This window comes from Streptomyces sp. NPDC058534, assembly GCF_042717365.1.
Lineage (GTDB): Bacteria > Actinomycetota > Actinomycetes > Streptomycetales > Streptomycetaceae > Streptomyces.
This window is the reverse complement of the sequence record NZ_JBHXNW010000044.1, coordinates 27,844-74,135: the sequence shown is the minus strand read 5'-3', so window position 1 is coordinate 74,135 and position 46,292 is coordinate 27,844. Positions and strand designations below refer to the sequence as shown.

The following is a 46,292-nucleotide window of genomic DNA, read 5'->3' as shown; positions in this document are numbered from 1 at the left end:
CGCTGTACGCGAGCACAGGCCGCCCTCGACCTCGTGGAGATGGCGGGAATCGAACCCGCGTCCAACGGTGCGGAATCAGGGCTTCTCCGTGTGCAGTCCGCTTCGATTTTCTCAGCCCCGGAGATCACGCGGACAAGTCTCCGACGGGCTCAGTCACTGTTTGGTTTCCCTCTTCACCCCGTGACCGGGATCAAGGTTTAGTCCCCTAGCTGATGCCAGGATCCGGGTCGGGAACAGCCCCGGGCTGACACTCCCGTAGTAGGAGGCTCGCTCTGCTACCTGAGGTCAGGCAGCGAGGGCGAAGGCCTGCTGGGAGGAATCGCGCTTGGTGTTGGCGATTATTTTTTCGGCCTGTGGTTTACGAGATCATGGCCGCTTCCTCGACACGCTTCCCCTGCTTCGACAGCCGCTGTCGAAACCGATCATCCCCATGTTGCTGTGTTTAATTTACAACAGTTCAAACCCTCCGGAAGAGGGCGCACGCACCCGCCTGGGGTGCAGATGCCATCCTACGTGACCAACGCACGAGGGTGCCAGCCCATTCCCGGCGGTCAGCCCCGCTGCTTGCGCCGGATCGCGGAGATCGTCCGCTCCGCCTCGCGGCGGTCCTGCTTCTCACGGAGCGTCTGGCGCTTGTCGTACTCCTTCTTGCCGCGCGCCAGCGCGATCTCGACCTTGGCCCGGCCGTCCTTGAAGTAGAGGGCCAGCGGCACGATGGTGTGACCGGTCTCCTGGGACTTCGCCTCCAGCTTGTCGATCTCCACGCGGTGCAGCAGCAGCTTCCGCTTGCGGCGGGCACTGTGGTTGGTCCAGGTCCCCTGGCTGTACTCCGGCACGTGCACGTTGTGCAGCCACGCCTCGTGTCCGTCCAGCTGCACGAAGCCGTCGGCCAGCGAGGCCCGTCCCTGGCGCAGCGACTTCACCTCGGTCCCGGACAGGACGAGTCCCGCCTCATAGGTGTCGAGGATCTGGTAGTCGTGCCGCGCCTTCTTGTTCTGCGCGATCAGCTTGCGCCCTTTTTCCTTAGCCATAGTGCAACCATTTTGGCACTACCGAGGGGGCTCACGGAAAGCCGATTACGCGGTCGGTCCCAGCCCGCTCAGTACCGTCCGCGCCCGTTCCAGCGCGGACGACTCCGCCGGGTCGACCTCCAGGTCGGGTGTGATGCCCGTGCCGTCGACGCCGCGGCCGGAGGGGGTGCGGTAGTGCCCGACGGTCAGCTCGGCCACCGAGCCGCCGGGCAGCCGGCTCGGCATCTGCACCGAGCCCTTGCCGAAGGTGCGGGAGCCCAGGACGACCGCCCGGCCGCGGTCCTGGAGGGCTCCGGTGAGGAGTTCGGCCGCGCTCATGGTGCCGCCGTCGACGAGCGCGACCAGGGGTCTGGTGGTCTCGCCGCCGGGCTCGGCGTGCAGGGCCCGCTGTTCGCCGTCGACGTCGTACGTGGCGACCAGGCCGCCGTCGAGGAAGGCGGAGGCGGCGGTGACCGCCTCGGAGACCAGGCCGCCGGAGTTGCCGCGCAGGTCGAGGACGACTCCCGTGCCGGACGGCAGCCGGCGCACGGCGTCGCGCACCTGTGCGCCGACGCCCTTGGTGAAGGAGCTGACCTTGATCACCGTGTCGCCGGTGGCGAGGGTGCGTACCGTCACGGGCTCCGTGGAGAGCCTGGCCCGCCGCACGGTCTCGCTCCACGCGCGCGTGCCGCGCTCCAGGCCCAGCCGGACGGCGGTGCCGGCGGGCTCGTCCTCGGCGTCGCCGCGCAGTATGGCGACGACCTCGGTGACGGGCCGCCCGTCGACCCGCTCGCCGTCGACGCTGCGCAGCCGGTCGCCCTCGCGGATCCCGGCGTCGGCGGCGGGCGAGCCGGCGCGCACCTTGGTCACCTCGATGCGGCCGTCGCGTTCGCGGCGCGCGGAGAGCCCGACGCCGGTGTACCGGCCGTCCAGGGCGTCCTCCAACTCCTCGTACTCGCCGTGGGAGTAGACGGCGCCCCAGCGGTCCCCGCTGCGGCTGACCGCGCGTTCGGCGGCCTCCTCGGGGGACTTGCCGTCGGCCAGCGCCTCGGCGGCCGCCCTGGCCACCGCGTCGTGCCGCGCGGCGGGAGCCGCCGGACGTGCCCTGTCCGGCTCGGGCTTCCGGTCGCTTCCGGAGAACGCGCCGTTGACCCCGCCCGCGACGAGCACACTCGCGAACACCAAGGTCAGGGCGGCCCCGTGGCGTACGCGGCGGGGCTGACAGAACAGGTCACGACCTGACATGCCGGTGAGTCTAGGACAACGCGAGAGGGCCGCACGGTCGCTTGACCGTTCGGCCCTCTTGGTATGTGTCACACCTTCAGGTACTTGCGCAACGCGAAGAACGCGGCCAAGGCGGGCATCAGCAGGCTGGTGGCCAGGATGAGCGGCAGCTTCGTCAACACGGCGTCCCAGCCGATGAAGTTGATCAGGTTCAGCTTCTCGGACAGGGCGAGACCGTGGTCGATGATGAAGTATCTGGCGACCACCAGGAAGCCGCAGGCGACACCACCGCCGATGAGCCCGGCGACCGCCGCCTCCATGATGAACGGCGCCTGGATGTAGAACCCGGAGGCGCCGACGAGGCGCATGATGCCCGTCTCGCGCCGCCGGCTGAACGCCGAGACGCGCACCGTGTTGACGATCAGCATCAGGGCGACGACCAGCATGAGCGCCATCACCGCGCGGGCGGCCCAGTTCATGCCGTTGAGGAGGCCGAAGAGGTTGTCCAGGATGCCCTTCTGGTCCTGCACGGACTGCACGCCTTCCCGGCCGTCGAAGGCGGTGGCGATGACCTGGTACTTCTCCGGGTCCTTCAGCTTGATCCGGTACGACTCCTGCATCTGGTCCGGCGTGAGGGAACTGGCCAGCGGCGAGTCGCCGAACTGCTCCTTGTAGTGCTTGTACGCCTCGTCCTGCGACTCGTACGTCACCTTGTCGACGACGGCCATCTCGTCGAGGTCGGACATGATCTGCTTCTTCTGGTCCGAGGTCACCGCGCCCTTGGCGCAGTTGGGGTCGGACTCGGCGTCGCTCTTGTTGCAGAGGAAGACCGAGACGTTGACCTTGTCGTACCAGTAGCCCTTCATGGTGGTGACCTGGTCGCTCATCAGCAGCGAACCGCCGAACAGGGCCAGGGACAGGGCGACGGAGACGATGACCGCGAAGGTCATCGTCAGATTGCGGCGAAGACCGACACCGATCTCCGAGAGCACGAACTGGGCGCGCATGGCGTCTCGTTAAGCCTTTCGTTCCTCGTCGTCAGTGCTGGTAGCCGTAGACGCCGCGTGCCTGGTCGCGGACGAGGCGGCCCTTGTCCAGCTCGATGACGCGCTTGCGCATCTGGTCCACGATGTTCTGGTCGTGGGTGGCCATGATCACGGTGGTGCCCGTCCGGTTGATGCGGTCGAGCAGCTTCATGATGCCCACGGAGGTCTGCGGGTCGAGGTTGCCCGTGGGCTCGTCCGCGATCAGCAGCTTGGGCCGGTTGACGAAGGCCCGCGCGATCGCGACGCGCTGCTGCTCACCGCCGGACAGCTCGCCGGGTCTGCGGTCCTCCTTGCCGCCGAGACCGACCAGGTCGAGTACCTGGGGCACCGACTTGCGGATCTCGCCGCGGGACTTGCCGATGACCTCCTGTGCGAAGGCGACGTTCTCACCGACCGTCTTGTTCGGCAGCAGGCGGAAGTCCTGGAACACCGTCCCCAGCTGGCGCCGCATCTGCGGCACCTTCCAGTTGGACAGGCGGGCGAGGTCCTTGCCCAGGACGTGCACCTGGCCGTGGCTGCACCGCTCCTCGCGGAGGACCAGCCGCAGAAAGGTGGACTTTCCGGAGCCGGAGGATCCCACGAGGAAGACGAACTCGCCCTTCTCGACCTCCAGGGAGACGTCCCTGAGGGCTGGGTGGCTCTGTTTGGGGTAGACCTTGGAGACGTTGTCGAATCGGATCACGGATGCACCACGGGTCGCCGGGGGTAGATGTGCGTGACCATACGCGAACCGGGGAGCGGACCGCAGTCACCGGTCTGGGTTGCGTATCAGTTGCGCGTTTTGTCCCCGGCGGGAGGACGCGCGGGGTCCCCCGGAACCTGGCACAGTGGAAGGGGAACGTTCGTGTCGTTGCGGGCGTTGTCCAGGCGGAGCCGGCGGCAAGGAGGGCGAGCGCATGACGTACGACCGGTTGGTGTGCGCGAACTGCGCGGCGCCCGTGAATGAGGGCCGGTGCCCGGTGTGCCGGGCGAACCGCGAGCGGATGCAGCAGGAGGGCCCCCTGGCGGGGCTGAACCCGATGACGCTGATCGCGCTGCTGGCGGCGCTGATCGCGGCGGTGGCCCTGCTGGCCCACCAGACCGTCTGACGGGCGCGCAGGGCCCCACAGGGCCTTCGGAGACACGGCAGAGGGGCCCGGAGCGCTGTGCCGCTGTGCGCTCCGGGCCCCTTCGCGTGTGCGTGCCGTGCGTAGGCGTACGCCTACGGTCAGGCAGTGGCTCCGCCGCGACCGTTCATCAGGCGCGGCAGCAGGCGGAAGCCGATACCGCCCGCGATCATCGTGGCGGCGCCGACCAGCAGGAACGTGGTCTCCGCGGCGCCGGTCTCGGCCAGCTCGTCACCGCTGCCCTGGGCGGCGGTGTCGGAGGCCGGGGCCTCTTCACCGGTGTCGGTCAGGGCCGAGGAGCCCTCGTCCTGGGCGACGTTGTCGTTGGGGCCGCCGTCGGGGGTGGTGTTGTCGCCGCCACCACCGTTGCCGCCGGTGTTGCCGCCAGTGGTCTCCGAGCCGCCGTTACCACCGTTGCCGTTACCGCCGTCGGTCGCACCGCCGTCAGTGGCACCGCCGTCAGTGGCACCGCCGTCGGTCGCGCCACCATCGGTCGCGCCACCATCGGTCGCGCCACCATCGGTCGCACCGCCGTCGGTGACACCACCATCGGTCACGCCACCATCGGTGACACCACCGTCGGTGACACCACCATCGGTGACACCACCGTCGGTCACGCCACCATCGGTGACGCCACCGTCGGTGACACCACCATCGGTGACGCCACCATCGGTCGCACCGCCGTCGGTCGCACCGCCGTCGGTGCCCTCGGTCGTGCCCTCGGTCACGCCGACCGAGGTGCCCTCGGTGGTCCCCTCGGTCGTGCCTTCGGTGTCGCCACCGACGCTCACGCCAAGGTCGACGTTGGTGTCACCGACACCCGCGCTGACGCCGATGTCGAGCGCCGAGGCGGCACCCGCGGCGGTCAGCGAGGCGCCGGCGGCGATCACGGCGCCGGCCGCTATGCGCGCGACACGGATGCGCGTCTTCTTCGTCATGTGGTTGCTACCCCCAGTAGCCGATTAGTCAGTGAGGCCGCACTCGGGGCCGTGATCGACGGGAGTGGCTGCGCTTATGTCCCCCGGTTCACATGCGCCCCAGAAATACGCATGCCGCGCCTCACCCTTACGAATGTTCAAAGCAACGTCAAGGCCGTTGCGTACGCGATGTCCAGGTACGGGCCGTATGCCGGACACAAAGGGTGTGAGTGTGATGTAAAACCCAGACATCACCGGCGAACGGCGGGCAGACAAAAGGCAACCGCCGCCCGATGAGCAGCAGTTGCCTTGTCGACAAAGCGGCCTTTCCGCTCCGCGCTACTTCTCCTGCTGCTTGCGCCAGCGAATACCGGCTTCGAGGAAGCCGTCGATCTCGCCGTTGAACACGGCCTCGGGGTTGCCCACTTCGTGCTCCGTGCGCAGGTCCTTGACCATCTGGTACGGGTGCAGCACGTACGAACGCATCTGGTTGCCCCAGGAGTTGCCCCCGTCGCCCTTGAGGGCGTCCATCTTGGCCTGCTCCTCCTGACGGCGCCGCTCCAGGAGCTTGGCCTGGAGGACGTTCATCGCGGTGGCCTTGTTCTGGATCTGGGACCGCTCGTTCTGGCAGGAGACCACGATGCCGGTGGGGAGGTGGGTGAGCCGTACCGCGGAGTCGGTGGTGTTCACGCCCTGGCCGCCGGGGCCCGAGGAGCGGTACACGTCCACCCGCAGCTCGGACTCGTCGATCTCGATGTGGTCGGTCTGCTCGACCACGGGGAGGATCTCGACACCCGCGAAGGAGGTCTGGCGGCGCCCCTGGTTGTCGAAGGGCGAGATGCGCACCAGCCGGTGCGTGCCCTGCTCGACGGAGAGGGTGCCGTAGGCGTACGGCGACTGCACGGCGAAGGTGGTCGACTTGATGCCGGCCTCCTCCGCGTACGACGTCTCGTAGACCTCGGTCTTGTAGCCGCGCTGCTCGGCCCAGCGCAGGTACATGCGCTGGAGCTTCTCGGCGAAGTCGGCGGCGTCCACGCCACCCGCCTCGGCGCGGATGTTGACGAGCGCCTCACGCGCGTCGTACTCGCCCGACAGGAGGGTGCGGACCTCCATCTCGTCCAGCGCCTTCTTCACGGCCGTGAGCTCGGACTCGGCCTCGGCGCGGGTGTCCGGGTCGTCCTCCTCCTCGGCCATCTCGAAGAGCACCCCGAGATCGTCGAGCCGGCCGCGCAGGGCCTCGGCCTTCCGCACCTCGGCCTGGAGGTGGGAGAGCCGGCTCGTGATCTTCTGCGCCTCGTCCGGGTTGTCCCACAGGGAGGGCGCGGCCGCCTGCTCCTCGAGCAGGGCGATGTCTGCCCTCATCCTGTCGAGGTCCAGGACGGCCTCGATCGACTCCATGGTCGAGGAGAGGGACTTCAGCTCTTCGGATACATCGACGACTGCCACGTGTCCAGCGTAACGGCTCCGCCGACCGGCCCCCGCCGGACCGTGGCGCCGGACGCCCGCGGCGGCGCGCGGCCGGGGCGCGCCGCACCCGGGCGGGCCGGTGCCGGGCCCGGCCGACGGCCGGACGCCGGCCGGCGATCCTGCCGGTCGGCCACGAGCGGCCGGGGGCTTCGTCGCAGCGGAACGCGGGTCGGGTGGCGCGTCGCCGTGCGGACGCTTCCGTCACGCCCGCCTCGGGCTCAAGGGGAGGCCGGTGCCGAGTTCCGTGGGTCCTGGGGCGCCGTGCCGCCCTCGTCGCCGCTGGTCGCCAGCCACGTTCCGACGCCGATCGCCGCCACCAGGGCGACCGCCCCGCCGCCCAGCGCGAGGCGGCGGCGCCGCGCGGCGGCGCGGTTGCGGGCCGAGCCGGGGCGTGGGGCGCCGGACGCGCGCGGGGCGCGGGCGGTGCCCCTGGCGCCGCCCGCCAGCTCGTCCGGGGCGGGCACGCGCATCGACGTGTGCGTGTCGCGGTTGGAGTCGGCCGGCTTCGCCCCCGGCACCAGGGGCACGGCGCCCCGGCGGCGTACCGGCTCCCCGGCGGGCGCGGGAGCCCCCGAGGACGTCGCGGGCTCCTCGGGCGGGTCCTCCTCCTGCTCGGCGTCGGGCTCGTCCACGTCCAGCGGGCCCATCCCGGCCAGCATCGGCAGCAGCTCGCGCAGCCGGGCGCTCAGCTCGGAGGCGCGCAGCCGGGAGGCGGGTCCCTTGGCGAGGCACTGCACGAGGAGCTGCCACAGCTCGTCGGGGATGCCGGGGAGCGGGACGACCGTCTCGGTCACGTGGCGGCGCAGCACCGCGCCGGGGTGACCGCCGCCGAACGGCGTGAAGCCGGCCAGCAGCTCGTACAGCACCGTGGCCAGCGCGTAGATGTCGACCGCCGCGCGCGGGGGCAGGCCCTCGACGATCTCCGGGGCCAGGTAGTCCGGCGTGCCGATGATCTTCGTGGCCCGGGTGCGCCGGGGGGTGTCGATGAGCTTGGCCACCCCGAAGTCCGTCAGCAGGGCCGGGTGGGAGCCGCCGGGACCGAGCGGGCCCCGCATGTCAAGGAGCACGTTCTCGGGCTTGACGTCGCGGTGCACGACCCCGGCGGCGTGCGCGGCGGCCAGGCCGTCGGCGACGTCCGCGACGACGGCCACGGCGGCCTCGGGCGACAGGCGCCGCTCGCGGTCGAGGCGGGTGCGCAGGTCCGTGCCGCGGACCAGGTCCATGACCAGGGCGAGGTCGTTGCCGTCGACCACCAGGTCACGGACGGAGACGACGTGCGGGTGCTCCAGGCCGAGCAGGGCCGTGCGCTCCTGGACGAAGCGTGAGACGAGTTCCTGGTCGGAGGCCAGGTCCTCGCGCAGCAGCTTGATCGCGACGGGCCCCTCGGGACCGTCGCCGAGCCACACCGTGCCGGCGCTGCCCCGCCCGAGGATCTGGTGGGCGGTGTACCGGCTGCCGATCTTCCGTGCCAAGACTGCTCCTACCGACGCGTGTTGCGCCTAAAAGTACGCGCCCGCGGAGCCAACCTTCACAGCGGAGGCGGAAATCACCCGCCGGATGTCGACAAGTCTCCGGACTCAGCCACCGGTGGAGCTTCCGCCGCCCGAACCGCCCAGGTCCCCGATCCAGTCGGTCGCGGTGGTGAACCAGTCGCTGAGCTGCTCCCAGTAACCCTTGCCCGTGCCGATCCAGCCCTGAAGGGGGCTCAGCTCCCAGATCAGCCAGCCGGCCACGACCATGATGACGAGCGTGAACAGGCATCCCTTGAGGCAGCCGAGCCCGGGGATGCGCATGGGGTTGGCGCTGCGCTGCCGCGGCGGGCGTGGCTCGCGCCGGGGCGGCCGGGGCTCGGGCGTGGGCGGCGGCGCGTACCGCTGGGGCTGCTGCGGCTGCGGTGTGGCGTACCGCTGCGGCTGTTGCTGCTGCGGGTAGCCGTAGCCGGGCTGCTGGGGCGGCGGGCCCTGAGGGGCCTGCCGGGGCGGCTGCTGCGGGCGGGAGACCTGCCGCTGGGGGCGGCGGCGCAGCGGGTCCTGGTTCGGGTCGAGGTACTGGACCTGCGTCTGCTCGTTGCGGTCGCGGGCGGCGCGCAGCTGGTTCTGCCAGGGGTGCGGGTCGTCGGGCCCGCCGGGCTGCCCGCCCTGGCCCTGCCCCGGCGGCACCGGGGGCATGACGGCGGTCGGGTCGGCCGCCCCGCGGTTCGGGAGTACGGCGGTGGGGTCGGCGGCGCCGGACGGGTTGCCGGTGTGCGGCAGGACGCTGGTCGCGCCGTTCGGGTCGTAGCCGCCGTTCTGCGGCAGGACCTGCGTCGGGTCGGCGGCGCCCGGGTCGCCCGGGACCTGTGCGGGCGCCGGGTCGGGGACGAGGAGCATCCCCACGTTCTCGGCGGCGCCGATCTGCGCGTTGTTCGCGTGCACGCCGATGCCCTCGGCGACGACGCGCAGGCCGCGGGCGAGGTTCTCGGCGCTGGGGCGGTCGTCGGGGTTCTTGCGCAGGCAGCGCTCGATGACGGTCCACAGCGGGTCGGGGACGGTGGAGGGGCGGCGCGGCTCGGCGCTCAGGTGCTGGTGCAGCACTTCGAGGGCGGAGCCGCCGCCGAACGGGGGTCGGCCGGTGACCAGCTCGTACAGCAGGATGCCGGCGCCGTACACATCGACGGCGGAGGTCTGGGGGCGGCCCTCGGCGGACTCCGGCGCGACGTACGCGGGCGTGCCGACGAACTCGTGGGTGCGGGTGAGACCGGGCGAGTCGGCGAGGCGGGCGATGCCGAAGTCGGTCAGCATCGGGTGCATCTCGCCGCCGGTCTGCTTCAGCAGGACGTTGGCCGGCTTCAGGTCGCGGTGGACCACGCCGTCCGCGTGGCTGGCGGCGAGGGCGTCGGCGATCTGGGCGGTGAGCAGGGCGGCCGCGACCGGGGTGAGCGGCCCGTTCTCGCGCAGGTAGCGGTGCAGGTCGGGACCGGCGACGAGGTCCATGACGAGCGCCAGCAGTTCGCCCTCCACGACCAGGTCGCGGACCCGGACGATGTTGGGGTGGGTGAGCCGGAGCAGGACGGAGCGCTCCCGCAGGAAGCGCATCACGATGTCGGGGTCGCTCGCGAGCTCTTCCTTGAGGACCTTGATCGCGACGGTCTCGCCGGGCTGTCCGGCCACGGCCGCCTCGGCGCCCGCGGTCTCCCGCTGGCGCGCACGCCAGACGGTGCCCGTCGCGCCGCGACCGAGGGGCTCCTCGAGGAGGTACTTGCTGCCTACCGGCCGCACGTCATGCGCTCCTAGTTGCTTGCTGGCTGTTCCGACCCACTGTAATGCCGCGCTCCCGGCACCGGGCTGTCCTCATTCCGTGGTCGGTTCCGTGGTTCCCATTGGTCCGCCGGTAAGCCTTACGTTCCGCTCCCGGGACATGTTCGAAGGAAAGACGCTCGACCCGGTCTCTTGGTTGCCGCTGCCCGGACGTGACCGATCTCAAGCCGACGGTGTTCGATCAGCTCCGGGGCACCTGTCAGGCATTTTTGGGGTCAGAGCCGACCAATCAAGATCATTTGACGGCGGGAGGCGGGCGCGTTGTCAGTGGCAGGTGCGAGGATGCGTGGAGAACTGGCCGACGTGCTCGTGTGGCGGTGGGGGAAGTCCGCGGTGGGTGACCGTGGTGACGGCTTCTGCCCGGCGCGCGGGCGCCCGCGCGAAGGGACCGCTGACGGCGATGCAGATCCGGCTGACCGTCGTAGACCCGCTGGGCCCGCATGCTTCGGCGGGGGGCCGCGCCGCGAGTAGCGACGTGCTGGTCACCGCGCCGGCCGGCACCGCCCTGGCCGCGGTCGCCTCCGCGCTGGCCGCGGCGCTGCCCGGCGGCGAGACCCCGGGCACCGGCCAGGTGGTGCTGTACGCGGGCGCGCACCGGCTCGACACGCAGCGCAGCACCCTGGGCGAGCCACCGCTGATCGACGGCGCCGTGCTCTGTCTGGGCGCCCCGGGCGAGCCCGACCCGGACACCGAGCCGGCCGGCGTCCCCGCCCAGCTCCACGTGGTCGCGGGCCCGGACGCGGGCGGCGTCCACCTCCTGCATGGCGGCCAGATCCGCCTCGGCCGCTCCGCCGACGCCGATGTCGCGCTCGACGACCCGGACGTCTCCCGGATGCACTGCGCGGTCACCGTCACCCCCGACGCCCGCGTCTCGGTCGCCGACCTCGGCTCCACCAACGGCACCACGCTGGACGGCACCCGCGTGGGCGACCGTCCGGTCCGCTTCGCGCCGGGTGCGCTGCTGCGGATCGGCGAGTCGGCCCTGCGACTGGTGCCGGTCCCCCGCGAGGCGACGACGCGGGCGACGACGACGCCGGACGGGGAGGGGTACGTACGGCTGTCCGGGGTGCCGACGCCCGCGCCGGACCGCGCCGACGCCGACGAGGTGGCGCACGCCCGCGTGGCCGACGGCGGACACGCGGGCGACACGGACGGTGCCTCCCGCGCGGAGGGTCCCCGCCCGGCGGGAGCCCCCTCCCGGGACGCAGGTGTGACGAGCGACCCCGCGCGTGCGGGCGGTGCGGCGGGCGGAACCCCGCGTGCCGCCGGGTCCGCCGGCTGGGACACCCCGGCCCACGGGACCGGAACCGACGGCGCGGGCGGCCCAGGGGCCGGTGAGTGGGACGGCCCGGCCGGACTGAGCCACCAGGCCGACGGAGCGTCGGCGTACGGCCGGGGTGCGGCCCCCACCGAGCCGCCCCAGGTGCCCGGCCAGGGCGGCGCGCCCCGCATAGAGAGCCACGGCACCGGCCCCACGGCCGGCTTCCCCCGGCAGGCCCCCGCGGGGGGCGAGACCCACGGCGGGGCGGCGTCCTACGGGGCGGTCGACTCCGCGGCGGGCAGGTATGGCGCGGGTGCGTTCGGAGGGGGCGCCGCCGATCCGGACGGCTCCGACGCGGGTACGTCACGCGGTGGCGAGCGTGGGATTCGCTCCACCGAGGCGGGCAGGTCCGACGCGGGTGCGTCACGCGGTGGCGGGTACGGAGGAACCCCCACCGACCCTGACGCCTCCGGCACGGATACGTCGCGCGGTGGCAGGCCCGGCACTGCGGCACCCCGCAGGGGCGAGCACGGAACGGACCCCGCCGAGCAAGGCAGGCCCGGCACCAGGACACCCCGCAAGGACGAACCCCGAACAGACCCCGCCGAGCAAGGCAGGCCCCGCACCAGGACACCCCACAGCGACGAACCCCGAACCGACCCCGCCGAGCAAGGCAGGCCCGGCACGGGAGTGCCCCGCACCCGTCCCCCCGGCACGAGCACCCCCCGCCCCCAGCCCTCCGGCGCGGGCGGCCACCCCTACGCCGCGCCCGGCGCGAGCGGATCGCACCCCGGCGCACCCGGGCCGGGCGGCGACGGTGGGGGCCCGGACGGTGGCACCGGACGTAAAGGCACCCCCCTGCGCGGGACCGACCTGCCGCAGGGTGTGCGGCGGCGCGGCGGTATCGGAGCGTGGGCGCGGCGGCTGACCGGGGGGCGCGGGAGTGCGCAGGACGCCACCGCCACCGGTGCGCACGCCTACGACGAGGAGGCGGCCGGACCGGCACCGGCCGCACCCGGCGGTGCCTGCCACGCCCCGGAGACCTGGCCGGACGCCGCGTCGCTGCTGCTGACGGCGCTCGGACCCGGGCCCCGGCTGTGGGAGCGCGGCCCGGCGCACCCGGAGGCGCTGACCGTGCGGCTCGGTACGGCCGACCGGGTGGCGCCCGGCGGTGCCGCGCCGTTGCCCGCGGTCCCGGTGACCGCCGGGCTGCGCGAGGTCGGGGCGCTCGGCCTGGCGGGCCCGCGTGCCCGGCTCGCCGGGCTGGCCCGCTCGGTGCTGGCCCAGCTCGCCGCGCTGCACTCCGCGGACACCCTGGAGATCGTCCTGATCAGCGCGGACCGCTCCCGTCCGCTCGCCGAGCGGACCGCCGAGTGGTCCTGGCTGGGCTGGCTGCCCCAGCTGCGCCCGGCGCACGGCCAGGACTGCCGCCTGCTCCTCGCCCACGACCGCGAACAGGCCATGGCCCGCGCCCACGAACTCGTCCGCCGCCTGGACGACCACCTGTCGGACACCCGGCCCGGGGCCCGGCCGGCGACGGCCCCCGGCAGCACCCGGCAGCCCTCCTGGGCCCGGCCCGACGACGGCACCGACCCGGCCGGCGGCTTCGCGGGGCCGTACAGCGTGGTGGTCGTGGACGGGGACCCCGGCGGTGCCGACGTGCGCGAGACCGTGGCGCGGCTGGCCCTGGAGGGACCGCGGGCCGGTATCCACGTCGTATGCCTCGCCGAGACGTCCGCCGCCTCCCCCACCTCGCCCGTGGCGGAGACGTACGAGGCGGCCTGCGCGGTGTCGCCGGTGTTCCGGGAGTGCGGTGCCGTGGCGCTGCTCAGCGGCGACGTGGCGACGACCCTGCGGCTGCTGCGCGTCGCGCGCACGGCCGGCGAGGCCCCGGCCGGCCCGGTCGGGCACGGCACCCTCGGCACGGTCGACGCCGTCTCCCCCGCGTGGGCGGAGCGGTTCGCGCGCGCCCTGGCGCCGCTGCGCACCGATGCCCCCGCGGTTGGCGAGCGGCACGCGCGGGTGGCCGCGCCCCTGCCCCAGACGGCCCGGCTCCTGGACGAACTGGGCCTCGCCCGCGCCACCCCGGCCTCCCTGATGGCCCGCTGGGCCGACGCCGCCGACGACACGCACGCTCTCGGCGGGCGCGCCCACGCGGTGCTGGGCGCCGGCCCGCGCGGCCCCGTCACGGTCGACCTCGCCGCCGAGGGACCGCACCTGCTGGTCGAGGGCCCGCCCGGCAGCGGCCGCACCGAGCTGCTGCGGGCGCTCGTCGCCTCCCTCGCCTCCGCCGACCGCCCCGACCGCCTCGGTGTCGTCCTGATGGACGGCCGCGACAGCGTGGGCACCGACGGCGGGCACGGCGAGGGACTGGCCGTCTGCACGGACGTACCGCATGTCACCACCCATCTCGCCGCCAACGACCCGGTCCGCATGCGGGAGTTCGCCCAGTCCCTGAGCGCCGAGCTGAAGCGGCGGGCCGAGCTGCTCGGGCGGTCGGAGTTCCCCGAGTGGCACACCGGACGCGAGGTGTCGGGCCGGCTGGTCGCCCAGCGCACGCCGCCCGACGGCGCACCCGGCACCGCGTCGGCGCCCGACGACGGGGACCTCGACTCCCCGCCCAGCTCCACCATGCGGCTGCGCCCGGGATCGGCCCGGCGCCGGTCCGGGGCCGTACCGCCGCTGCCCCGCCTCGTGGTGGTCGTGGACGATCTCGACGCACTCGTCACTCCCCCGCTGGGCTCGCCCGGGCGGCCCGCAGCAGGGTCGGTCATGCGGGCGCTGGAGGCCGTCGCGCGGGAGGGCGGGCGACTGGGCGTGCACCTGGTGGCCGCCACCGCGCCGGGCGGCCGTACGGCCCAGACGGAGCCCACCCTGCGCGCCACCCTGCACATCACGCTCGACACCCCGGCCCCGGGACCGGACGAACCGATGCCGGGACGCGGCCGGTTGACCCGCCCCGACGGACCGACCGTGGTCTTCCAAGCCGGCCGGGTCACCGGCCGCATCCCGCGCACGGCGACCCTGCGCCCCACGGTGATCCCCCTGGAATGGCACCTCATGGGCGACCCACCCACCCGCCGCCCCGTACGCGAACTGGGCAACGGCCCGACCGACCTGGCCCTCCTGGCCAGCGCGTTGGAGCGAGCGGCCCGCGAGGTGGCGGCGGCACAGGTGCCCTCACTCCTCTAACGCCGGGTTCGTCACTGACAGCCCGTCCGGCGTTTGAGGACGAGGCCGTCCAGGCCGATAGCGGGGCCTGGGGGCGGCAGCCCCCAGCGATGCCCACACCACCGCCGCCCACCTGGTCACGACGCGGTCACGATCCCCCCGTTGACCGCGGACGCGCTCTTGCCGCCCTCACCCCCCTGGCGTACACCAGAGCGCACGGAAGAGCGCTCAACGTTCGACGAGGCACGAAGAACGGGGCAGTGATGCGCACGAGCAGCACCATGGGGACACGCAGGACCCTCGGCAGGAGGACCCGGGTCGCCGCCACCCTCGCCGCGGGAGCGCTCGCGCTCTCGCTCACCGCGTGCGGTGGCGACGACGACAACGGCGGTGGTGACAAGGGCGGTCAGGAGGACGGCGGCAAGGAGACGGCCGCCACCGTCACCCTTCCGAAGCTGGACGGCGAGAGTCTGGAGGTCGCCGCCGTCTGGACCGGCGCGGAGCAGGAGAACTTCAAGAAGGTCCTCGCCGAGTTCGAGAAGCGCACCGGCGCCAAGGTGACCTTCGTGCCCGCCCAGGACCCGATCATCAACTTCCTCGGCTCGAAGATCGCGGGCGGCGCCCCGCCGGACGTGGCGATGCTCCCGCAGCCCGGCGCCATCAAGCAGGCCGTCGAGAAGGGCTGGGCCAAGCCGCTCGGCGCGGAGGCCACCAAGGAGCTGGGCGAGAACTACTCGCCGGGCTGGCAGGAGATAGGCAAGGTCGGCGGCAAGCAGTACGGCGTGTACTACAAGGCCGCCAACAAGTCGCTGATCTGGTACAACGCGCAGGTCTTCGAGAACGCGGGCGCCGCCGAGCCCAAGACCTGGGACGAGCTGCTCACCGCCGCCCAGACGATCTACGACTCCGGTGTCACGCCGTTCTCCGTGGGCGGCGCGGACGGCTGGACCCTCACCGACTGGTTCGAGAACGTCTATCTCTCGCAGGCGGGCCCGGAGAAGTACGACCAGCTGGCGAAGCACGAGATCAAGTGGACGGACCCCTCCGTCAAGGAGGCGCTGACCACCCTCGCCGAGATCTGGGGCAAGAAGGACTACGTGGCGGGCGGCGCCTCCGGCGCGCTGCAGACCGAGTTCCCGGCCTCGGTGACGCAGACCTTCACCGGCGGCGACCAGCCCAAGGCGGGCATGGTCTACGAGGGTGACTTCGTGCAGGTCAACATCGCCGAGACGGATGCCAAGGTCGGCACGGACGCGAAGGTGTTCCCGTTCCCGGCCGTAGGCGACACCGCGCCGGTGGTCTCCGGCGGCGACGCGGCCGTGGTGCTTGAGGACTCGAAGGCGGCCCAGGCGCTGGCCACCTGGCTGGCCTCGCCGGACGCGGCGACGATCCAGGCGAAGCTCGGCGGCTACCTCTCGCCGAACAAGAACGTCGACGCGTCGGCGTACCCGAACGACGTGCAGAAGAAGATCGCCGAGGCGCTGGTCGCGGCCGGCGACGACTTCCGCTTCGACATGTCGGACCAGGCCCCGCAGGCCTTCGGCGGCACGCCCGGCAAGGGCGAGTGGAAGGCCCTCCAGGACTTCCTGAAGAACCCGAAGGACGTCGAGGGCGCACAGAAGCGGCTGGAGGCGGACGCGGCCGCCGCCTACGGGAGCTGACGGATGACGTCGGCCACGGCGGCGGGGACCTCACCGGGCCCCGCCGCCCCCAAGTCACCCGAGTCACCCAAGCCGCGCAGGAGCGTGACCGGCACCCGCAGGACCGTGGCGGCCCTGTTCCTGCTCCCCGCCCTGGTGCTGCTCGGCGCGCTCGTGGTCTACCCGATCGGGTACTCGCTGGTCCGCAGCTTCTACGACCAGTCCGGCGACTCCTTCGCCGGATTCGACAACTACCAGGCGCTGTTCACCGACGACGGCATCCGCACCGCCCTGAAGAACAACATCATCTGGGTGGTGTTCGCCCCGACGGTCGCCACCGCGCTCGGCCTGATCTTCGCGGTGCTGACCGAACGGATCCGCTGGGGCACCGCGTTCAAACTGGTCGTCTTCATGCCGATGGCGATCTCGATGCTGGCGGCCGGGATCATCTTCCGCCTGGTGTACGACCAGGACCCGGACAAGGGCGTCGCCAACGCGGTGTGGGTCGGCGTGCACGACACGTTCGCCGAGTCGTCCGCGTTCCCGAAGGCGCACCCGGGCCGTGACTCGCCGCTGGAACCGGCCGGCGGCGGCGCCTTCATCACCAAGCAGCCGGTCGACGCCGGCACCACGGTCGTCCTCCCCCTCGTCGGCGTCGCCCCCGACCTGATGCCGGACGGCGCCGCGAAGGTCGTACCCGCCGAGCCCGAGGACGGGAAGATCACCGGCACCACCTGGCAGGACTTCACCCGCGGCAAGGGCGTCGGGAAACTCAACGGCGTCGACGCGGCCGAGCTGGGCTACGCCGGGATGACGATCGAGGCGGTGAAGGACGGCGAGGTCGTCGCGTCGGCGAAGGCGTCGGGCGACGGCACGTTCACGCTGCCCGCCGCGGCCGACGGGGCGCTGCTCAGACTCCCCGCCGACAACTTCAAGGAGCCCTACAACGGCCTGAACTGGCTGGGCCCCTCCCTCGTCACCCCGGCCATCATCGGGTCGTACGTGTGGATGTGGGCGGGCTTCGCGATGGTGCTGATCGCGGCGGGTCTCGCCGGGATGCCCCGGGAGCTCCTCGAAGCCGCCCGGGTCGACGGCGCCAACGAGTGGCAGGTCTTCAGACGGGTCACGGTGCCGCTCCTGGCGCCGGTCCTCGCGGTCGTGGTCGTCACCCTGATGATCAACGTGCTGAAGGTGTTCGACCTGGTCTTCATCATCGCCCCGGGCTCCTCGCAGGACGACGCGAACGTGCTCGCCCTGGAGCTGTACCGCAAGGGCTTCGCCTCCGACCAGCCGGGCGTCGCCAGCGCCATCGCGGTGTTCCTGCTGCTCCTGGTGATCCCGGTGATGTGGTTCAACGTACGGCGACTGCGGCGGGAGGTGCGGCGATGACGGCGAAGCGTTCCCTGGGGGCGCGGCTGGCCGAGGGCGTCAGCGGCGGTCTGGTCCGGGTCTTCCTGATCGTCGTCGGTCTCTTCTGGCTGGTGCCGACGATCGGCCTGCTGCTCTCCTCGCTGCGCACCCCGCGCGACATGGCGGCGAGCGGCTGGTGGGAGGTCTTCACCAAGCCGTCCCAGCTCACCTTCCAGAGCTACGAGGAGCTGCTGAAGAACGGGGACATCACGTCGTCCCTGTTCAACACCGTGCTGATCACGGTCCCGGCGACGGTCCTGGTGGTGGTCATCGGGTCGCTGGCCGGGTACGCCTTCGCGTGGATGGACTTCCCGGGCCGCGACTGGTGGTTCCTGGCCGTGGTCGGGCTGCTGGTCGTCCCCGTGCAGGTGGCGCTGATCCCGATCGCCGAACTCTTCGGCAAGATCGGCCTGTTCGGGTCGATCGTCGGCGTGGTCCTCTTCCACGTCGGCTTCGGCCTGCCCTTCGCGGTGTTCCTGCTGCGGAACTTCTTCGCGGAGATCCCCCGCGAGCTGCTGGAGGCGGCCCGGTTGGACGGCGCCGGTGAACTGCGGCTGTTCGTACGGGTCGTGATGCCCCTCGGCGGGCCCGCCATCGCCAGCCTCGGCATCTTCCAGTTCCTGTGGGTGTGGAACGACATGCTGGTCGCGCTGATCTTCTCGGACTCCGGGAGCCAGCCGATCACGGTCGCGCTGCAGACGCAGGTACGGCAGTTCGGCAACAACATCGACGTCCTGGCGCCGGGGGCGTTCATCTCCATGGTGATCCCGCTGGCCGTGTTCTTCGCGTTCCAGCGGCAGTTCGTCTCCGGCGTGATGGCGGGCGCCGTCAAGTAGCCGTCAAGTAGCTGTAACGACAACACCCTTGAGGGGGCGGGCCGGTCACCGGTTCGCCCCCTCATCCGTACGGGGCACCGTGCGGGGCGCGAATCCCCCGAATGCCGCAGCGCGCGTAACCAAGTCACTCCATTGGCCGTTCCCGGCGCGAACGCCCGCGCCGACCCCGCCGACCCATGGATGTTCCCGTGCCCAGGTTCAGTGTCATCGTGCCCGCGTACCAGGTGCAGGCGTATCTGCACGCGTGCCTGGAGTCGGTGCTGTCCCAGTCGTACCCCGACTTCGAGCTGATCGTCGTCGACGACCGGTCGCCGGACGCGTGCGGAGCGATCGCCGACGAGTTCGCGGACCGCGACCCGCGCGTACGCGCCGTGCACCTGCCGGTGAACCAGGGCCTCGGCCCCGCCCGCAACGCCGGCATGGAGCGGGCGAGCGGCGACTACCTGGTCTTCCTCGACGGCGACGACACCCTCGCCCCGGACGCGCTCAGGGCCGTCGCCGACCGCGTGAAGGAGACCGGCGACCCGGACGTGCTGGTCTACGACTACGCCCGGACGTACTGGACCGGCGAGACGATCCGCAGCCAGGCGGCCGCGCACCTCACCGAGCAGGGCCCGGCGCCGTTCCGGCTGGCCGACCGGCCGGAGCTGCTGCGGCTGCTGATGGTGGCCTGGAACAAGACGGTGCGGCGGGAGTTCGCCGAGCGGGAGGGCTTCGCCTTCCCTCCCGGCTACTACGAGGACACCCCGTGGACCTACCCGGTCCTCCTGACCGCGGAGTCCGTCGCCACCCTGGACCGGGTCTGCGTCCACTACCGGCAGCGCCTCCGGGGCAGCATCCTGGGCACGCAGAGCGAACGCCACCTGGACGTCTTCGCGCAGTACGACCGGGTCTTCGCGTTCCTGGAGTCGCACCCGGAGCACGACCGCTGGCGGCCGGTGCTGTACCGCCGCATGTGCGACCACCTGGCGACCGTGTTCACCCGCCCCGACCGCCTCCCGCGCTCCCTGCGCGCCGAGTTCCTGCGCCGGGCGCGGGTCCACTGCCGCCGCTACCGGGTCGCCGGCGCCCCCGTCCCGGCACCGGTCCGGGTGCGCCACGTCCTGCTCCGGCTGGGCCTGTGCCGCACCTGGGAGACCCTGCGGCTGGCGTCCGCCCTGCGCCGGCGGACGGCGAGGGCCGCCGCCGGAGCGCTGCGGGCCGCCCGGACCGGCGCCCTGCGCCTGCACTACCGGGGCCAGCGCCTCCTCCCGCTGCGCGCCGACCGCGCCCTCTTCGCCGTCGACGGCGGCCGGGGGCACGGCTGCAACCCGGGCGCGCTGGAGGAGGCGTTCCGCCACTTCGCGCCGCACGTGCGCACGGCGTGGGCCGCCGGCCCCGCGCACCACCACACGGTGCCGCCCGCGACCCGGCGCCTGACCCCCGGCACGGCCGCCTACTGGACGGCCCTGGCCCGCTCCCGGTACCTGGTGCACAACTCCGCCTTCGACACCGGCCTGGTCAGGCGCCGCGGCCAGGTGCTGGTCCAGACCCAGGCCGGGACGCCGCTCGCGCACATGGGCCTGGACCTCCAGGAGCGGCCGGCGGCCGCGGGCGGCACCGACTTCGCCCGGCTGCTGCGCGAGGCCGACTCCTGGGACTACGTGGTCTCCGCCAACCGCCACTCCACCCTCACCTGGGAACGCGTCCACCCCGGCGGCTACACCACCCTGGAGTACGGGCAGCCCCGCACCGACGCCCTCCAGCGGGCGACACCCGCGGACGTGGCCCGGCTGCGCGAGACCCTCGGCATCCCCGAGGGCACGGTGGCGATCCTGTACGCGCCCGCCCACCGCGACTACCGCCGCACCCAGCGCTCCACCCTGGACCTGGAGGGCGTCGTACGCCGCCTCGGCCCCCGCTTCATGGTGCTGACCCGCCACCACCCGGGCCGCGACGACCGGCAGGCCGCGCCCGCCGGCCGGGTCCTCGACGTGAGCGGCCACCCGAGCGTGGAGTCGCTGTGCCTGGCCTCGGACGCCCTCGTCACCGACTACGCGTCCCTGATGTTCGACTACGCGGGCCTGGACCGCCCGATCGTGCTCCACGCGGATGAGCCGGAGGCGTTCGAGGCGGCCCGCGGCACCTACGTCGACCTGCGCTCCGTCCCGCCGGGGCCGATCGCGCGGGACGAGGACGAGCTGATCGGCGTCTTCGCCGGCGGCGACTGGCACGGCGCCCGGTCCACCCGGCTGCGGGCCGAGTTCCGCGAGCGGTTCTGCCCGTACGACGACGGCCGCGCCGCCGAACGCGTGGTGCGCCGGGTGGTGCTCGGACAGACCCGGCTGCCCCCGGTCGTGCCGCTCGGCGCCCGCCGGCCACCCGCGGCGGCGGTCGCCCGCACCCCGCTGGCCACGGTGCCGCAACCCGCCGGTCCCCGCACCGTCACCGACAGCCTCTGAGCGCCGTTTGTCCATCGGGAGCCCGTACGCCCCGCGGCTCGCAGCCGGCGCAGGGCTCCCGTCGGACCAGCACAACGAGAGAAAGAGCAGCATGCCCCGCTTCAGCATCATCGTCCCGTCCCATGGGGTCGCGGGGCGGCTCTCCCAGGCACTGGACTCGGTGCTCGCCCAGTCCTTCGGCGACTTCGAGGTGATCCCGGTCTGCGACGCCCCGGACACCGCCGCGGCGGACGTCGCCGAGGAGCACGCCGGACGGGACTCGCGGGTGACGCCCGTGCACGCGCCGCCGTCGGCCGGACTGGCCGGGGCGCGCAACGCCGGGATGCGGGCGGCGACCGGCGCGTATCTGCTGTTCCTCGACGGCGACGACGTCCTCGTGCCCGGCGCGCTGGCGGCGCTGGAGGCGCGGCTGGCGGACACCGGGGGCGTCGACGTGCTGTATTTCGAGTACGAGCGGGTGCCCTGGTGGGAGGGCGAGACCACCAACCCGGCCGCCCCGCTGCTGGCGAAGACCCCGGACGGCGCCTTCACCCCCGACCGCGCCCCCGACCTGACCGGCGTGCGGCTGCCCGCGTGGAGCGCCGTCCACCGCCGCACCTTCCTCACCGAGCGCCGGGTCGCCTTTCCCGACGGGCACTTCACGGACGTCGGCTTCGGCGCCCTGGTCGCGGCGCGCGCCGAGCGCGTGGCGGTGCTGCGCTCGGTGGTCGTCCGGCATCTGGTGCGACGGCAGGGCAACCGGCTGAACCTGCCCGGCGCGCACCACGCGGACCTCCTGGACCAGGCCGAACTGGCGCTCACGCACGCCGCCGAGCGGGGGCTGCCGGACGCGCGCCGCGAACCGCTCTTCGAGCACCTGTTCGCCGCGATCCTGAAGACGGCGACGCATCCGCGGCGGCTGACGCGCCGGGAGCGCCGGGTCTTCTTCCGGCGGGCGACCCGCCTCTACCGCCGCCACCGCCCCGCCGGGTTCCGCCTGCCGGGCGGCCGGCTCGGCGTCCAGCACCGGCTGCTCGCGTCGGGGTCGTACGCGGGTTTCCGCGCCCTGCGCGCCACCAACCGGGCACTCACCGGGGCGCTGCGCCGCCTGCCGTGGCCGCGGGGGCTGCGCACCGGGCTGCTGTACCGCCGCCACCTGCGCCGCCCGCTGGACCCGAACCTCGTCGTGTACTGCGCCTACTGGGGCCGCGGCTACGCCTGCAGTCCGGCCGCGATCCACGCCAAGGCCCGCGAACTCGCCCCGCACCTCAGGTCGGTGTTCCTGGTCGAGCCGGACCAGGCGCACACCGTGCCGGAGGGCGTCGACCACGCGGTCATCGGCGGCCGGCGGTACTGGGAGGTGCTGGCCCGCGCCAAGTACCTGGTGAACAACGCCAACTTCGCCGAGGGCGTGGTCAAGCGCCCCGGCAGCGTGCACGTGCAGACGCAGCACGGCACGCCGCTGAAGACGATGGGCGTGGACCAGTCGACGTACCCGGTGGTGGCCGCCGCCAGCGGCAGCTTCACCAGGCTGCTGGGCCGCGTGGACCGCTGGGACTACAACGTGTCCGCCAACCGGCACTCCACCCACATGTGGGAGCGCGCCTTCCCGGGCTCGTACGAGCACCTGGAGTACGGCTATCCGCGCAACGACGTCTACTTCACGGCGACCGCCGAGGACGTCGCCCGCGTCCGCCGCGAACTGGGCGTCCCGGCAGGGTCGACGGCGGTCCTGTACGCGCCCACGCACCGGGACTACGAGAGCGGCTTCGGCGCGGGCGGCCTGGACCTGGAGGCGTTCTGCGAGGCGGCCGGCGAGGACGTGGTGGTGCTGCTGCGCGCCCACTACTTCTACGACCGGGGCGGCCGCAAGGGCAGCGGCCGGATCATCGACGTCACCGCGCACCGCTCCTCGGAGGACGTGTGCCTGGCCGCCGACGCGCTGGTCACCGACTACTCGTCGATCATGTTCGACTACGCCAACCTGGACCGGCCGATCGTCGTGTACGCCGACGACTGGGACGTCTACCGGGAGACCCGGGGCGTCTACTTCGACCTGATGGCGGCGCCGCCGGGACCGGTGGCGCGGACGCCGGAGGAACTGGCCCGCGTCTTCGGCGACGGCTCGTACGCGGGCCCGGAGTCGGCGGCGCTGCGGGCGGCCTTCCGGGAGCGGTTCTGCGAGTTCGACGACGGCCGGGCCGCCGAGCGGGTCGTGCGCCGGGTGCTGCTCGGCGAGCCGCCCGAGGCGCTGCCGCCCGTGACCCCGCTCGCGGAGCGCGTCCCGGCCCCCGCCGCCACCCTCGTAAGGAGCTGACCCCGCCGTGCCCCGCTTCAGCGTCATCCTTCCCTGTTTCAAGGTGCAGGGCTTCCTGCGCGAGTGCCTCGACTCGGTCCTGGACCAGTCCTTCCGGGACATCGAGGTCGTCGCCGTCGACGACTGCTCGCCGGACGGCTCCGGCGCGATCCTCGACGAGTACGCCGCCCGGGACGAGCGGGTGCGGGTGCTGCACCTGGCGGAGAACGCCGGCCTCGGCCGGGCCCGCAACGCCGGGCTGCCGCACGCCACCGGCGACTACCTCTTCTTCCTCGACAGCGACGACACCCTCACCCCGGGCGCGCTGCGCGCCATGGCCGACCGGCTCGCGGAGACGGACGAACCGGACGTCCTGGTGTTCGACTACGCGCGCACCTACTGGTGGGGCGGCACCCGGCGCAACGCCCTGGCCCGGGTGCTGGCGGAGGCCGGCGAGGACACGTTCACGGCCGCCGGTCACCCCGAGATCCTCGACCTGCTGATGGTGGTGTGGAACAAGGTCTACCGGCGCGACTTCGTGGAGCGCGAGGGCTTCGCCTTCCCGCCCGGCTACTACGAGGACACGCCCTGGACGTTCCCGGTGATGTTCAGCGCGGAGCGGATCGCCACGCTGGACCGCATCTGCCTGAACTACCGGCAGCGGCGGCAGGGCAACATCCTGTCCACCACCAGCCGCAAGCACTTCGACGTGCACGCGCAGTACGAGCGGGTCTTCGCGTTCGTCGAGGCCCGTCCGGAACTGGCCCGCTGGCGGCCGTTCCTGCACGCCAAGATGGGCGAGCACTGTCTGGACATCCTGTCCAAGCCGGACCGGCTGCCGCCCTCCGACAAGGCCGAGTTCTTCCGGCGCACCGCCGAGATGTTCCGCGCGTACCGGCCGGAGGGCGCCGAGGTCCCGGCCGAGCTGCGGGTGCTGGCGGGCGGCGCCCTCGGCTACCCGGCCTACCGGCTGCGGCGGCGGTCCGGGCAGGCGGCCCGCGAGCTGGAGCGCCGGGCCCGGCAGGCGGGGGGCGCGGTCGCCGGGCGGCTGCGCGGGGCCGGCAGCGCGGTGCGCACGCGCCGTCCGCTGGACCCGGGCCTCGCGGTGTACTCGGCGTTCTCCCACCGGGGTGTGCTGGGCGACCCCGCGGCAATCCACCAAAAGGCCCGTGAACTCGCCCCGCACCTGCGCGGGGTGTGGGTGGTGCGCGACGAGGAGACGGCGGCGCTGCTGCCGCCGGACACCGAGCACGTGGTCCTGGGCAGTGCCGGCTACCGGCGGGTGACCGAGCGGGCGACGTTCTTCGTCAACAACGTCAACTGGCCCGGTGCCGTGGCCAAGCGCCCCGGCAGCGTCCACATCCACACCCACCAGGGCACCCCGCTGAAGTACATGGGCGCCGACCTGCTGGGCAGGCCCGGCGCCCGGCAGGGCCTGGACGTGCCGCAGATGCTGCGCCGGGCCGACCGCTGGGACTACAGCCTGGTCGCGTGCCGGTACGCGGAGCGGGTGTGGGAGCGGGCGTACCCGTGCCACTTCACGTCCGTGCCCAGCGGCAGCCCGCGCAACGACGTACTGGTGAACGCCGGTCCGGAGGACGGCCGCCGGGTGCGCGAGCGGCTGGGCGTCCCCGACGGCCACACCGTGGTGCTCTACGCGCCGACCCGGCGCGAGTACCGGCGGGGCGGGCTCGTCGACCGCCTCGACCCGGCCCGGCTCGCCGCCGACCTCGGCGAGGGCCACACCCTGGTGGTCCGGCTGCACCCCTCGCTGGCCACCGGGCCGGCCCGCGGCATGGGCCTGTCGGAGCTGCACCGGCGGGGCGTCCTGGTCGACGCGACGGACGAACCGCACGTGGAGGAGCTGATGCTCGCCTCCGACCTGCTGATCACCGACTACTCCGCCCTGATGTTCGACTACGCCCTCCTGGACCGGCCGATCGTGATCCACGCCGACGACTGGCGCGCGTACGAGGCGAGCCGCGGCGCCTACTTCGACATCACCGAGGAGGCACCGGGGCACGTGTCGCGCTCGTACCGGGAGCTGGCCTGGCTCATGACCTCCAGGGCATGGCGGGACGAGGAGGCGGCGCGGCTGCGGTCGGCGTTCCGGGCCCGGTACTGCGAGTACGAGGACGGCCGGGCCGCCGAGCGGGTGGTGCGGACGCTGCTGCTGGGCGAGCCGATGCCCGGTCCGGAGCCGTCCGGCGTCCCCGGCGCCCGCTCCGTCGCCGCCGGGCACGACCTGCTCTCCCCCTCGTGAGACCTCGCGTGTGGGTGCTGGTCCTGGCCGCGGTGTTCGCGGCGCTGCAACTGGCGAACATCACCGGCCGGGACACCCCCGACACCAAGAACTACCTGGCGTACGCGCTGAGTCTGACCGGTGAGGGCAAGCGCGAGGTGGCGGCGGCCACGATCGACTACGTGTGCGCGAGCCGGGCCGGGCGGGCCCGCCGGGACCAGAGCGTGCACGTGGTCCGCTTCCACCGGCCCGACCCCACCGACCAGGTGGTGGCCGAGTGCCGGGAGCAGGAGTGGCGGGTGGTGGAGCCGCAGCTGGCGGCGGGCCGGACCGGCGGGCACACCGTGCCCTACATGCCGGACCGCTTCATGCGGATCTTCGAGGCGCGGCCCGGCTACCCGCTGTTCCTGGTGCCGTTCGTGGCGGCCTTCGGGGTGACCTGGGGCCTGTGGGCGGCGGGCGTCGTCATCGCGTGCGCGGGCGGGGTGCTGGCCTTCCTGATCCTGCGCGCGCTGTCGGTGCCGGTGCCGCTCGCGCTGGGCGGGCAGGCGCTGTACTACGCGCTGCCGTGCGGGACGACCGCGATGCGCCCGATGACCGAGGGGCTGCTGATGGCGCTGACCCTGGCGGCGGTGTGGGGCTGCGCGCTGGTGCTGCGGGCGGGACGTACTCGGGCGGGGCTCGCCCTGGTGGCCGGGTCGCTGGCGGCGCTGTTCACGGTCAAGCACTCCCAGGCGCTGTTCCTCGGGCTGTGCCTGGCGGCGGCCGGTGCGCTGATCGCGCTGCGGCGCCACCGGCGGGGCGGTCCCTCGTCCCGGGGCGTGCTCGCGCTCGCGGCGGCGGGGCTGGCCGGGGCCGTCGGCACGCTGGTGCTGGCGCGGCTGCTGCACTACCCGTCCGTGTCGGACAGCGTCCAGGATCTGCTCACGGACCACTTCACGCGGCCCGACCGGGAGCGTCCGTGGCCGGAGTTCTGGCAGCTGCAGGGCAACTTCTGGGTGGAGTGGCTGCGCCGGCAGGCGTGGCAGCCGCTGTTCGTCGCGGCGCTGGGCGCCGGGGCGTGGGGCGCGCTGCGGCGCGGGGGCGCGGTCGGCGGGTTCCTGGTCGCGGCGGCGTGCACCGGGATCCTCAGCCAGGCCGGGCATCCGGACATCAACATCTGGGGCGAGCGGCTGACCGTGCCGGCGTGGCTGCTGCCCGTGGTGGGGATCCCGCTGCTGCTGGAGCCCGTGGTGCGGGGTGGCAGGGTGCCGCTGGCCGCGCAGGGGCCGACCGACGGGATCCGGGCGGTCGGCTGAGCGTCACCCATTGAGGTGACTTGCGTTCAGGGCGCTGACCGCACCGGGAACATACGCCAAATGTCCCGAATGTCCCACCCTCTGATCCCTTCGTGAGCGCCGATGTCCTCGTCCGGCGGCCGGTGCGCGGTGCGACGGCGCTGCGCGGTGGCCGCGGCCGGCGCCCCACCCCGTACCAGGCCGCCGGTTTCCTGTTCTTCCTGGTGATGTCGCTGGCGTACTGGGCGGTGCCACTGTGCTGCGACGCGGGACAGCACGCGGCCGTCGTCGAACGCCTGAAGGCCGACCTCCTGGACCCCCGGCACCCGATGGCCGACCTGCCCGGTGCGGGCAGCGCGTACTACTCGCCGTACGCCCTCGCTCAGGGCGTGTTCGCGCGGCTGACCGGGCTGGGCGGCTGGGAGGTGGTGCGGCTCGCCGGGCCGCTGAACCTGCTGGTGCTACTGACCGGCCTGAACCGCTTCGTCCGGGTGCTGAGCCCCCGGCCGTGGGCGCCGGTCCTGGCGCTGGGCGCGATGACGCTGCTGTGGGGCACCGAGCGGGCCTGGTGGAGCGGCTACCTCGGGCTGATGTCGATGACGGGCAACCTCGGCTATCCGTCGACGTGTGCGATCGGTCTCACCTTCTGGGCCTGGGCACTGACCGGGGCACGGGCGCGGGACGCGCGCCGGGTGCGGTACGTGGGGCCGAGCGGGCTGCGCGGCCTGCCCGGGTACGCGGGTCTCGGCGCCCTGTACGGGCTGGTCCTGCTGATCCACCCGATCACCTCGGCGGCGGCGGCGCTGGGTGCGGTGGCGCTGGTGGCCGGGTGGCAGCGCGGCTGGCGCGGCCCGGTCGTGGGGCGCTGGGCGCTGACGGGCGCGGCGGCGGTGACGACGGCGGCGCTGTGGCCGTACTTCGACGTGTTCGCGCTGGCCGGCGACGACAGCGTGGACGCGATGCACCGGGTGCTGTACCTGGACCTGCCCGGGGAGTTCTGGCTGGGGCTGCTCGGGCTGCCGGCACTGTGGGCGCGCGGACGCCGCTCGGCCCGGGACCCGCTGGTGCTGATGTTCGCGCTGGACTGCGTGGTGGTGGCGTACGGCTGGTGCAGCGGGCACTACACCTACGGCCGGATCCTCGGGCTCTCGCTGGTGCCGGCGCAGTGCGCGCTGGCGGTGGAGCTGGCGGCACCCCGGCCGTGGGGGCGGTGGCGCAGGACGCTGGGCGGGGTGGCGGCCACGGGCGCCCTGCTGGGGTTCCTCACGGTCCACGCGGGTGCGGTGGTGCCGCGGGCGCTGGACCCGGTCGGCTTCGAGCAGCCGCCCGACTGGCCGGAGTACGCGTGGGCGGCCCGGCACATCGGCCCCGGCGAGGTCGTGATCACCGACGGCTACTACGCCGGGCGCGCCATCGCCGGGTACGGGCCCAACCTCGCGGCCCCCGCCTGGCCCGACCCGGCGCTGGACGAGCGGGAGCGCGGGCGGCGGGCGGCCGACGTCCGGGCGTACCTCGCGCCCGGTTCGACCCCCGCCGAGCGCGCCACCGTCGTCCGCCGGTACGACGTCCGCTGGCTGTTGCTGACCCGCTGGCACCCGGTGCCCGAGGAGGCGGTCGTGGTGGCGTGGAGCGGGCGCACCGGCGAGGTCCTGGCGCGGGTCGGGTGAGCGGCGCGCCGCCGGCCGGACTACTCGATGACCAGCTCGACCGGGACGTTGCCCCGGGTGGCGTTGGAGTAGGGGCAGACCTGGTGGGCCTGCTCGACCAGCTTGCGGCCGGTCTCCCGGTCGAGGCCCTCGGGCAGCTCGACCCGCAGCGTGACGGCGAGCGCGAAGCCCTCGCCCTGCTTGCCGATGCCGACCTCGGCGGTCACCGCGGCCTCACTGACGTCGACCTTCGCCTGCCGGCCGACGACACCGAGCGCGCTGCCGAAGCAGGCGGCGTACCCGGCGGCGAACAGCTGCTCGGGGTTGGTGCCCTCGCCGTCGCCGCCCATCTCGACGGGGGCACTGAGCGCGAGGTCGACCTTGCCGTCGGAGCTGACGGCGCGGCCTTCGCGGCCGTGGGTGGCGGTGGCTACGGCGGTGTAGAGCGCGTCCATGGGAAACCCGTCCCTCTCACTGGGGTGCGTCGCACGTGGTGGCGACCTCTGACACCGACAAGTAGAGCACGCAACTCGATGTTGCGCAACTTGATGATGCACAACTCAATTGCACGCAACTTAATGACGCCAGGTCGGCTACCCTGGACCCCATGACCACGCCCGCTACCGACTGGCTCCGCCTGGACCAGCAGATCTGCTTCTCCCTGAACGCCGCGTCCCGCGCCTTCGGCGGGGTCTACCGCGTGGTCCTCAAGGACCTGGGACTCACCTACCCGCAGTACCTGGTGCTGCTGGTGCTGTGGGAGCACGAGGAACTGCCCGTGAAGAAGCTCGGCGAGCACCTCCGCCTCGACTCCGGCACGCTCTCACCGCTGCTCAAGCGGCTGGAGGCGGCCGGTCTGGTCCGGCGGGAGCGCAGCGCGCGCGACGAGCGGTCGGTGGAGGTGCGACTGACCGGGGAGGGCGTCGCGCTGCGCGAGCGGGCCGCCGAGGTGCCGCGCCGGATCGCCGCGGCGACGGGCCTGGACGTGACCGAGGTCCAGGACCTGCGCGACCGCCTCGACCGGCTCACCTCCGCCCTGGACGCGTACGGCACCGATCCGGCCCCGGCACCGTCCTGAGGGGTGCGGGCGCCCGCGGGGCGCCGGGATGAAGGATCATGTCCACTCGGGACACTCACGACCACTGTCCACCCAGGACCACTCACGAGGGGACGGCCGCACATGACCTGGCTGATCACCGGCGGCGCCGGATACATCGGGGCGCACGTCGTACGGGCGATGACCGAGGCGGGCGAGAAGGCGGTGGTGTACGACGACCTGTCCACCGGCATCGCCGACCGCGTGCCCGACGGCGTCCCCCTGGTGGTGGGCTCGGTCCTGGACGGCGAACGGATCGCCCGCGCCCTCGCCGACCACTCCGTCACCGGCGTCGTGCACCTGGCCGCGAAGAAGCAGGTCGGCGAGTCGGTGGACCTGCCGCTGCACTACTACCGGGAGAACGTCGAGGGCCTGCGCGTCCTGCTGGACGCGGTCACGGCGGCCGAGGTCCCGTCCTTCGTCTTCTCCTCCTCCGCCGCCGTGTACGGCATGCCGGACGTCGACCTGGTGACGGAGGAGACGCCGTGCGCGCCCATGTCGCCGTACGGCGAGACCAAGCTGGCCGGCGAATGGCTGGTCCGCGCCACCGGCCGGGCGACGGGCCTGTCCACCGCCTCTCTCCGCTACTTCAACGTGGCGGGCGCGGCGAGCCCGGACCTGGCCGACACCGGCGTCTACAACCTCGTCCCGATGGTCTTCGAGAAGCTGACCGAGGGCGCCGCCCCGCGCGTCTTCGGCGACGACTACGCGACGCCGGACGGCACCTGCGTCCGCGACTACATCCACGTCGTCGACCTGGCCGAGGCCCACGTCGCCGCGGCCCGCGCCCTCCAGTCCTCGCCGGGCCGCACCCTCACCCTCAACATCGGCCGGGGCGAGGGCGTCTCCGTCCGCGAGATGATCGACCACATCAACGCCCTGACCGGCTACGACCACCCTCCGACGGTCACTCCCCGCCGCCCCGGCGACCCGGCCCGCGTCGTCGCCTCGGCCGACCGAGCCGCCGTCGAACTGGACTGGAAGGCCAAGTACGACGTCGAGGAAATGATCACGTCGGCGTGGTCGGGCTGGGTACGGCTGCATCCGGAGGCGGCGCGGGACTGACGCCTTGTGCATGCCCTTCGGGTTCGGGCCGGAGGGCGCCTTCCTTGCCCACTCCTCGGTGCCCGGGACGCCGAGTCGCTGCGCGCGTCGCGGACTTCGACGCGCAGGCATTGATCGGTCAGGCTGTAGGTCACCTGGACGTGGCTGACTCGGCCGGTTCCGCCATGAACGACGGCGTTCGCAACCAGCTCGCTGACCGCCGACTCCAACGTGTCCGCCAGCGCAGGCACTTCCCACTTGTCCGCTAATTCGCGCACGTCCACACGAGCAGCCCTGACGGCGGGTCGATGCCGCCGGTACCGCGCTTGTTCCGTCCTCTGGTCAGCCATGCACGCCCCCTTTGGTTCGGATACGGGCGGAGATGACGCGATCCCAACGAATCACCCCGGGTCATGCATCGCCATGTCAGTAAGTCACGGGCGTTCATCCTGAACGCCATAAGGGAAATGGAAAAGTGATGAAGCCGTACATCGAATCTGCTTCGGCGGCAGATCTGGAATGGGTGAAGTCTTCGTACTCCGGCAACAACGGGAACTGTGTTGAGGTTGCGAGGCTACCGGACGGTGGGCGTGCGGTACGTGACAGCAAGAACCCGGGCGGCCCCGCCCTGGTGTTCCCGTCCTCCGGGTTCAACGCGTTCGCGCGCGGCACTGCGGAAGGTGCGTTCAACTAGCCAGCGGCTCCGAAGCCACTCGCTACAGCCTCGTGTTGAGCTTGCCAACCTGAGGGTCCACGGGTTCCGGCGCGGCAGGGACGCCGAACATGTGCCGACACTCGTCGAAGCCTTTGACCAGGGTGGGCCCGTGGTTCCGTCGGTGCCATCGTTCGGCGGTGAGTACGGCCTCGTGGGCTTCGACGAGGTGCTGGTCAACGGCGAGGCGCCGTCGACCATTGGACTCGTAGTCGAACTTCTCGGAGATGCGGCGGGATGCGGCGTTGTCTGCGAAGGCGGTGGAGGTGACCAGCTCCGCGCCGAGGCAGGCAAAGGCGAGGTGAAGGGCGGCGGCGCGCATTTGAGTGCCGAAGCCGCGGCCCTGGAAACGCCGCCCGAGCCAGAAGCCGGTGCGCGCCTCCCGGGTGATGTGGAAGCCGCGGGCGGAGAGGTTCTGTTGGCCGATGACCTGGCCGTCGCAGAAGACGGCCAGGAGAAGGCGCCAGTTGTCCTCACGCCAGTCGCCGCGGGCCCACCAATGGTTCTGCAGGACATTGCGGGCGGTCTGCTCGGAGGGGCCGGAGGCCCAGGGCTGCGGGAAGTGCACGGCGCCGGGTGGGACAACGCCGTCGGCCGCCACTTGCGCGAGTTCGTCGAGCTGGTCGTCGTCGGGAACGCGTAGTACCAGGTCGGGGGTGGTGAGCTTGAGCTGGGTGACCGGCCAGTGCCGCATGGGTGCCCTCCGCGAAGCTTCAGAATCCGTCGATGCCGATGACGTTGCCGAACGGGTCGGTGAGCTGTGCGATCTTGCGGCCGGTGCCGTCGCGGACATCGAGTGGGCCGCGGTGGTGGGTGCATCCGGCGGCTAGGAGGCGCTGTCGTACGGCGTCGACGTCGTCGACTGCCCAGTACGGCACAGGGCTGCCGCCGCGCCGGTTGCGTTTCTCGTCCTGGGGGTGGAAGCCGAATTCGACGCCGCCGATGTCGAGCCAGGCGTAGGCGGCGTCGCCGTCGATATCGAGGTGAACCTCGGTCTCCAGGACGCTGCCCCACCAGCGGGCGGACTTCTCTGGGTCTTCGGCGAAAAACATGACGGCGCGGATCCCGTTGAACACTCGTACCTCCGTCGGTTACTGGTCGACGCCGTGGAGGGAGGTGAGGCCGGTGGCCTTGGCGAACGTGGTCAGCGCACGCACGAGGTCTGCGTCGCTCCACTGCGCGCCGCGGTAGTTGGTGTGACGACGATATGCCTGGCGAATCCAGCGCGGGCGCAGGGCGCGCCCTTCCACTTGTCCGAGGTAGGCAAGGGTGATGAGGTCGGGCAGTCCGGTCAGGTCCGGGCGCAGGGTCTCCGCGTCGATGAGCGCGAAGCGCCCGTCGACGCGACGTCGGCAGTGGTCGGCCTTGAGGTCGAGGTGGCCGAGGGGAACGTGGCTGTCGCCGTGCGCGGCGGCGGTCAGCTGAAGCAGCTCGCGCCACGCGGCGGGATCCCGGGCCCACGTCGGCGCAGGCGCGCCGACTGTGGTGCCCAGGCGCCACTGGCTCATGATCTCGGTGGTGTGCTGGGGCCACCGGGCGGGCGCGGTGTGGATGGCCGCGACGGCGGCGATCAGCTCCTCGAATCCGTCCTCGTGGTCGATAGCTGCGGGATCGTCGAGGAAGCCGGCGACCAAAGTACGGCTGGTGTCGCTGACGCTGTGCAGCTCAGGCAGGACCGTTTCGCCCTCCAGTAATTGGTAGGCGAGGGCCTCGCCGAGGTAGGCGGCCTCGTCGCCGTGGCGCTTGAGGAGTTGCCGGGGCGGGGCGCCGAGCGTGAAGGTCGAGGTGCGGTAGCGGGCGGTCAGGCAGCGTACCGGCCCGGGCGCGGCCGGATGGTGTCGGTGGATCAGAGAGCGGGCCTGGGCCGCCGCCTGCGCCGGGTCGGTGGTGAGCGGGGTGGCGAGCCACCCGTCGGGCCGCACGCGGGCGGCGCCGGCGAGTGGCCCGGCCAGGGTGGTGCTCACGCCGCCGCGCCCTGGGTGTAGCCGAGCGTGGTGAGACTGTGGTGATAGCAGCGGGCGGCCAGGTCGGGGCGCTGGTGCTCGCCGTAGACCGCGAACAGGGCGTACACCGGGGAGTCGAGCGGTTCGCCGATGTGCCAGCCCTGATATGAGCCTCCGACAATGTCCCAGATCTGAGCGCGGCCCTGGAAGACGGCGATCAGGTCCTGGTAGTAGATCTCGATGCCGAACGGGTAGCGAGCCATGGCCTCTTCACGGCCGGTGGGCTCCACCTGCTCCCACGTAGGCCCGGTGATGTTCCAGGCGTAGGACTCGACACCGGTTTCGATGCCCGGCGGGTCGAGCAGGCGCAGCACAGCGCGGCGGGAGCCGACCGGGCCGTGGAGGTAGTCGTGGATGCCAGAGGCCAGGGCGCCCATCCGGGTCGCGATCAGCTCACGGGCCATCCGCGGCAGTTCCTCGGCGAGCAGGGCACGCGCCGTCTCCCACTGTTCCTCCGGAAGAGCCGTGGTAACCGGGGTGGGTTCCACCTGATTCGGGTCGGCGAGGAAGGCGTGCTGCCCCTCCAGAGCATGGGCCTCAGCGACCGGGTCGAGGTGGACCCATGGGGCGCGGGAGGTGGCGATGGGGCCGGTGCCGTACGGAACGGTGAGTCGGTCCCCGGGGCGCGGACCGTGTACGCGGAAGAGGTGCTGGAGAGCGTTGGCGGCCTCGGCGAGCGCGGGGTGGTCGGCGTAGAGGAACGGGCCGTGCGGGCTGCGCGGGGCGGTGAACCCGTTGCCGCACAGCGCGACGTCCGCCACGCCGTCGAGCGGCTTGCAGTAGTCGATCAGGAGCCCGCTGAGGATCTCGATTCCGGTCTTGCGGTTGCGGGGACTGTCCATGCCCGGCAAGAGGTTGTTGTCCGCACCGAGCGCGCCGTAGGGGACGGTCTGCGCGTTGTTGGACACGATCGCGAGCCGCGGAGGCTTGAGCGCGCCGTCAGTGAGGTGCTCGATGTAGAGGTCGGAGACGTCGGCGTCGACGCCGACGAACACATCGTTGCCGGTGGCGCCGGTCTGCCGGATCAGGGGCTGAGCGACGCGTTGTTCCCAGAACAGGGTGCGGGCGCCCGCTGGGTAGAGCGTGATCTCGATGCCGCCCATGGTCAGGGACTTGGTGTGGTCGAGGCGGTGCACGGTGAAACCGAGTACCTCGATGGCCTCGGTGACAGCGGCCGGGGTCGTCATGCCGGTGTACACCGGGACGGTCTTCGGCAACAGGTTCAGCGAGGGCAGGTGGAAGTGGTCCAGGTGCTCGTGGCTGAGGATCACCGCGTCCGGCAGCGGCATCGCCGCGACGTCGATGCCGCGGGGCGGCCAGATGGGGAACCGCAGGTTCCCGACACCGAAGGCTTCGGTCAGAATCGGGTCGAGCAGTACCGTGGACAGGCCATCGGTGATGTGCCATGTCTGGTGGCCCAGGAACGTCAGCTCCAGCCCGGCGGGAGCGGCCATTGTGCACCTCCTGTTGTCTGGTCGTGGAACGTGTGAAGGGAAGCGGCCGGGGACGGTGTCGGCATCCCCGGCCGCCGACGTCTCACCAACAGATGCCTGTCACCTGTGGTACGTGGTCGGCGCGTGACTGGTGGCGCCGGACGCGGCGAACGCCTTCACCCGGCGCTGCAGAGCCCTCACCGCCTCGGCGGTCACCTTCGGCGTCGCGGCCTTCTTCGACTCGCTCATCGCGTACCTCCTCTCCCGGCTCTAGGCCCCGCCCCGTCAGCGGGGATCTGCTGGCAGTACAGCTCAACCGTTCGACTCAGAACATGAGTTGGCGGTAGTCCCGGTGTAGTCCCGGGCCACGCGCAGTACGCTTCCGGTCACGCAGGATGATGGGATTGCCCCGTGGATGACCTGATCCGCCACCCGCTCGCGTACGCCCGGATCGAGCGCGGATGGACCCAGCCCGAACTCGCCCGCCGCGTCCGGCAGGCAGCTCTGCGACGTGGACTTCGTTCAGGTGTGGACCGGCAGCGGATCTGGAACTGGGAGAACGATCGGGCGACCCCTGATGGCGATTCCCAGATACTCCTCGCCGACGTGTTCGAGATCGACCAGAGTCCCGTTGCCACCCTCGGCTGGCCGCAGTGGCTGCCCAGTCGCGACAGCTCGATGTCTCTCGGGCCCAACAGCACCGTTCCCGCTCTTCGAGAGGCACTGCGAACCTCCATGGACCGCCGCACGTTCCTGACCTACAGCTCCGCCGCCTTGGTCGGCCTCGCCCACCAGTGGGCCGCCACCGAGCCACAGGCCGTGGCCAGAGCCTTGGACGGCAAGGCAGTCGACGCCGAGCTGGTCGACCTGCTGGAAGCCGCCGGGCAGAAGCTCACCAGTCTGGTCACCGAGCAGCGCCAGCACACGCGTACGCTTCTCGACGCCCACTTGACGACTGTCACGGAACTGATCGACGGCGGCAACTACACCCAACTCGTCGGCCAGCGCTTGCATACCCTGGCCGCACGCATGTCCCAGACGGTCGGCTGGCACCGCTTCGATCAAGGCAAGCACGCCGCGGCCGGCCGCTTCTGGCACGGTGCCCTGCACAGCGCCCATGCCTCCGGTGACCGCGATCTCGGCGCCGGCATCATGTCCGATCTCGCTTACCAGGCCACATGGCTGAATGCTCCGCAGACCGCCGCAGAGATCCTCAAAAGCGCCGTTCTGCGAACCCACCACCCCACCGCCCGCTCCCTGTTGCACCTTCGCCTCGCACGTGCCCAGGCCGCGCTCGGCGAAGCACACGCCTGCCGCCGTTCACTGGCCACAGCGGAACAGGAGCTGGCGCGAAGTACGAGTGAGCCGCCGGCGTGGTGCTCATGGATGTCCCCCGCCGACCTGTCGGTGGACTCCGGGCAGTGCCTGCTCGATCTCGGCGAGCCCGAGCGTGCCCACAAGCTGATCGGGGAAGGCACCGCCCTGCTTCCCGGCGCCCGCGACAAGACACGGGCCGTGTTCCTCAGCTACGAGGCGGGCAGCTTCCTGCGAGCGGGCGACATCGACCAAGCGGCAGCCACCGCCGCGGAATCACTCGCCCTGGCCAAGCAGATCGGCGCTCCGCGCTGCGTCGCCCTCGTGCGCGACCTCGCCCCGGAGTTCAAGAAACACGGCGGAGTCGAATGCGTGGACGATCTACTGGAGCGCGTCCGCGCGAGCTGAGCCCTGCTCCGAGACCGCTCTCGAGTCGGAGCCTCGACGTCGTCGCCGCACTCACGAGGTCCGGGCCCGGCGAGTTGCCCAACCGGACTGGAGATATCCGCCGCATGGGCCGACCTGCTGACACGAGGAGAAACTCCATGACCGACACCGCGCCCGAGCGTCGTGCCCTCGCCGACCGGCTGGAGAAGGCCGGCGTCCTCAGAACCCCCCAATGGCGGGTCGCAGTAGAGGCCGTACCGCGGGAGTTGTTCCTCCACCCAGGCGTGTTCCTGCCTGTGGACGGCGGCCGATGGCGACCGGTTAGCGCGGTCGGAGCTGGTCCGACGGAATGGCCACGAATCGCCTATCGCGACGAGTCCCTGACGACCCAACTCGACGGACACCTGACCGCTGACCAGGCCAGTGACCTGGTGACAGGCGTGCCGACGTCGTCATCCACCACCCCGGTCACCGTGATGGGCATGATCGAGGACCTGGACGTGGAGGAAGGTCATCACGTGCTGGAGATCGGCACGGGCACCGGTTACTCCTCGGCCCTGATGTGCCACCGCCTCGGCGAGGACAACGTGACCACCGTCGAAGTGGATCCGGGCGTAGCGGCCCGTGCGGACGCCGCACTTGAGACGGCCGGATACTCGACATGGACCGTCACCGGGGACGGGCTCCTCGGCCACCCACGCCGTGCACCGTACGACCGCGTCATCGCCACCTGTGCCGTCCGCCGCATTCCCCACACCTGGATCAGGCAGACCAAGCCGGGCGGGGTCATCCTGGCCACCCTCGGCTCCTGGCCCTACGGCACCGGCCTCGCGAAGGTCACCGTGGGCGAGGGCGGCACCGCCGAGGGGCGGATCATCGGCCGCTCCTCGTTCATGCAGGCGCGCTCCCAGTTCACCGCACCGGTATCCGGCGACCTGTCCGCGAGGACGGCCTACGCCGACAGCGAGCGGGAGACAAAGCTGCCGCCCACGATGCTGGAGGAGTGGATGCCTGCCTTCCTCAGCCAGCTCGCCGCTCCCGGGGCACAGTTCACCCGCGCCACGACGAGCGGCGGCACCCCGCTCCTGTTCGCATTCGACCCGGATCGCGAGTCGTTCGCCGAGTTCGTCGCGAACAACACCGGGTGGACTGTCCGCCAAGGCGGCCCCGTGGCCCTCTGGGACGACATCGAGCAGGCACTCGTCGCGTGGCAGGACGCGGGAAGTCCTGATGTCAGTGCCGTACGGCTTCACATCACCGACAGGTCCCACACGTACTGGATCGGGGGACGGCAGATCACCACCCGCTCTTCGTCGCACTGGATCGGCGACAAACCGGCGCTGCGCTGGCAGCACCGCATCGCCTGACGGCAGTCGCCGGCCCCCCATTTCCCATTGCCGATCATGAAGTTGTGAGGGTGTCGGTCACCTTCACGAACGGCGCAACTTGGTCCCCACCCCCGTCGCCCGGGTGGCCCCCGCACGACCTGCCGGAAACACCCGACCGGTCTCAGAGCGCCCTCAGGCCCGCCGCCGTGGCCCGGGCCAGTGCGGCCAGGTGGCCCTTCGGCAGCTGCGGGCTGCGGATGACCACCGAGCGCCAGTACAGCGGGCCCGAGATCAGGTCGAGGGCCAGGTCGGTGTCGAGGGCGGCGCCCAGCTCGCCGCGTTCCGTCGCCGCCGCGAGGATCTTGCTGGCGACGCCGTCCTGGCCCTCGCGCAGGGTCTTCCGCAGCGCCTCGGCGATCTCGGGATTGCGGGCCGCCTCCGCCTGGAGGTCGGGGATGATCTGCGAGGCCACCGGGTGGCGCAGGGCCCGGGACGTCACCTCGTACAGCAGCCGCAGGTCACCCTCCAGTGAGCCCGTGTCGGGTGCGGGCAGGCCCTGCACGGCCAGCGCCGAGACGACGTCGAGCACCAGGTGCAGCTTGGAGCGCCAGCGCCGGTAGACGGCGGTCTTGCCGACCCCCGCGCGGCGCGCGATCCCCTCGATGGACATCCGCGCGTAGCCGACCGCCGCCAGTTCCTCGAAGGCGGCCGCCCGGATCGCCTCCGTCACGTCCTCGCGGAGCACGGCCGCCCCGGCGGGAGCCCGGCGGCGGCGCGGGCGCGGCTGGGGCTCGTCGGCGGCGTCGGTCGTCATGCGGGACAGCATAGGGCGTCACGACGAAACGGTTGCGTTCCGGCGTCAGCACGCCGTACGCTCCCGTTACGACGATACGGTGCCGTCCCGACGTGAATGAACGCCTCACGACACCCGGGTGAACGACGGGTATCGCCTCCACCCCCGGAATCGCCTCCACCCCCCGAGCGAAAGCAGCGCGGAGTGAGTCAGGTCCTCGACACACCGCCCCCGACAGCGGCCCCGCCCGTCCCCGCCGACCACGACCTCGGGGCCCTCGCCGCCCGCCACGGTCTGACGGTCAGCGGCGCCCGCCCCTCCCTGCCCGAGTACGTCCGTCAGCTGTGGGCCCGCCGGCACTTCATCGGCGCCTTCTCCACCGCCAAGCTCACCGCCCAGTACAGCCAGGCCAAGCTGGGCCAGGTCTGGCAGGTGATGACGCCGCTGCTCAACGCGGCGGTGTACTACTTCGTCTTCGGCATGCTGATGAACACCAGCCACGGGGTGGAGGACTTCGTCCCGTTCCTGGTCACCGGCGTGTTCGTGTGGACGTTCACGCAGAGTTCGATCATGGCGGGCACCCGGGCGATATCCGGCAACCTCGGCCTCGTCCGCGCCCTGCACTTCCCGCGGGCCGCGCTGCCGGTCTCCTTCTGCCTCCAGCAGCTCCAGCAGCTGATGTTCTCGATGGCCGCCCTCGTGGTGATCCTGCTCGCGTTCGGCGTGCCGCCCGGGCCCTCCTGGCTGCTGGCGATCCCGGCGCTGGTGCTCCAGTTCGTGTTCAACGCGGGCGTGGCGATGATCATGGCCCGGGTGGGGTCCAGGATCCCGGACATGGCCCAGCTGATGCCCTTCCTGCTGCGCACCTGGATGTACGCCTCGGGCGTCATGTTCAGCATCCACCACATGACCGGCCCCGACAGCGACCTGCCGTCCTGGGTCGGCCCGCTGCTCCAGGTCAACCCGGCCGTCGTCTACATCGACCTGATGCGGTTCGCCCTGATCGACAGCTTCGGCGGGGACATGCTGCCGGACCACGTGTGGGCGATGGCCCTGGGCTGGGCCCTGGCCGCCGGGATCGGCGGCTTCATCTACTTCTGGAAGGCCGAGGAGACGTACGGTCGTGGCTGACAACACCGGCAGCATCCATCAGACGGGCGAGCGCGTCCCCACCGTCGTCGCCGACGGTGTCGACATCGTCTACCGGGTCAACGGCACCGGGGCGGGCCGCGGTTCCGCGACCGCCGCCCTCAACCGCATCCTGCGCCGGAGGAAGAGCGAGAAGGCGGTGGGCGTGCGCCGGGTGCACGCCGTGAAGAACGTGTCCTTCGCGGCGTACCGGGGCGAGGCGATCGGGCTGATCGGCACCAACGGCTCCGGCAAGTCGACGCTGCTCAAGGCGGTCGCCGGGCTGCTCCCGGTGGAGAACGGCCGTATCTACACCGACGGCCAGCCCTCGCTGCTCGGCGTGAACGCCGCCCTGATGAACGACCTCACCGGCGAGCGCAACGTGTACCTCGGCGGCCTGGCGATGGGCATGTCCCGCGCGCAGATCAAGGAGCGCTACCAGGACATCGTCGACTTCTCCGGGATCAACGACAAGGGCGACTTCATCACCCTGCCGATGCGCACGTACTCCTCCGGGATGTCCGCCCGCCTGCGGTTCTCCATCGCCGCGGCCAAGGACCACGACGTCCTGCTGGTCGACGAGGCCCTGGCCACCGGCGACCGCTCCTTCCAGAAGCGTTCCGAGGAGCGCATCCGGGAGCTGCGCAAGCACGCCGGCACGGTGTTCCTGGTCAGCCACAGCAACAAGTCCATCCGCGACACCTGCGACCGGGTGCTGTGGCTGGAGCGCGGCGAGCTGCGGATGGACGGGCCCACGGAGGAGGTCCTGAAGGAGTACGAGAAGTTCACCGGCGGCCCGGACAAGGCGGCGAAGCCGAAGGCCGCGTCCAAGCCGGCACCTCAGGCCGCGCCCAAGCCCGCGCCCGGGACGAAGGTCTCCGCCTGACGACGCCCTTCCCCCGTGAGGCGTACTCACGATTAACCCTTTTGCGCGTTTGATGCCACCATGTCCGAATAGATACGACCCAAGGAGTGCGCCGGGAGCGACCAAGACCAAGGAGTCCCAGCGATGCCCGAGACCCCCGACCTCAGCGTCGTCGTCCACGGCCCCAACGTCCAGGACCACCTGCCCGCACTCCTCGACTCCCTGGCCGCCCACCCCCTCACCGGTGTCGAGGTGATCGTCGCCGCCGTCGGGGACTGGGCCCGGGAGACGGCCGAGGGTCACACCCCCGCGTTCACCGTGCTGCCCCTGCCCGACGGTGCCCGCGACTGCGCGGCCCGCGCGGCGGGGGCGGCGCGGGCGAAGGGCCGGTGGCTGCACTTCGTCCACGCCAAGGACGGGCTGCGGCCCGGCGCCCCGCGCGCCGTGGCCGCGCACACCGCCGGCCTCCCCGACACGGTGGACGTCCTGCTGTTCGACCACGTCCGCAGCACCTGGCGGGCCTCCGGTCTGCCCTCCCCCGACGGTCCCCGCCTCGCCCGCGCCGGCCGCGCCGACCTCGCCCTGGACGACCGCGCGGCGCTGCTCGGGCTGACCCCGCTGCTCGGGAACCGCGCCGTGCGCGCCGGCTTCTGGCGTGCGCACGAGCGTCTCCTCACCACCGACGACGAGCCGTTCGCCGCCCTCGTCGCCCTACTGCTCGCCGACCGCGTCGCCTGCCTGCACCAGCCTGCGTTCGAGGACCGCCGGCTGCGCGCCGAGAGCCTTCCACCGGTCACGCCGGAGCGGCGGTACGCCCTGGTCGACCGCTACGAGACGCTGCTCGGCCTCGCCGCCGACCGCCCGGCCGTCCGCGGCGCCCTGTATGACCTGATGGTCCGCGACTGCCTGCGCACCTTCGCCCGCGCCGAGCTGCCGGACGACGTGGCGCGGGAGTTCTTCCGCCGGGCGTCGTCGGCCGCCCGGCGCCTGCGCCCCGACGGCCACCGGAGTCCGGCCGGCCTCGAAGGCGTACGCCGGTCGCTGCTGGCGGACGGCGCGTACACGAAGTACCGCGCCCTCCAGACCGCCAACCACGCCCGCCGCGGGGTGCGGTCGGCGGCGCGCACCGGCAAGCGCCTGGCCGGTGACCGGGTGCGGGCCCTCCAGTACCGCAGGGCACTGGCCCGCCCGATCGATCCGCACCTCGCCGTCTTCTCGGCGTACTGGGCCCGCGGCGTGGCCTGCAACCCGGCCGCGATAGCCGCCGAGCTGGCCGAACTCGCCCCGAGCGTCCACCCGGTGTGGGTGGTCACCGCGGCGAACGCGGCGCTGCTGCCGCCCGGCACCGACCACGTCGTCCCCGGCACCCGCCGCTACTGGGAGGTGCTGGCCCGCGCCAAGTACCTCGTCAACAACGTCAACTTCCCGGACGCGGTGGTCAAACGCCCCGGCACCGTCCACCTCCAGACCCACCACGGCACCCCGCTCAAGCGCATGGGCCTGGACCAGATGCCGTACCCCGCCGCCGCCCGGGGCCTGGACTTCCCGGCACTGCTGGAGCGCGTCGACCGGTGGGACTACAGCGTCTCCGCCAACGGCCACACCACCCGCATGTGGCAGCGGGCCTACCCGTCCCGCCACGTCTCCCTCGACCACGGCTATCCGCGCAACGACGTCTACTACACGGCCGGCGCCGCCGAGGTCCGCGCGGTCCGCGAGCGGCTGGGCATCCCGCCCGGCCGCAGGGCGATCCTCTACGCGCCCACCCACCGCGACTACGAGGCCGGCTGGACCCCCCGCCTCGACCTCGCGGCACTGGCCGCCGACCTCGGCGAGGAAACGGTCCTGCTGGTGCGCGCCCACTACTTCTACGACGGCGCGTCCGCCCCGTCCGCCACGCTGGCCGGCCTGCGCCGCACCGGCCGCCTCATCGACGTCTCCTCCTACGAACCCGTCGAGGAGCTGTGTCTGGCCGCCGACGCGCTGGTCACGGACTACTCGTCGATCATGTTCGACTACGCCAACCTGGACCGCCCGATCGTCATCCACGCCGACGACTGGGAGACGTACCGCACCACCCGCGGCGTCTACTTCGACCTGATGGCCGAGGCACCCGGCCCGGTCGCCCGCGGCCAGGCGGAACTGACGGAGATCCTCACCACCGACGCCTGGCGCGACGAGCGCGCGGCCAAGGCGCGGACCGCCTTCCGGCGCCGGTTCTGCGAGTACGACGACGGACGCGCCGCCGAACGCGTCGTCCGCCGGGTCTTCCTCGGCGAGGACGAACGGACGCTGCCGCCGGTCCTGCCGATCGAGGAGCGCACCCCGGCGCCGAGCCCCGAGGAGGCCACCGCGTCATGAGAGCCGTCACGAGAGCCGCCACGAGTCCTGTCACGAAGCCTGTCACGAACCCGGCCGCGGGCCCGCCGCCCGCGCCCGCGGCCTCGGACGCCCCGGACGTCACCGTCACGGTCATCGTCTACAACGACGCCGAGCGCCTCCCGCGCGCGGTCGCGTCCGTGCTGCGCCAGACCCACGCGAACATCGAGATCGTCATCAGCGACGACCACTCGACCGACGCGACCCCCGAGGTGGCCCGCGCGCTGGCGGCCCGCGACCCCCGCGTCGTGTACCTCCGGCTGCCGGAGAACAGCGGCGGGTGCAGCGCGCCGCGCAACCGCGCCCTGGAGATCGCGCGGGCGCCGTACCTGATGTTCCTGGACAGCGACGACGAACTCCCCGAGCGCGCCGTCGAGACCCTGCTCGCCGCCCACCGCGAACGCGACCTCGACTTCGCGATGGGCGCGGTGCACCGGATACGCGTGGACGGCGGACGCCGCACCACCTGGATGCCGCACCTGGTCGCCGAGCGCCGCACCCTGGACGGCATCGAGGCCGATCCGCGGCTGCTCTTCGAGCACCTGTCGACCAGCAAGATGTACGCCCGCGCCTTCCTCGACCGGCACGGCCTGCGCTTCCCCGAGGGCATCCACTACGAGGACCAGCTCTTCTCGGCGCAGGCGTACTGCCTGGCCAGGACGTTCACCGTCGTCCCCGAGCCGGTCTACCGCTGGTACGTCGCCCCGTACGCCGCCTCCGAGACGGCGTCCATCTCCAACCAGCGGCACCTCCTCACCAACGTCCGCGACCGCGTCCACGTCCAGCGCCTCATCGACGCGTTCCTGACCGGGAGCGGGCACGAGTCGCTGCGCGAGGACAAGGACTTCAAGTTCCTCAAGCACGACTTCCGCATGTACGCCGGTGACCTCCCCTACCGGGACGACGCCTGGCTCGCGTCCTTCGCCGACCTCATGACGCCCTACCTCGACACGCTCGCCGAGGGCGCGTACGCGCGGCTGCCCCGCGCCGAACGGGTCGTCCTCCAACTGCTGCGCGACCGGCGCCTGTCCGACGTACGCGTGGCCGCGCGGGGCCTGGGCCACGCCGTCGCCCCGCGCCGGGTGACGCCGGACGAGGAGAGCGGCCGGACCTACTGGGGCGAGGAGGTCCCCGGGTCGGCCGACGCCCGCCGCGAGCTGGACCTGACGGACCTGGAGCTGGACACCCGCCCGTTCTTCACCGCCCTGCTCCGGCACGAGATCACGGACGTCGCGCGCGGCCCCGGTGCGTCGATCGACCTCACCGTCCGCACCTACGACCCTGCGCTGCGCCTCCCGGTCGGCCCGCAGCGTGCCACCCTGCACCTCTCGCCGGGCCGCCGGCGCCTGACGGTCCCCTTCCGCCTCTCCCCGGTCCGCCCCGGCGTCTTCGAGGGCCGCGTCCGCCTGGACCTCGCGGCTGCCCACCTCCCCCTGCACGGCTTCGAGGGCCTGCGCCACCCCGTACTCCGGCTGCGCCACCAGGGCCGCGTCCACACGGGCATCCTCCTGGCCCCCCTGCACTTCCCGCCCCTCAGCGCCCGCATCCCGTACCACGCCGGCACCACCCCCCACCGGGTCACGGTGCAACCGGAGGGCCACAACCCGGGCCGCCTACAGATCCACTGGCACCCGGTGGGCCTCACGGCAACCGTCCTCCACCCGCTCGCCCACCACCTGTCAACTCCCCGAACCCGCCGGGCGGCCCGCTTGGCGTCGAACATCCTCCACTGACCCAGACGCCATCCCGCTCAGCTGCGGGCAGTCGTGCCGCTGGGGCGGCGCCCGTCCCAAAGAGAGCGGCACCCCGCCAACGCGGGCGAGTGACACTCACCCCCGGCCAGCACGGACGCCGGGGGCCCATCCGACACGCGTCACGTCAACACCCCCGCTCACCCCACCACCGCATACAACACCGCCCCACCCGGCCCCCGCTCCACCTCCCGCAACCCCGAATCCCCCCGAAGCCCCACCCCCCGATCCACCACCCACCGCACCCCGTACTCCCGCTCGATCCCCCGCCGCACGCTCCCCTCCACACCCTCCACCCCCACCCCCACCGAGAAATACCTCCGCACCGCCCCCACCCGCTCCCCCTCGTCATCGAGGAAGAAGTCGGTGTACCCAGGCGCCACCGTGTACGCCCCGGTCGCCGGAATCTGCCGGGACGGAAACTCCCTCGCCATGACAACGTCCCCGTACCCCACCCACCGCGTGATCCAGCCGTACCCCTCCCACGGCTCCCGGTACTTCTCCGCCACCACCTCGGGCAACACCCCCGGCCCGACCGCGTACCCCAGCACCCCCACCTGCCCCCAGACCCCCACCACCAGCGCCACCCCCAACACCCCGGCCCACACCCCCCGCACCGCCCGACACCCGGACTCCCCCACCTGCACCGCCACCGCGAGCTGCGCCGGAATCACCGCGGCGGGCAGCACCCGCCCCCACGACCAGTGCCCGCTCACCCCACCCGCCACGAACACCACCAGCCCCAGCGCGAAGAACAGCACCAGCACGTCCCGCCGGTCGCGCCGCCACCGCACCACCAGCGCTGCCACCCCCACCAGCACCAGCCAGTACCGCGCCCACAGGTCCCGGTACAGCGACCGGTGCACCTCGTCCATCCCGTCCCCGGCGCCGAAGAGCGCGAAGAAGTCGTAGTACGGCCAGACCCACAGCACCACCACCCCCAGCGCCAGAGCCCCCGCCACCCGCACCCACACCCCTCGCCCGGCATGCCGCGCGCCGATCACGACGGCGAGCGCACCCAACGACGCGACGATCCCGGAGTACTGATGGACCAGCAGGATCACGGCCCACAGCACCCCGCATCCCAGCCAGGCCCCCCACCCGTCCGCCCGCGCCAGCCACGCCCACAGATGAAACGCCAGCCCGAGGGCGAACACACTCGGGTACGCCACCGTCAACGCGAGGGAGTGCAGCCCGAGAAAGCCGCTCCAGCTGAACTCGGTCGTCCCCCACAGCAGCACCAGGCACAGCAGTGCCAGCGGGGGCACCACCGGGCGCGCGCTCAGCGTGCGGGCGTACCGCCACACCCCCGTCACCAGCACCCCGAGCGCCACCACCGCCCCGATCCGCAGCACGGTGAACACGGAGAACCCGGTCACCCCGGCCACCCAGCCCAGCGGCACCGTCCACGGTGAGTAGTACGGGCTCGGGGTGTCCGCGTCGACCAGCGGGTTGCCGGGGTGGAGGAGGTCGTGCCGCAGGCGTTCGAGGGTGGCCGCGTGCATGCCCAGGTCACCGATCCAGGGCAGCCGGACCACCACCAGGACCAGCAGGAGGAGCACGAGGGCCGCCCCCGCACGCGGCAGCGCGGTACGCGTCAGTGCGGAACGCCCGGTCACGCGATCACTTTATCCGGACAAACCGCTCCATTGGGATATAGAGGCGGGGCGCGGCGGCAAACAACCCCCCCCCCCCCCCCCCCCCCCCCGCGCGCGGCCCCCCCCCCCCCCCCGGGGGCCGCACCCCCGCCCCCCCCCGGCTCCCCCCCCCCCACCGGGTGGGGAGGGGGATAGC

35 protein-coding genes, 1 other RNA gene and 1 pseudogene are annotated in these 46,292 nt (G+C 72.5%); 19 read left to right on the top strand and 18 right to left on the bottom strand.

The window, feature by feature from the left end; genetic code table 11:
* Window positions 1-31 precede the first annotated feature (31 nt).
* The 5 genes from ssrA to ftsE form a co-directional block, all read right to left on the bottom strand.
* Window positions 32-430, bottom strand: a transfer-messenger RNA (tmRNA) gene (gene ssrA, locus ACFWR9_RS25525).
* A 121-nt stretch (window positions 431-551) separates the two neighbouring features.
* A complete protein-coding gene (gene smpB / locus ACFWR9_RS25520; protein ID WP_383846084.1) occupies window positions 552-1,031 on the bottom strand; it encodes an SsrA-binding protein SmpB in 480 nt (159 codons plus the stop codon).
* 45 nt (window positions 1,032-1,076) lie between these two features.
* The gene (locus tag ACFWR9_RS25515) at window positions 1,077-2,255 is read right to left on the bottom strand and encodes a S41 family peptidase (protein WP_383846082.1); all 1,179 of its coding nucleotides are present in this window, start codon (window positions 2,253-2,255) and stop codon (window positions 1,077-1,079) included.
* 68 nt (window positions 2,256-2,323) lie between these two features.
* Window positions 2,324-3,241, bottom strand: a complete 918-nt coding sequence (gene ftsX / locus ACFWR9_RS25510) for a permease-like cell division protein FtsX (protein ID WP_383846080.1) — start codon at window positions 3,239-3,241, stop codon at window positions 2,324-2,326.
* A gap of 31 nt (window positions 3,242-3,272) precedes the next feature.
* Window positions 3,273-3,962, bottom strand: coding sequence for a cell division ATP-binding protein FtsE (ftsE, locus tag ACFWR9_RS25505; protein ID WP_383846078.1), 690 nt, complete (start codon window positions 3,960-3,962; stop codon window positions 3,273-3,275).
* Window positions 3,963-4,176: 214 nt separating this feature from the next.
* On the opposite strand from ftsE, the gene ACFWR9_RS25500 reads away from it, so the two are divergent.
* Complete coding sequence (locus ACFWR9_RS25500) at window positions 4,177-4,368, top strand: hypothetical protein (RefSeq protein WP_383846076.1); 192 nt, start codon at window positions 4,177-4,179, stop codon at window positions 4,366-4,368.
* Window positions 4,369-4,487: 119 nt separating this feature from the next.
* Here the strand turns inward: ACFWR9_RS25500 and ACFWR9_RS25495 are convergent, their stop codons facing one another.
* From ACFWR9_RS25495 to ACFWR9_RS25480, 4 genes are all read right to left on the bottom strand, one after another.
* Window positions 4,488-5,324 (bottom strand): hypothetical protein, encoded by an 837-nt coding sequence (locus ACFWR9_RS25495; RefSeq protein WP_383846074.1) that lies wholly within the window; start codon window positions 5,322-5,324, stop codon window positions 4,488-4,490.
* 318 nt (window positions 5,325-5,642) lie between these two features.
* Window positions 5,643-6,749 carry a peptide chain release factor 2 gene (gene prfB / locus ACFWR9_RS25490; RefSeq protein WP_383846072.1) on the bottom strand — a complete coding sequence of 369 codons (1,107 nt, stop codon included), beginning with the start codon at window positions 6,747-6,749 and terminating at the stop codon, window positions 5,643-5,645.
* A 239-nt stretch (window positions 6,750-6,988) separates the two neighbouring features.
* Window positions 6,989-8,242, bottom strand: a complete 1,254-nt coding sequence (locus ACFWR9_RS25485) for a serine/threonine-protein kinase (RefSeq protein ID WP_383846070.1) — start codon at window positions 8,240-8,242, stop codon at window positions 6,989-6,991.
* Window positions 8,243-8,347: 105 nt separating this feature from the next.
* Window positions 8,348-10,027, bottom strand: a complete 1,680-nt coding sequence (locus tag ACFWR9_RS25480) for a serine/threonine-protein kinase (protein ID WP_383846068.1) — start codon at window positions 10,025-10,027, stop codon at window positions 8,348-8,350.
* Between the two features lie 439 nt (window positions 10,028-10,466).
* On the opposite strand from ACFWR9_RS25480, the gene ACFWR9_RS25475 reads away from it, so the two are divergent.
* From ACFWR9_RS25475 to ACFWR9_RS25435, 9 genes are all read left to right on the top strand, one after another.
* Complete coding sequence (locus tag ACFWR9_RS25475) at window positions 10,467-14,519, top strand: FHA domain-containing protein (RefSeq protein WP_383846090.1); 4,053 nt, start codon at window positions 10,467-10,469, stop codon at window positions 14,517-14,519.
* 242 nt (window positions 14,520-14,761) lie between these two features.
* Window positions 14,762-16,159, top strand: a complete 1,398-nt coding sequence (locus tag ACFWR9_RS25470; protein WP_383846066.1) for an ABC transporter substrate-binding protein — start codon at window positions 14,762-14,764, stop codon at window positions 16,157-16,159.
* A gap of 3 nt (window positions 16,160-16,162) precedes the next feature.
* Window positions 16,163-17,527, top strand: a complete 1,365-nt coding sequence (locus tag ACFWR9_RS25465) for a carbohydrate ABC transporter permease (protein WP_383846064.1) — start codon at window positions 16,163-16,165, stop codon at window positions 17,525-17,527.
* Window positions 17,524-18,384, top strand: a complete 861-nt coding sequence (locus ACFWR9_RS25460; protein ID WP_383846062.1) for a carbohydrate ABC transporter permease — start codon at window positions 17,524-17,526, stop codon at window positions 18,382-18,384. The genes ACFWR9_RS25465 and ACFWR9_RS25460 overlap by 4 nt, the downstream gene beginning before the upstream one ends.
* 188 nt (window positions 18,385-18,572) lie before the next feature.
* Window positions 18,573-20,825 carry a CDP-glycerol glycerophosphotransferase family protein gene (locus ACFWR9_RS25455; RefSeq protein WP_383846060.1) on the top strand — a complete coding sequence of 751 codons (2,253 nt, stop codon included), beginning with the start codon at window positions 18,573-18,575 and terminating at the stop codon, window positions 20,823-20,825.
* Window positions 20,826-20,916: 91 nt separating this feature from the next.
* Window positions 20,917-23,121 (top strand): CDP-glycerol glycerophosphotransferase family protein, encoded by a 2,205-nt coding sequence (locus ACFWR9_RS25450; protein ID WP_383846058.1) that lies wholly within the window; start codon window positions 20,917-20,919, stop codon window positions 23,119-23,121.
* Between the two features lie 7 nt (window positions 23,122-23,128).
* Complete coding sequence (locus ACFWR9_RS25445) at window positions 23,129-25,363, top strand: CDP-glycerol glycerophosphotransferase family protein (RefSeq protein WP_383846057.1); 2,235 nt, start codon at window positions 23,129-23,131, stop codon at window positions 25,361-25,363.
* Window positions 25,360-26,640, top strand: coding sequence for a hypothetical protein (locus ACFWR9_RS25440; RefSeq protein ID WP_383846055.1), 1,281 nt, complete (start codon window positions 25,360-25,362; stop codon window positions 26,638-26,640). Before ACFWR9_RS25445 ends, ACFWR9_RS25440 begins: the two co-directional genes overlap by 4 nt.
* Window positions 26,641-26,732: 92 nt before the next feature.
* Window positions 26,733-28,286 carry a hypothetical protein gene (locus ACFWR9_RS25435; protein WP_383846053.1) on the top strand — a complete coding sequence of 518 codons (1,554 nt, stop codon included), beginning with the start codon at window positions 26,733-26,735 and terminating at the stop codon, window positions 28,284-28,286.
* A gap of 20 nt (window positions 28,287-28,306) precedes the next feature.
* Here ACFWR9_RS25435 and ACFWR9_RS25430 read toward each other — a convergent pair whose 3' ends face one another.
* A complete protein-coding gene (locus ACFWR9_RS25430) occupies window positions 28,307-28,720 on the bottom strand; it encodes an organic hydroperoxide resistance protein (RefSeq protein ID WP_383846051.1) in 414 nt (137 codons plus the stop codon).
* A gap of 152 nt (window positions 28,721-28,872) precedes the next feature.
* Between ACFWR9_RS25430 and ACFWR9_RS25425 the strand changes: the two genes are divergently transcribed.
* Both ACFWR9_RS25425 and galE read left to right on the top strand, forming a co-directional pair.
* On the top strand, window positions 28,873-29,343 hold the full coding sequence (locus tag ACFWR9_RS25425; RefSeq protein ID WP_383846049.1) for a MarR family winged helix-turn-helix transcriptional regulator: 471 nt from the start codon (window positions 28,873-28,875) through the stop codon (window positions 29,341-29,343).
* A gap of 102 nt (window positions 29,344-29,445) precedes the next feature.
* Complete coding sequence (gene galE, locus ACFWR9_RS25420; protein WP_383846047.1) at window positions 29,446-30,426, top strand: UDP-glucose 4-epimerase GalE; 981 nt, start codon at window positions 29,446-29,448, stop codon at window positions 30,424-30,426.
* An 80-nt stretch (window positions 30,427-30,506) separates the two neighbouring features.
* Here the strand turns inward: galE and ACFWR9_RS25415 are convergent.
* A pseudogene (locus ACFWR9_RS25415) lies at window positions 30,507-30,755 on the bottom strand (ATP-binding protein); the annotation flags it as partial.
* 128 nt (window positions 30,756-30,883) lie between these two features.
* Here ACFWR9_RS25415 and ACFWR9_RS25410 point away from each other — a divergent pair.
* Entirely contained in the window at window positions 30,884-31,099 is a 216-nt protein-coding gene (locus tag ACFWR9_RS25410) for a DUF397 domain-containing protein (RefSeq protein ID WP_383846045.1), read from the top strand.
* A gap of 22 nt (window positions 31,100-31,121) precedes the next feature.
* Here the strand turns inward: ACFWR9_RS25410 and ACFWR9_RS25405 are convergent, their stop codons facing one another.
* The 5 genes from ACFWR9_RS25405 to ACFWR9_RS25385 all read right to left on the bottom strand — a co-directional run bounded on the left by ACFWR9_RS25405 (window position 31,122) and on the right by ACFWR9_RS25385 (window position 34,802).
* Window positions 31,122-31,811, bottom strand: a complete 690-nt coding sequence (locus ACFWR9_RS25405; RefSeq protein ID WP_383846043.1) for a GNAT family N-acetyltransferase — start codon at window positions 31,809-31,811, stop codon at window positions 31,122-31,124.
* Between the two features lie 19 nt (window positions 31,812-31,830).
* Window positions 31,831-32,169, bottom strand: a complete 339-nt coding sequence (locus tag ACFWR9_RS25400) for a VOC family protein (RefSeq protein ID WP_383846041.1) — start codon at window positions 32,167-32,169, stop codon at window positions 31,831-31,833.
* Window positions 32,170-32,208: 39 nt separating this feature from the next.
* Window positions 32,209-33,081 (bottom strand): hypothetical protein, encoded by an 873-nt coding sequence (locus ACFWR9_RS25395; RefSeq protein ID WP_383846039.1) that lies wholly within the window; start codon window positions 33,079-33,081, stop codon window positions 32,209-32,211.
* Window positions 33,078-34,574 carry an MBL fold metallo-hydrolase gene (locus ACFWR9_RS25390; RefSeq protein WP_383846037.1) on the bottom strand — a complete coding sequence of 499 codons (1,497 nt, stop codon included), beginning with the start codon at window positions 34,572-34,574 and terminating at the stop codon, window positions 33,078-33,080. Before ACFWR9_RS25390 ends, ACFWR9_RS25395 begins: the two co-directional genes overlap by 4 nt.
* A gap of 99 nt (window positions 34,575-34,673) precedes the next feature.
* A complete protein-coding gene (locus ACFWR9_RS25385) occupies window positions 34,674-34,802 on the bottom strand; it encodes a hypothetical protein (RefSeq protein WP_383846035.1) in 129 nt (42 codons plus the stop codon).
* A gap of 162 nt (window positions 34,803-34,964) precedes the next feature.
* Here ACFWR9_RS25385 and ACFWR9_RS25380 point away from each other — a divergent pair, with 162 nt between their 5' ends.
* Complete coding sequence (locus tag ACFWR9_RS25380) at window positions 34,965-36,275, top strand: helix-turn-helix transcriptional regulator (protein ID WP_383846033.1); 1,311 nt, start codon at window positions 34,965-34,967, stop codon at window positions 36,273-36,275.
* Window positions 36,276-36,412: 137 nt separating this feature from the next.
* Window positions 36,413-37,621: an ATP-grasp peptide maturase system methyltransferase gene (tgmC, locus tag ACFWR9_RS25375; protein WP_383846031.1), complete on the top strand. Its 1,209-nt coding sequence runs from the start codon at window positions 36,413-36,415 to the stop codon at window positions 37,619-37,621.
* Between the two features lie 142 nt (window positions 37,622-37,763).
* Here tgmC and ACFWR9_RS25370 read toward each other — a convergent pair whose 3' ends face one another.
* Window positions 37,764-38,396: a TetR/AcrR family transcriptional regulator gene (locus ACFWR9_RS25370; protein WP_383846029.1), complete on the bottom strand. Its 633-nt coding sequence runs from the start codon at window positions 38,394-38,396 to the stop codon at window positions 37,764-37,766.
* A gap of 183 nt (window positions 38,397-38,579) precedes the next feature.
* Between ACFWR9_RS25370 and ACFWR9_RS25365 the strand changes: the two genes are divergently transcribed.
* From ACFWR9_RS25365 to ACFWR9_RS25350, 4 genes are all read left to right on the top strand, one after another.
* Window positions 38,580-39,506: an ABC transporter permease gene (locus tag ACFWR9_RS25365; protein ID WP_383846027.1), complete on the top strand. Its 927-nt coding sequence runs from the start codon at window positions 38,580-38,582 to the stop codon at window positions 39,504-39,506.
* Entirely contained in the window at window positions 39,499-40,389 is an 891-nt protein-coding gene (locus ACFWR9_RS25360) for an ABC transporter ATP-binding protein (RefSeq protein WP_383846025.1), read from the top strand. Before ACFWR9_RS25365 ends, ACFWR9_RS25360 begins: the two co-directional genes overlap by 8 nt.
* Window positions 40,390-40,512: 123 nt before the next feature.
* Complete coding sequence (locus tag ACFWR9_RS25355; protein ID WP_383846023.1) at window positions 40,513-42,729, top strand: CDP-glycerol glycerophosphotransferase family protein; 2,217 nt, start codon at window positions 40,513-40,515, stop codon at window positions 42,727-42,729.
* Window positions 42,726-44,480 (top strand): glycosyltransferase, encoded by a 1,755-nt coding sequence (locus tag ACFWR9_RS25350; protein ID WP_383846021.1) that lies wholly within the window; start codon window positions 42,726-42,728, stop codon window positions 44,478-44,480. Before ACFWR9_RS25355 ends, ACFWR9_RS25350 begins: the two co-directional genes overlap by 4 nt.
* Window positions 44,481-44,638: 158 nt before the next feature.
* Here ACFWR9_RS25350 and ACFWR9_RS25345 read toward each other — a convergent pair whose 3' ends face one another.
* Entirely contained in the window at window positions 44,639-46,117 is a 1,479-nt protein-coding gene (locus ACFWR9_RS25345) for a hypothetical protein (protein WP_383846019.1), read from the bottom strand.
* Window positions 46,118-46,292: the final 175 nt, after the last annotated feature.

Bases quoted from the DNA above. Each gene is read 5' to 3' on its own strand.
- smpB (WP_383846084.1), bottom strand. From the start codon at position 1,031: ATGGCTAAGGAAAAAGGGCGCAAGCTGATCGCGCAGAACAAGAAGGCG.
- ACFWR9_RS25515 (WP_383846082.1), bottom strand. From the start codon at position 2,255: ATGTCAGGTCGTGACCTGTTCTGTCAGCCCCGCCGCGTACGCCACGGG.
- ftsX (WP_383846080.1), bottom strand. From the start codon at position 3,241: ATGCGCGCCCAGTTCGTGCTCTCGGAGATCGGTGTCGGTCTTCGCCGC.
- ACFWR9_RS25500 (WP_383846076.1), top strand. From the start codon at position 4,177: ATGACGTACGACCGGTTGGTGTGCGCGAACTGCGCGGCGCCCGTGAAT.
- ACFWR9_RS25495 (WP_383846074.1), bottom strand. From the start codon at position 5,324: ATGACGAAGAAGACGCGCATCCGTGTCGCGCGCATAGCGGCCGGCGCC.
- ACFWR9_RS25475 (WP_383846090.1), top strand. From the start codon at position 10,467: ATGCAGATCCGGCTGACCGTCGTAGACCCGCTGGGCCCGCATGCTTCG.
- ACFWR9_RS25470 (WP_383846066.1), top strand. From the start codon at position 14,762: ATGCGCACGAGCAGCACCATGGGGACACGCAGGACCCTCGGCAGGAGG.
- ACFWR9_RS25465 (WP_383846064.1), top strand. From the start codon at position 16,163: ATGACGTCGGCCACGGCGGCGGGGACCTCACCGGGCCCCGCCGCCCCC.
- ACFWR9_RS25460 (WP_383846062.1), top strand. From the start codon at position 17,524: ATGACGGCGAAGCGTTCCCTGGGGGCGCGGCTGGCCGAGGGCGTCAGC.
- ACFWR9_RS25450 (WP_383846058.1), top strand. From the start codon at position 20,917: ATGCCCCGCTTCAGCATCATCGTCCCGTCCCATGGGGTCGCGGGGCGG.
- ACFWR9_RS25430 (WP_383846051.1), bottom strand. From the start codon at position 28,720: ATGGACGCGCTCTACACCGCCGTAGCCACCGCCACCCACGGCCGCGAA.
- ACFWR9_RS25425 (WP_383846049.1), top strand. From the start codon at position 28,873: ATGACCACGCCCGCTACCGACTGGCTCCGCCTGGACCAGCAGATCTGC.
- galE (WP_383846047.1), top strand. From the start codon at position 29,446: ATGACCTGGCTGATCACCGGCGGCGCCGGATACATCGGGGCGCACGTC.
- ACFWR9_RS25410 (WP_383846045.1), top strand. From the start codon at position 30,884: ATGAAGCCGTACATCGAATCTGCTTCGGCGGCAGATCTGGAATGGGTG.
- ACFWR9_RS25405 (WP_383846043.1), bottom strand. From the start codon at position 31,811: ATGCGGCACTGGCCGGTCACCCAGCTCAAGCTCACCACCCCCGACCTG.
- ACFWR9_RS25400 (WP_383846041.1), bottom strand. From the start codon at position 32,169: ATGTTTTTCGCCGAAGACCCAGAGAAGTCCGCCCGCTGGTGGGGCAGC.
- ACFWR9_RS25390 (WP_383846037.1), bottom strand. From the start codon at position 34,574: ATGGCCGCTCCCGCCGGGCTGGAGCTGACGTTCCTGGGCCACCAGACA.
- ACFWR9_RS25385 (WP_383846035.1), bottom strand. From the start codon at position 34,802: ATGAGCGAGTCGAAGAAGGCCGCGACGCCGAAGGTGACCGCCGAGGCG.
- tgmC (WP_383846031.1), top strand. From the start codon at position 36,413: ATGACCGACACCGCGCCCGAGCGTCGTGCCCTCGCCGACCGGCTGGAG.
- ACFWR9_RS25370 (WP_383846029.1), bottom strand. From the start codon at position 38,396: ATGACGACCGACGCCGCCGACGAGCCCCAGCCGCGCCCGCGCCGCCGC.
- ACFWR9_RS25355 (WP_383846023.1), top strand. From the start codon at position 40,513: ATGCCCGAGACCCCCGACCTCAGCGTCGTCGTCCACGGCCCCAACGTC.
- ACFWR9_RS25350 (WP_383846021.1), top strand. From the start codon at position 42,726: ATGAGAGCCGTCACGAGAGCCGCCACGAGTCCTGTCACGAAGCCTGTC.